Origin of the sequence: Sulfitobacter pacificus (genome assembly GCF_030159975.1) — a bacterium.
In the GTDB taxonomy this organism is placed as follows: domain Bacteria; phylum Pseudomonadota; class Alphaproteobacteria; order Rhodobacterales; family Rhodobacteraceae; genus Sulfitobacter; species Sulfitobacter pacificus.
The window spans coordinates 57,672-114,321 of the sequence record NZ_BSNL01000006.1 but is presented as its reverse complement, the minus strand read 5'-3'; the positions used below and the strand labels follow the sequence as shown (position 1 = coordinate 114,321).

At 58.8% G+C, this 56,650-nt stretch carries 51 protein-coding genes and 3 pseudogenes (1 of these 54 running past the window's edge); 20 read left to right on the top strand and 34 right to left on the bottom strand.

Annotation, left to right across the window (positions count from 1 at the left end; translation table 11 throughout):
• Positions 1 to 150: 150 nt before the first annotated feature.
• From QQL78_RS19485 to QQL78_RS19455, 7 genes and pseudogenes are all read left to right on the top strand, one after another.
• Positions 151 to 387 (top strand): annotated as a pseudogene (locus QQL78_RS19485) (WGR domain-containing protein); the annotation flags it as partial.
• 172 nt (positions 388 to 559) lie between these two features.
• Positions 560 to 1,795 (top strand): nucleotidyltransferase domain-containing protein, encoded by a 1,236-nt coding sequence (locus tag QQL78_RS19480; RefSeq protein WP_138865833.1) that lies wholly within the window; start codon positions 560 to 562, stop codon positions 1,793 to 1,795.
• Positions 1,795 to 3,513, top strand: a complete 1,719-nt coding sequence (locus QQL78_RS19475; RefSeq protein WP_138865834.1) for a ThiF family adenylyltransferase — start codon at positions 1,795 to 1,797, stop codon at positions 3,511 to 3,513. The genes QQL78_RS19480 and QQL78_RS19475 overlap by 1 nt, the downstream gene beginning before the upstream one ends.
• Complete coding sequence (locus QQL78_RS19470) at positions 3,503 to 4,015, top strand: M67 family metallopeptidase (RefSeq protein WP_284376287.1); 513 nt, start codon at positions 3,503 to 3,505, stop codon at positions 4,013 to 4,015. The genes QQL78_RS19475 and QQL78_RS19470 overlap by 11 nt, the downstream gene beginning before the upstream one ends.
• A gap of 92 nt (positions 4,016 to 4,107) precedes the next feature.
• Positions 4,108 to 5,235: an SAVED domain-containing protein gene (locus QQL78_RS19465; protein ID WP_138865836.1), complete on the top strand. Its 1,128-nt coding sequence runs from the start codon at positions 4,108 to 4,110 to the stop codon at positions 5,233 to 5,235.
• A gap of 126 nt (positions 5,236 to 5,361) precedes the next feature.
• Entirely contained in the window at positions 5,362 to 6,903 is a 1,542-nt protein-coding gene (locus QQL78_RS19460) for a nucleotidyltransferase (protein WP_284376284.1), read from the top strand.
• Positions 6,904 to 6,919: 16 nt separating this feature from the next.
• A complete protein-coding gene (locus QQL78_RS19455; protein ID WP_138865838.1) occupies positions 6,920 to 8,062 on the top strand; it encodes an SAVED domain-containing protein in 1,143 nt (380 codons plus the stop codon).
• A 227-nt stretch (positions 8,063 to 8,289) separates the two neighbouring features.
• On the opposite strand, the gene virB11 is transcribed toward QQL78_RS19455, so the two are convergent.
• The 13 genes from virB11 to QQL78_RS19390 all read right to left on the bottom strand — a co-directional run bounded on the left by virB11 (position 8,290) and on the right by QQL78_RS19390 (position 19,558).
• Positions 8,290 to 9,270, bottom strand: a complete 981-nt coding sequence (gene virB11, locus QQL78_RS19450; RefSeq protein WP_284376280.1) for a P-type DNA transfer ATPase VirB11 — start codon at positions 9,268 to 9,270, stop codon at positions 8,290 to 8,292.
• Positions 9,270 to 10,694, bottom strand: coding sequence for a TrbI/VirB10 family protein (locus QQL78_RS19445; RefSeq protein WP_284376278.1), 1,425 nt, complete (start codon positions 10,692 to 10,694; stop codon positions 9,270 to 9,272). The genes virB11 and QQL78_RS19445 overlap by 1 nt, the downstream gene beginning before the upstream one ends.
• A gap of 2 nt (positions 10,695 to 10,696) precedes the next feature.
• On the bottom strand, positions 10,697 to 11,419 hold the full coding sequence (locus QQL78_RS19440; protein ID WP_284376276.1) for a TrbG/VirB9 family P-type conjugative transfer protein: 723 nt from the start codon (positions 11,417 to 11,419) through the stop codon (positions 10,697 to 10,699).
• A 5-nt stretch (positions 11,420 to 11,424) separates the two neighbouring features.
• Positions 11,425 to 12,105, bottom strand: coding sequence for a VirB8 family type IV secretion system protein (locus QQL78_RS19435; protein WP_284376275.1), 681 nt, complete (start codon positions 12,103 to 12,105; stop codon positions 11,425 to 11,427).
• A gap of 17 nt (positions 12,106 to 12,122) precedes the next feature.
• Positions 12,123 to 13,136, bottom strand: coding sequence for a TrbL/VirB6 family protein (locus tag QQL78_RS19430; protein ID WP_284376273.1), 1,014 nt, complete (start codon positions 13,134 to 13,136; stop codon positions 12,123 to 12,125).
• Positions 13,137 to 13,571 carry a hypothetical protein gene (locus QQL78_RS19425; protein WP_284376271.1) on the bottom strand — a complete coding sequence of 145 codons (435 nt, stop codon included), beginning with the start codon at positions 13,569 to 13,571 and terminating at the stop codon, positions 13,137 to 13,139. It abuts the gene before it with no gap.
• A complete protein-coding gene (locus QQL78_RS19420; RefSeq protein WP_284376269.1) occupies positions 13,568 to 14,335 on the bottom strand; it encodes a type IV secretion system protein in 768 nt (255 codons plus the stop codon). Before QQL78_RS19420 ends, QQL78_RS19425 begins: the two co-directional genes overlap by 4 nt.
• Positions 14,332 to 15,444 carry a lytic transglycosylase domain-containing protein gene (locus tag QQL78_RS19415; protein WP_284376267.1) on the bottom strand — a complete coding sequence of 371 codons (1,113 nt, stop codon included), beginning with the start codon at positions 15,442 to 15,444 and terminating at the stop codon, positions 14,332 to 14,334. Before QQL78_RS19415 ends, QQL78_RS19420 begins: the two co-directional genes overlap by 4 nt.
• Positions 15,445 to 15,646: 202 nt before the next feature.
• Entirely contained in the window at positions 15,647 to 18,025 is a 2,379-nt protein-coding gene (locus QQL78_RS19410; RefSeq protein WP_284376265.1) for a VirB4 family type IV secretion/conjugal transfer ATPase, read from the bottom strand.
• Entirely contained in the window at positions 18,015 to 18,293 is a 279-nt protein-coding gene (locus QQL78_RS19405; protein ID WP_284376263.1) for a VirB3 family type IV secretion system protein, read from the bottom strand. Before QQL78_RS19405 ends, QQL78_RS19410 begins: the two co-directional genes overlap by 11 nt.
• Before the next feature lie 15 nt (positions 18,294 to 18,308).
• The gene (locus tag QQL78_RS19400) at positions 18,309 to 18,590 is read right to left on the bottom strand and encodes a TrbC/VirB2 family protein (protein WP_040181317.1); all 282 of its coding nucleotides are present in this window, start codon (positions 18,588 to 18,590) and stop codon (positions 18,309 to 18,311) included.
• Positions 18,591 to 18,606: 16 nt separating this feature from the next.
• Positions 18,607 to 19,215, bottom strand: a complete 609-nt coding sequence (locus QQL78_RS19395) for a lytic transglycosylase domain-containing protein (RefSeq protein WP_431358338.1) — start codon at positions 19,213 to 19,215, stop codon at positions 18,607 to 18,609.
• 28 nt (positions 19,216 to 19,243) lie between these two features.
• Positions 19,244 to 19,558, bottom strand: a complete 315-nt coding sequence (locus tag QQL78_RS19390; RefSeq protein WP_284376258.1) for a hypothetical protein — start codon at positions 19,556 to 19,558, stop codon at positions 19,244 to 19,246.
• 132 nt (positions 19,559 to 19,690) lie between these two features.
• On the opposite strand from QQL78_RS19390, the gene QQL78_RS19385 reads away from it, so the two are divergent.
• Entirely contained in the window at positions 19,691 to 20,269 is a 579-nt protein-coding gene (locus tag QQL78_RS19385) for a hypothetical protein (protein ID WP_284376256.1), read from the top strand.
• Between the two features lie 11 nt (positions 20,270 to 20,280).
• On the opposite strand, the gene QQL78_RS19380 is transcribed toward QQL78_RS19385, so the two are convergent.
• From QQL78_RS19380 to pcaF, 3 genes are all read right to left on the bottom strand, one after another.
• Positions 20,281 to 20,463 (bottom strand): hypothetical protein, encoded by a 183-nt coding sequence (locus tag QQL78_RS19380; RefSeq protein WP_284376254.1) that lies wholly within the window; start codon positions 20,461 to 20,463, stop codon positions 20,281 to 20,283.
• A 77-nt stretch (positions 20,464 to 20,540) separates the two neighbouring features.
• Positions 20,541 to 20,750 carry a helix-turn-helix domain-containing protein gene (locus tag QQL78_RS19375; protein ID WP_081285328.1) on the bottom strand — a complete coding sequence of 70 codons (210 nt, stop codon included), beginning with the start codon at positions 20,748 to 20,750 and terminating at the stop codon, positions 20,541 to 20,543.
• Positions 20,751 to 21,012: 262 nt separating this feature from the next.
• Positions 21,013 to 22,212 (bottom strand): 3-oxoadipyl-CoA thiolase, encoded by a 1,200-nt coding sequence (pcaF, locus tag QQL78_RS19370; RefSeq protein WP_284376250.1) that lies wholly within the window; start codon positions 22,210 to 22,212, stop codon positions 21,013 to 21,015.
• A gap of 188 nt (positions 22,213 to 22,400) precedes the next feature.
• Between pcaF and QQL78_RS19365 the strand changes: the two genes are divergently transcribed.
• Together QQL78_RS19365 and QQL78_RS19360 are read left to right on the top strand one after the other, a co-directional pair.
• Positions 22,401 to 23,960, top strand: a complete 1,560-nt coding sequence (locus tag QQL78_RS19365) for an acetolactate synthase large subunit (RefSeq protein WP_284376248.1) — start codon at positions 22,401 to 22,403, stop codon at positions 23,958 to 23,960.
• Between the two features lie 19 nt (positions 23,961 to 23,979).
• Positions 23,980 to 25,416, top strand: coding sequence for an aldehyde dehydrogenase family protein (locus QQL78_RS19360; protein ID WP_284376246.1), 1,437 nt, complete (start codon positions 23,980 to 23,982; stop codon positions 25,414 to 25,416).
• Positions 25,417 to 25,614: 198 nt separating this feature from the next.
• On the opposite strand, the gene QQL78_RS19355 is transcribed toward QQL78_RS19360, so the two are convergent.
• Positions 25,615 to 25,989 carry an IS110 family transposase gene (locus QQL78_RS19355; RefSeq protein ID WP_386259449.1) on the bottom strand — a complete coding sequence of 125 codons (375 nt, stop codon included), beginning with the start codon at positions 25,987 to 25,989 and terminating at the stop codon, positions 25,615 to 25,617.
• Positions 25,952 to 26,651: pseudogene (locus QQL78_RS19350) on the bottom strand (IS256 family transposase); the annotation flags it as partial. The gene QQL78_RS19355 and the pseudogene QQL78_RS19350, both read right to left, overlap by 38 nt.
• A gap of 64 nt (positions 26,652 to 26,715) precedes the next feature.
• Between QQL78_RS19350 and QQL78_RS19345 the strand changes: the two are divergent.
• A protein-coding gene (locus tag QQL78_RS19345; RefSeq protein ID WP_284376243.1) for an IS5 family transposase occupies positions 26,716 to 27,473 on the top strand; the annotation gives its coding sequence in 2 pieces (ribosomal slippage) (positions 26,716 to 27,037 and positions 27,037 to 27,473; 759 coding nt in all).
• Between the two features lie 61 nt (positions 27,474 to 27,534).
• Here QQL78_RS19345 and QQL78_RS19340 read toward each other — a convergent pair.
• The 3 genes and pseudogenes from QQL78_RS19340 to QQL78_RS19330 form a co-directional block, all read right to left on the bottom strand.
• A pseudogene (locus tag QQL78_RS19340) lies at positions 27,535 to 27,750 on the bottom strand (transposase); the annotation flags it as partial.
• A gap of 36 nt (positions 27,751 to 27,786) precedes the next feature.
• Positions 27,787 to 29,775, bottom strand: a complete 1,989-nt coding sequence (locus tag QQL78_RS19335) for a 3-hydroxyacyl-CoA dehydrogenase NAD-binding domain-containing protein (RefSeq protein WP_284376241.1) — start codon at positions 29,773 to 29,775, stop codon at positions 27,787 to 27,789.
• A 13-nt stretch (positions 29,776 to 29,788) separates the two neighbouring features.
• Positions 29,789 to 30,940, bottom strand: coding sequence for an acyl-CoA dehydrogenase family protein (locus tag QQL78_RS19330; protein ID WP_284376240.1), 1,152 nt, complete (start codon positions 30,938 to 30,940; stop codon positions 29,789 to 29,791).
• Positions 30,941 to 31,098: 158 nt separating this feature from the next.
• Here QQL78_RS19330 and QQL78_RS19325 point away from each other — a divergent pair, with 158 nt between their 5' ends.
• The 3 genes from QQL78_RS19325 (at position 31,099) to QQL78_RS19315 (ending at position 34,265) form a co-directional block, all read left to right on the top strand.
• Positions 31,099 to 32,304 (top strand): CaiB/BaiF CoA transferase family protein, encoded by a 1,206-nt coding sequence (locus tag QQL78_RS19325; protein WP_284376238.1) that lies wholly within the window; start codon positions 31,099 to 31,101, stop codon positions 32,302 to 32,304.
• Between the two features lie 17 nt (positions 32,305 to 32,321).
• Positions 32,322 to 32,939, top strand: a complete 618-nt coding sequence (locus tag QQL78_RS19320) for a TetR/AcrR family transcriptional regulator (protein ID WP_284376236.1) — start codon at positions 32,322 to 32,324, stop codon at positions 32,937 to 32,939.
• Between the two features lie 105 nt (positions 32,940 to 33,044).
• Positions 33,045 to 34,265 carry a pyridoxal phosphate-dependent aminotransferase gene (locus QQL78_RS19315; protein WP_284376235.1) on the top strand — a complete coding sequence of 407 codons (1,221 nt, stop codon included), beginning with the start codon at positions 33,045 to 33,047 and terminating at the stop codon, positions 34,263 to 34,265.
• Between the two features lie 612 nt (positions 34,266 to 34,877).
• On the opposite strand, the gene QQL78_RS19310 is transcribed toward QQL78_RS19315, so the two are convergent.
• Positions 34,878 to 37,766 (bottom strand): Tn3 family transposase, encoded by a 2,889-nt coding sequence (locus QQL78_RS19310; RefSeq protein ID WP_284376233.1) that lies wholly within the window; start codon positions 37,764 to 37,766, stop codon positions 34,878 to 34,880.
• 40 nt (positions 37,767 to 37,806) lie between these two features.
• On the opposite strand from QQL78_RS19310, the gene QQL78_RS19305 reads away from it, so the two are divergent.
• On the top strand, positions 37,807 to 38,466 hold the full coding sequence (locus tag QQL78_RS19305; protein ID WP_348540773.1) for a recombinase family protein: 660 nt from the start codon (positions 37,807 to 37,809) through the stop codon (positions 38,464 to 38,466).
• 150 nt (positions 38,467 to 38,616) lie between these two features.
• Here QQL78_RS19305 and QQL78_RS19300 read toward each other — a convergent pair whose 3' ends face one another.
• From QQL78_RS19300 to QQL78_RS19260, 9 genes are all read right to left on the bottom strand, one after another.
• The gene (locus QQL78_RS19300; protein WP_007121030.1) at positions 38,617 to 39,891 is read right to left on the bottom strand and encodes a helix-turn-helix domain-containing protein; all 1,275 of its coding nucleotides are present in this window, start codon (positions 39,889 to 39,891) and stop codon (positions 38,617 to 38,619) included.
• Positions 39,892 to 40,409: 518 nt separating this feature from the next.
• Positions 40,410 to 41,579: an ABC transporter substrate-binding protein gene (locus tag QQL78_RS19295; protein WP_284376224.1), complete on the bottom strand. Its 1,170-nt coding sequence runs from the start codon at positions 41,577 to 41,579 to the stop codon at positions 40,410 to 40,412.
• Between the two features lie 41 nt (positions 41,580 to 41,620).
• On the bottom strand, positions 41,621 to 42,649 hold the full coding sequence (locus QQL78_RS19290) for a branched-chain amino acid ABC transporter permease (protein ID WP_284376223.1): 1,029 nt from the start codon (positions 42,647 to 42,649) through the stop codon (positions 41,621 to 41,623).
• Positions 42,650 to 42,652: 3 nt separating this feature from the next.
• The gene (locus QQL78_RS19285) at positions 42,653 to 43,567 is read right to left on the bottom strand and encodes a branched-chain amino acid ABC transporter permease (RefSeq protein ID WP_007120583.1); all 915 of its coding nucleotides are present in this window, start codon (positions 43,565 to 43,567) and stop codon (positions 42,653 to 42,655) included.
• The gene (locus tag QQL78_RS19280) at positions 43,564 to 44,298 is read right to left on the bottom strand and encodes an ABC transporter ATP-binding protein (RefSeq protein WP_284376219.1); all 735 of its coding nucleotides are present in this window, start codon (positions 44,296 to 44,298) and stop codon (positions 43,564 to 43,566) included. The genes QQL78_RS19285 and QQL78_RS19280 overlap by 4 nt, the downstream gene beginning before the upstream one ends.
• Entirely contained in the window at positions 44,298 to 45,038 is a 741-nt protein-coding gene (locus QQL78_RS19275) for an ABC transporter ATP-binding protein (RefSeq protein WP_007120581.1), read from the bottom strand. The genes QQL78_RS19280 and QQL78_RS19275 overlap by 1 nt, the downstream gene beginning before the upstream one ends.
• 83 nt (positions 45,039 to 45,121) lie before the next feature.
• Positions 45,122 to 47,077, bottom strand: coding sequence for a hydantoinase B/oxoprolinase family protein (locus QQL78_RS19270; protein WP_152467148.1), 1,956 nt, complete (start codon positions 47,075 to 47,077; stop codon positions 45,122 to 45,124).
• A gap of 4 nt (positions 47,078 to 47,081) precedes the next feature.
• A complete protein-coding gene (locus QQL78_RS19265) occupies positions 47,082 to 49,109 on the bottom strand; it encodes a hydantoinase/oxoprolinase family protein (protein WP_007120579.1) in 2,028 nt (675 codons plus the stop codon).
• Between the two features lie 87 nt (positions 49,110 to 49,196).
• Entirely contained in the window at positions 49,197 to 50,159 is a 963-nt protein-coding gene (locus QQL78_RS19260; protein ID WP_065331080.1) for a helix-turn-helix domain-containing protein, read from the bottom strand.
• A 551-nt stretch (positions 50,160 to 50,710) separates the two neighbouring features.
• On the opposite strand from QQL78_RS19260, the gene QQL78_RS19255 reads away from it, so the two are divergent.
• The 4 genes from QQL78_RS19255 (at position 50,711) to QQL78_RS19240 (ending at position 53,400) form a co-directional block, all read left to right on the top strand.
• Positions 50,711 to 52,084, top strand: coding sequence for an aspartate aminotransferase family protein (locus QQL78_RS19255; protein ID WP_040701702.1), 1,374 nt, complete (start codon positions 50,711 to 50,713; stop codon positions 52,082 to 52,084).
• A gap of 258 nt (positions 52,085 to 52,342) precedes the next feature.
• Positions 52,343 to 52,471, top strand: coding sequence for a hypothetical protein (locus QQL78_RS19250; RefSeq protein WP_007120576.1), 129 nt, complete (start codon positions 52,343 to 52,345; stop codon positions 52,469 to 52,471).
• Positions 52,472 to 52,486: 15 nt separating this feature from the next.
• Positions 52,487 to 52,834: an endonuclease toxin domain-containing protein gene (locus tag QQL78_RS19245; RefSeq protein WP_040701632.1), complete on the top strand. Its 348-nt coding sequence runs from the start codon at positions 52,487 to 52,489 to the stop codon at positions 52,832 to 52,834.
• Positions 52,831 to 53,400, top strand: coding sequence for a contact-dependent growth inhibition system immunity protein (locus QQL78_RS19240; protein ID WP_007120574.1), 570 nt, complete (start codon positions 52,831 to 52,833; stop codon positions 53,398 to 53,400). The genes QQL78_RS19245 and QQL78_RS19240 overlap by 4 nt, the downstream gene beginning before the upstream one ends.
• Positions 53,401 to 53,643: 243 nt before the next feature.
• Here QQL78_RS19240 and QQL78_RS19235 read toward each other — a convergent pair whose 3' ends face one another.
• Positions 53,644 to 54,363 carry a helix-turn-helix transcriptional regulator gene (locus QQL78_RS19235; protein WP_040701630.1) on the bottom strand — a complete coding sequence of 240 codons (720 nt, stop codon included), beginning with the start codon at positions 54,361 to 54,363 and terminating at the stop codon, positions 53,644 to 53,646.
• 87 nt (positions 54,364 to 54,450) lie between these two features.
• Here QQL78_RS19235 and QQL78_RS19230 point away from each other — a divergent pair, with 87 nt between their 5' ends.
• The gene (locus QQL78_RS19230) at positions 54,451 to 54,846 is read left to right on the top strand and encodes a RidA family protein (RefSeq protein ID WP_007120572.1); all 396 of its coding nucleotides are present in this window, start codon (positions 54,451 to 54,453) and stop codon (positions 54,844 to 54,846) included.
• 434 nt (positions 54,847 to 55,280) lie between these two features.
• Here the strand turns inward: QQL78_RS19230 and QQL78_RS19225 are convergent, their stop codons facing one another.
• Together QQL78_RS19225 and QQL78_RS19220 are read right to left on the bottom strand one after the other, a co-directional pair.
• Positions 55,281 to 56,192, bottom strand: a complete 912-nt coding sequence (locus QQL78_RS19225; protein ID WP_152464277.1) for a dihydrodipicolinate synthase family protein — start codon at positions 56,190 to 56,192, stop codon at positions 55,281 to 55,283.
• 19 nt (positions 56,193 to 56,211) lie between these two features.
• Positions 56,212 to 56,650, bottom strand: partial view of an aminotransferase gene (locus tag QQL78_RS19220; protein ID WP_152464276.1) — the final stretch only. Its footprint extends 686 nt past the window's final position; the window shows 439 of its 1,125 coding nt (coding positions 687-1,125); the start codon falls outside the window, past its right edge; the stop codon is at positions 56,212 to 56,214.

Genomic DNA, 56,650 nt, shown 5'->3' with positions numbered 1-56,650 from the left:
AGTACAGTCGAAGTCCTAAACCTGCAGCAGTTCTGCCATGCTAGGAGTGAGTGCAGCGGAAATGTTTCGCCCGAGTCGGGAAAAATTAGAACATAGTGGAAACACGGATGTCCACCTGATATTGTGGCGCACAAGAAAGGAGTGCCCAATATGTTGGACAAGAAGCAGCAAATGGAAGTGTTCCCGACGACGATCGATCTCAAGCGGATCGATCCGTCTCTCAACATGCGGCGCTTCTATCGAATGAGCGTTCAGTCAGAACTCTTTGGCGGCGCATGTCTCGTGCGGGAATGGGGCCGCATCGGGTTTCGAGGACAGATGCTAATCGAACAGCACCCCGACGAGGGTATCGAGCTGCTGTCGATCAACGAGAGCAGCGGGTCTCGGGTGTGCCAATCGTTAGCGATGCCATTGCCGCCAGCCAAGACGAACGTAAAATCAAGAGCATACGGGCTGAAGAGCCATAGAAAATCTGCAAATACGGTTCCGCAAAAAGGTTGAAAAGTCGGGGCCAAACGAACATCTTTAAGTTGAGGTCGATTGAGTTAGGAAGTTGATGATGAACACGAGTTCGAACATAGGTTTTGGCTATAACGTCGCGATTGAAAAACTTGCTGAAGAATTGGCAGTGCCACAAGATCGCTTTGATCAAGCCGAACGACGCTACAAGGACCTTGGCGAGTTCTTGCATCGCGATGAGTCCAAGGTTCGTGACCATGATCCCGATGTCTATATTCAAGGCTCGTTCGCGCTCGGCACGCCGATCAAGCCGACGTCAAAGAACGAAGACTACGATCTCGACATCGTTGTTTCTTTCCGGTCTCTGACAAAAGCGCAGATTACCCAGGCAGATCTCCGCGCTCATCTGCTGGCTGAGCTCGAGGCGTATCGCGATGCGCGAGGGATCAAAAACGAGGTAGGTGAGTCTAGAAGGTGCTGCACCTTGATCTACGCCGATGGTGCGCAATTTCACATGGACGTGTTGCCGGCGGTTCCAGACGAGGCAAATATGCGCGCGATCCTTTCTACTTACCTCGCGGATCAAGCGCTTGCGGAAGGTGCGATCGCCATCACCGACAGCGATAAGGCTGAAACTTACCATGTCATTACGGATGATTGGCGCACGAGCAATCCCAGGGGCTTTGCCGCATGGTTCAAGTCAAGGCAGATCGAACAACTGAACGAACGTAGAAGGGCAATCCTGGACGCCCAAGGCAAAGTGACAGCGAGTGTGGAGGACGTCCCGGTATTTCGGGTAAGAACACCTCTCCAGTCATCCATCATGATTTTGAAACGTCACAGAGATGAGTGGTTCGCGGCGCGGGATAAGGACCTGAAGGTTATCAGTGTGATCCTCACGACGCTCTCGACCCATGCGTATGCAGGCGAAGCAAGGGTATCGGATGCAATTGCCAAGATTCTGAGGGATATGCATCTCGCGATCGAAGAGCGGAATGGGGTGTCATGGATCGCCAACCCTACGGACCCTTCAGAGAATTTTGCGGATAGGTGGGAAAAATTTCCCGGGCGCCGGGAATCCTTCTTCAAGTGGCTGGAGGCTGCTCGAACGGATTTTGGTGCCGTTCAAAGGTTCAGCGACACAAATATTGTTCTAAACGAGCTCTCACGAAATCTTGGAAGCACCCTCGTTGAAGGTGCGCGCTCGAGGGTAGCGACATCTGCGGGGTCACGTGCGGCATCCGTTGCTCCTGCCGCTGCAGCCGGGGCTTCTGCGCCCGGTCTCGTCTTTGGTGGTGAGGATCGGAGGCCGACGGAGCCAAAAGGTTTTGGTTGATGGACTTCACAGTCGGCGAAGCGCGGCTAATCCGTGAGTGTGAAGAGCTCGCTGACCTAGCCGCGGCATCAGATTGGCTGGAAGAACCCCAATTCAGCAAAAACGCCGATGGCCTGCTGACTTGGTCGTTTGTTCTGCTCGCCGGGGAGCGTCGCATTCCATTGCGGCTGGTTTTCCCAGCACTTTTTCCAGATCTGCCACCATTTGTACTTCCAGCCGACAGCTCGGTCCGGCTATCCCAGCACCAGTATGGCGAGGGTGGCGAACTATGCCTTCAGTATAGACCGGATAACTGGCACCCCGACTGCAAAAGCACGGATGTGGTCCGGAGTGCCAAAGCACTTCTCGAGGCAACCCCAAAGGACGATGCTTTCTCAGACGTGGAAAGCGCTCATCCAGCCGACTTACCTTCGTTGCTCTCGGGGTGCTCCCGGCGCTTCATGCTACCGCCTGACACCGCACGGCTTTTAAGGTTGCGCCTTGCCGGACACGCAACCGATATTCATATGACTTTGGAGCGCCGGGTTGGGGGTTCTGAAGTTCTTGTTGCTCGCATCGCGAGCATCGGGCTGGATTCTGGTTTACGGGTGCCGATTGATGGTGCGGGATTTGGGGGAAGGGTGGTCCCTGGGGTCCTATATCGATTGCCCGATATTCGACAAATTCCAGATCTGCATCCCGAAGAGCTGAAGGGGCTCCTGTACCAGTACCTGCCTTCATGGCTCCGTAAATGGGTAGAAGACGCCGGCGACATGTTGGTTGTCATGTCAAATGGTAGGCGAGAGGTATTGCTGCGCGTTCGGCACAACGGATCGAAACGAAAGATTGACCTGTTTCATACCTTTGAACCGCCGAAGGCTAGAGAACGCCGACTCCACGGGAAGATGTTTCGAGAATCTAGCATCTGCATCATTGGCGCAGGTTCGCTGGGATCAAAAGTGGCCGCCAGTCTTGCGCGCGAAGGCGTCGGTCATTTCATGTTGCTGGATAATGATGTTCTTTGGTCCGACAACTTGGTTCGAAACGAACTCGATGAAATGGATGTGGGGCATCACAAGGCAGTTTCTCTAAGGCACAGATTGTTGCGAATAAATCCGGCAGTAAAAGTCGGTGCTTTGGGTATGAGTCTGACGTCTCAATCCGCTGTCCAGCATATTGCTCAGTTGAGCGAGATCATCAGCACTTGTGATCTCGTCATAGATACGACGGCTGATAGCGGAGTGTTTCGAATGGCAGCGGCCATTTGCACGCAGAAGCGTAAACCCCTCGTTTGGGGACGAGTCTACGCGGGAGGGCTCGGAGGATTGATTGCACGAAGTATCCCGTCTGAAGATCCGCCACCACTGACCGCTGCAACTCAATTGCGAGCATGGTGCGACGAGAAAGGTATGGCACCGCCAGAGGGCCGCGAGCACAATTACGGGGTGCAAGGTGATGACGACGATGAACCCCTCTTCGCTTCTGACGGCGATGTGGGTGTCATTGCCAATAGGCTGGCACGTCACGCCCTAGACGCCCTGGCAATCACAGAGATGAGAGTTCATCCGGAACCTGCCTACTTTGTCGGGCTGCGCAAAGGTTGGATCTTTGATCATCCCTTCGACACCCACCCAGTTATTTTCGCTCCTCACGAAGGATGGGAAAAGGGCAGCACTAGTTGTGCAGAAGAGGGCGTTGAACGCGTCATGACTCACCTTGGAGTACAAGATGACGCTTAGCCTCACAGTCTCACGCTCGCAGCTTGCTAAACTGCAGACCCACCTCAAGAAGGGCGGCAACCGCGAGATCGGCGGGTGGTTGGTTGCAGAACAGACAGCTCCGGGAAAATTTGATCTCGTCGGTTTAACCGTCGATCTTGAGGCAGGGACACGAGAGCGTTTCGATAGTTTACCTGAGCCCCACTCACAACAGATGGATCGGATCTTGCTGGAGAATAGCGGTCGCGCTGGACGGGTTGACTATCTTGGCGAGTGGCACTCGCACCCGACATTCCCACCAATACCTAGCGAGATCGACGTGGCCGCGATGACGGATATGGTAGAAAACAGCGGACCTTCGTTTGCGGCGTTGGTTATCGTCCGTCTAATCGCCAACGCCTCGATTCAGGCTACTATTACCACGTTTCAACGTGGCCAATTGCCCGAGGCCGGCCAGTTGATAATTGCGGATGAAGTTTCAGAAGCTGAATTTGGCGAGGGTTGGCAACTGCCGGAACACTAGCATCATTCGGTAGCCTGAAATTGGTTGGGTCCTCGACTGACCATCCCATCGTAACTCGCTGTGGCGGCACTATTCAAAAATGGAGCAGAAAATTGTCTAGTTCAAACATCCCGGCCAAGATTCAGACCCAATTGTGGGCTTTGGCGGCGGGTCGATGTGAATTTTCAGGATGCAACAAGCTCCTTGTCGGGGATCTAATCGCTGGCAAGGAAGACGGAAAGTTCGGTTTCATCGCGCATATTGTGGCAGATAGCGAGAATGGTCCGAGGGGTGACAAAGTCCGTTCGCCACTTCTCGCCCGCGACATCAGCAACCTGATGCTAATGTGTCCCGTCCATCACAAGGAAATCGACGTAGATCACGTGGACGACTATCCGGAAGAAACGCTCGTGGCAATGAAGCGCGAGCACGAAGAGCGGATCGAGACTGTTACAGATATGGACTCTGACCGCGCAGCTCATGTGCTCCGTTTCGCGGCAACTATCGGCCAGATGGACTCGCTGGTTTCCACCAAAGCCATCTTTGCCGCTATGCCTCCCGACAGACATCCGGCGGAGCGACGAACCATCGACATCGAGCTAAATTCCGAAATCAAGGATGATGAACCGGGATTTTGGGGCATGCAAAGCGCGCATCTGCATCGTCAGTTTCAACGCAAGGTGAAGGAGCGGATAGAGCAGAAGGAGATCCTTCAGTTGAGTGTGTTTGCGCTTGCTCCGCAGCCTCTTCTCATTGAGCTCGGTACATTGCTGGGTGACATCATGCCCGTGTGTGTTCACCAAAAATATCGCGAGCCATCTACTTGGAAATGGCAACTCCACCAGCCGTCGATAAATTTCAAAATTGGCGAGTACTCTGGGCCGAAGGACGTACCAGTCGCCCTCAAGCTGGCGCTCAGCGCGACCGTAGATGATCAGAGAATTCGCTCGGTTCTGGGCGATAACGCTGCAATCTGGTCGATCACGGCAGAGGATCCTCATAACGACATCATGCGAAGACAGGACGATCTTGCAATCTATAAGACTCACCTTCGCAGGCTCTTTGATCGGATCAAGGCCCACCACGGCGAGGATGCGACTATCAACGTATTTCCTGTTCTTCCGGCTTCCGCGGCTGTCGAAACGGGTCGCTCTCGAATGCCCAAAGCCGATCTGCCTTTGGTGATCTACGATCAAAAACCGGGGAAGGGGTTCGAGCCAACGATCAAGATTAGCGCTTAGGCCATTGTAAATCACCGAGCGCAAATTTTCATACCTTCGCGGGATTGGCCGCCTCTCTTCTATTCAGCCCTGCCTTCGCCAAATCAGTAGACGACGGGCATAAGCACCGTATGGTGGTTTAATATAATGGAATTCCCTTTGACGAATACCAGGCCTGTTGATCAATTATTGGAAGACTTAGTTGAGGAGCTTCAGGTCCCGCCCGGTCGGTATGAACAGGCTGAGCGCAGTTACAAGTCGCTCGGCGAGTGGTTGCACCGGCCGGACTCGACTGTTCGGGATGACAGTCCCGACGTGTATGTGCAGGGTTCATTTCGGCTGGGGACTGCAATACGGCCCGCGTCAGACGAAGAAGACTATGACATCGATATGGTCTGCCGCCTCGATTACGAGAAGTCGGCACTGACCCAGGCAGAGCTGAAACGTCGCGTCGGCGTCGAAGTCAAAGCCTATGCCCGGCGATATGGCATGAGCAAACCCGAAGACGGGCGCCGTTGCTGGACCCTGGTCTACGCAGATGGCGCACAGTTTCACATGGATGTTCTGCCTGCGGTGCCTGACTTCGAGAAGCGGCGCTATCTGAGTGAAGCGGGCCCCGCGCTTGCCCGACTGGGGGCAACTGCGCTCGCGATCACAGACAAGGAACACGACGGCTTCCGGCAGGAAGGCGGCCGCTGGCCGCGCAGCAATCCCAAAGGCTATGCGCTCTGGTTTCGCGATCGGATGGGCCAGGCGTTCAGAAGTCGTGCTCTCAACGAGGCGCGCAGGATGCAGGCCAGCGTTGAGGATGTTCCTGCATGGCGGGTGCGTACCCCTCTGCAGGGCGCTATCCAGATCCTTAAACGCCATCGCGATCTCATGTTCAGCGACCGGCCGGATGACAAGCCGATCTCCATCCTGATCACGACCCTTGCTGCACATGCCTATAACCAGGAGGAACGCCTCTCCGATGCGCTGTTCTCGATCCTTCACGGAATGGACCGGTATATTACCCGTCGCAATGGCGTGGACTGGCTCGAAAACCCGGCCGACCCCGAGGAAAATTTTGCTGACAAGTGGGAGGAGCACTCCGAACGCCGGGACGCATTCCATGAGTGGCTTCAGCAGGCCCGCAGCGATTTTGCATCGGCACACCAGGCTCTCACTGCCGACGGTGTTGGCGCCGTCCTCAGCGAACGCATGGGGCAGGGGCTGGTCGAACGCGCACTGGGCCGTCGCAATCCGGCCAGGAAACCGGGTGTTCCCGCGCGGCTGGTCCGTGCGGTGAATCTCGTCCTTGCGCCAGCCTATATGCGAAGACCGCGATGGCCGCAGGCTGCGGAAGGTAGCGTGACTATTCGTACGGCGAGCTTCACGCAGCAGGGATTCAGGCCGCAGAGCTTCGTGAGCAATGGCGCGCCGCTTCCCAGAAATTGCAGCCTGCGCTTTGTGGCGGACACAACGGTGACCGGGCGTTTCAAGGTCTACTGGCAGATCGTGAACACCGGAAGGGAAGCCGAGGATGCGGATTGCCTGCGTGGGGGCTTCAGCCCGGACGCGGCGGTCCGGGGAGGTCTGTCCCATTCTGAGAGCGCCCTCTATCGGGGCCAGCACAGCATTGAGTGTTTCATTGTGAAGAATGGCAAACTGGCCGCGCGCAGCGGTCAGTTCATCGTAAATATTGGCTGATCCGGAGGCTGAAGACATGTCGTTCTGGCGCAAACATGGTGACCGGTTTTTCGATGGATTGATCACCTATGTCTTCCGGTTCCCGTCCTGGCCGTCGAGGTTGCTGCGTGCCGGTGTCACATTGATCGTCGCCGGGTTGGGCGTCGGCGGGCTGGCCGGTGATCTTTCCTGGATCGATGCGGACCGCGTCCTGCGGCTGGTCGTGCAGGCGGATGGTGGCGGGCTATCGGTCTACTGGTCCCAGATCACCGTCTTCCTCGGCATTCTGCTCCTCGCTGCGGGGGGTGTCCTTGGTGTGATCGATCACATCGCCGACCGGCGGCAGCTCAGGAAGCAGAGCGTGGTTGTGCTGGAGCACCGCGGGCTGCACCAGACCGTTGATACTCCCCTTGCCTCTGCCGTGCCGAAGCACCTGAAAGGCCGTATCGATCTCCTGCCGGTCGACCACCGGCAGTCGACCTCAACGAGTCAGATCAGCAGTCCCGAAGATGCACTCTCACAGATTGCCGGGTTGCGGCAACAGCTTCGTCAGAAGCGTGATGCGGCGGGTCCTGGCAACGTCAGGCTGGTCTACGGTGGCATGGCTCCGGTTCCGCTGACGTTCCTGACCGGTATGATGGTTGGCAATGAAGCCGGTCTCACCGTGATGGACTGGGATCGTTTCGCAGAAAAATGGCGCGAACCTGACGGCGAAGATGACGGAGACCGGTTCGGCGTTTTCGGAGACGAAGGTCTGAAGGACGATGTTCCGGAGGTAGCTTTGGCCGTCGCTGTTTCCTACCCGTCGGACGCAGACGGTATCAGGGCGACTCTCGGTGATATGCCTCTGATCCGCCTCGCTTTGCCAACTGTGAGCACGACGGCGCACTGGTCTGCCGACAAGCAATCTGCCATGGCGAAAGACTTCACGGATCTTCTGGGTGACCTCATGGCGAAAGGGGTCAAACGCGTTCACCTGTTCATCGCAGCCCCCAACAGCGTTGTATTCACTCTGGGCCGGCACCTCGATGACAGGCTGCATCCCGAGGTGCTGGTCTACCAGTACGAGCGTTCGGCGTCGCCACCGTTTCCCTGGGCGGTTCAGATGCCCACCCACGGGCGGAGTGCAGCGCAGATTGTCAGAAGTGTCGCGATAGCAATCCCTTCCACAGCGAACTGACGAATTACAGGTGACTTGCGGCGAGGTCGGCGCATAATGTTTGATGAGCAAGCCGGCTCTGGCGAGGAACGCTAGGGTCGAGAAACTCCTCTATTTAGCTGTTAATCCCATGTTTTTGTGGGGGGAATTACCAATTCACCGCCCTAAAGAAGTCCGCTTCGGGTATTGGAAGGCAAGGCCAGCGTCGCGCTGTCGCAAACCCGCTCAGCGCTTTTGTTCTGGGGCTTTCAAGACCCCGGCAGATAGAATTCCGTAATCCCCCGCTTCCCTTCGGCCCGCCCCAGCTGCACGATTACATCGATGGATTTCCGGATATATTCCCGAACTTCGGCGAAGGTCAGCGGCGTGCCAGCCTGCAGCACCATGATCGCAAGCCGATCGATGGCAAGTGCAGCGGTTTCAGCGTGGATGGTGGAGACCGACCCGCCATGGCCGGTGTTGATGGCCTCGAGATAAGTCAGGGCCTCGGCGCCGCGCAGCTCGCCGACGATGATCCGGTCGGGGCGCATGCGGAGGGAGGCTTGGAGGAGGGCGTTGGCGCTGCGTTGTGAACCGGCACCTCGGTCGGCCAGGAGAGCGACGGTGTTTGGTTGGCCGGGGAAGAGTTCGAAGGCGTCTTCGATGGTGATCAGCCGTTCGTGTTCGTTTACATGCGTCAGAAGGTGCCGGGCGAAGGTGGTCTTGCCGGTCGAGGTGCCGCCACTGATCAGGACATTGAGCTGGGCCTCGACCAGAGTCCGCAGCGCCGCCTCGAGGTTCTCCTCGGCGAGACTGGCAATGTTCTTCATCTTCTCGGCGCGGAGTGCATCGAGCGAGACGGCCTTGCCGAAGAGATAGGTGGGTGTGTAGTCTCGGACGCTGCCCGACGCGAAGAGGCGGATGGTGATCGAGGCGCCGCGATCGATGGCGGGCGGTACGGCAACCTGGACCCGGAGGGGACGGCCCGCATATTCCACCTTGCCGGAGACGAGGGGGTTCTTTTCAGAGACGCGGGCCTTGGCGTCGCCGACGATGGTCTGGGCCATGTTGAGGGCTGTGGTCCGGTCCACGGTCTGGCCGTCGTGGCGCATGGTGGCGTCGCCCGCGACCTCGAGCCAGACCTTGCCATCCGGGTTGATCGCGATCTCGACCACGTCGTCACGCCTTAGGAGGTCGCGGAACGGGTCGAGATAGCGCTCGAGGTATGAGGCTGGTGATGCCTGATCCATCAGTAAATCACCACATCCCGGTCCACGAGCACGGTGACCGACGCGCCTTGATCGACATAGATCGTCGGCGCGATCGACACCTGGTCGGCGATGACCGATCCGACCGCGTCCTGAAGATCGCTGCCAACATCGCCCAGGACGATGCTGGTGGTTTCATTGTTGGCGCTTTCCGCCGCCACCGCAGGCGCGGCTCCGATCACGGAAATCAGTGCAGCTCCGCCGAAGCGCTCGGCAAACTTGGTGTCAACGAGACCGGTTAGGCCCGAGCGGCCAAGCTGATCGCCGCCCACGGCGGCGATCTCCATCGAGGTACCGTCCGGGGTCAGGACGCGGGTCCAGAGGATCAGGATGCGCTTCTGGTTCATCTCGATCCCGGAGCGGTATTGGCCAAAAAGGCGGGAGCCCCGGGGGATCAGGATCCGGTCCCCGGAGAAGGCCGGGACCGGCTCGGAGACCACCGCCACGACAGACCCGGGCAGATCGCTGTTGATGGCGGTCTGGAGCGCCGCCTGGATGACAGACCCTTGGGTCAACGTGCGTTCGGGATGGGTGAGGCGGGCGGCCTCCTGCACCTCGAGCGGCCGCGCACTCTGCAGGAACTGCTCGTTTCCTGACAGGACCGGGCCCCCGGTTCCAGCGGCAGCAGGATCGGCGACCGCCGCGCCACTTTGGCCACCCCGTGGACCGTCGGCAAAGACTACGGCGGGGGATTTGATCTGCGCGGTCAGAAGCTCCTCGGCGACCCGTTCAGCCTCGCGCTGGCGCTGCTCCTCTTCCTGACGCCGGCGTTCTTCGAGAAGCCGCTGATCGGCAATCAGCCCTTCGCGGTCAAGCTCGGCCTCGAGCCCCTCGCGCTGCGCCCGTTCGGCATCGAGCATGGCCTGCAGCCCTTCGATGCGGGTCTCGGTCTGGCGTTGGAGGTTAGCGAGTTCGGTTTCCTTGGCGGCGAGCGTCGCTTCAAGCGCCGCCTTCTGTTCATCGAAGGCCTCGCGCAGGTCCGAAACGGCGGATTGGATTTCCGAGTTGCGGGCGGCCTGGCTGGCGGCGAGGGCCTCGCGGAGCTTGGCGATCTCGGCCAACACCTCGGCGCTTGGCTCGGGGGCCGGGGCGGCTGGTACGTCGAGGGCTTCCTCGACGGCGATCAGCGCGTCATTGACCCGTTGCTCGGTCTCGTCGGGTGGAAACTCCAGCCGCCCGCCGGTGCCGGGCCGGCGGTCCTGGAAGGTTTCGACGTCGGAGGTTTCGAGCGCGCTATCGCCCTCTTGCAGGCCGGTCGCCAGGAAATACGCGACCCCGGCCCCGCCGACGGCGAGGGCGGCGGCGAGGGCACCGACCCCGAGGCTGGTGCCCCGGCGTTTGGATTTGCCGCGCTGGCTGAACTGGTCGAGACGGTCCTGCAGGTCGGGAGGGGTTTGATCGGCCATGGTCAGTTGCTCACGTAGATCGCGCTTTCGTCGCGCCAGGCGCAGATCGCCTCGTCGCCGATGCGCAGCGTCCAGTAGGTGTTCACCCCGAGCACCCGGACGGTGTTGCCTTGCTGGGTCCAGTTCACCGTGCGCTCGCGGCCCTGGTCATCGGCCTTGAAAAGGGCGGGCTGGCGGCCATTCTCCGGAAAGACGAAATACGTGTAGCGCCCGTCGTCGTAGATATGGCTGGGGCGGAAATCCCCTTCTCCCGAGACGCGGTAGTTGTAGTTGCGCGGGGCCTCAAAGCCCTTGGGCTGGGTGGCACTCGCCGCGCGGCGCTCCTCGTCGGGGTAACGGAAGCGCACCTCGAAGAACATGCCGGTGCGGTTCGGGATCGAGCCCTCGCGCAGATGGAAGGAATAGGTGCGGCGGTTGGTGATCACCGTCATGTTGGTCGAGGCATTGGCCACATGCGGTTTGATCGTGAGCACATTGCCAAGCTCGGGGATCGGATCAACCTGGAAGCTCTCGGTGTCGCCGACAATCACCGCCTCGAACCGTTCCCCCGCCCCGAAATGAATCGTGGTCGAATGCCGCAGATCGGTCTCGATCCGGTAGACCTGGTTTTCATTGTAGACGGCGGTGCGGATGCGGATGTCGAGCGGGCCGCCTTGCGGCGTGGCCTCGGCATTGGCGGCAAGAGGAAGGGCAAGCGCCAGGAGGAGCGCGGGCAGGGATTTCATCTTGGTCAGTTCTCCAGGGTCTCGGCGTCGACGCGGTAGGAAGTCACCACGAAGCCCAAGGGGTTGGCCCAGACGTCCTGAAGGCGCTGGCGGGTTTCGGGTTGGAAGTCGTAGCCGACAGTGGCGACATAGGACCGGGTGACGGTGCGCGTGTCGCGCGGCCGGCGCAGCGTGCGGGTGAAGCGGACCTGGGCCACGCCGCGCTCGATCTGGTTCACGGACTTGATGACCACCTCGATCTTGGCGTCACGGCCATAGACCGTGATCGGGTAGTCCTCGTTGGTGGAGGACCAGAGATCGCGCAGCGTGCGGGCGGCGTCGCCATCCGAGCGGTCGAGCACCGAGTTGATGCGCTGCTCGCCATCGGTCAGGTCATAGGTCTCGCGATCATCGACATAGGCCACGAGATTGGCCTGGATGATGGCGTCGCTCTCCGAGAGCGTCAGCGCCTGTACGGCGGCCACGCGGTCCATGTCACCGGTTTCCTTGTCGACCACGACGACGAAGGTCTCGGTCGTTTTCAGCGGAAAGAGGCTCGCGCCCGCGACCATGCCGGCCACGCCAACCAGCACGCCTGCCGCCGCGACGAACCATGCAAAGCGTTCGCGCCGTCTTGGCCCGTAGATGAAATCCGCCTCGAAAGCGTCGCGGTCGGGCGCGGAGGAACTGGTCACAAGTTTCTTCAAGTCAGTCGTCTTTCACATCAGGGTTTGCGGAAGGCCTTGGCGGCGCTGAGTAGCGCGCCGGGGCTTTGCCGGATCAACTCACCTGTCTTCACCACGCCCGCATTGGCTATTTGGTTCAGCTCATGCGGGGACTTGCCGGTGACGAGGCGCGAGGCGGCACCCGTGCCATACTCCCGCGTGTTCACGAAACCCTGCCGCGCGAGCCCGGTCAGGCCCACGGCATTCGAGGCAATGCCGACGACGCCGGTGAGGTTGGACGCGATATAGGGGACCGAGGCCATGATCCCGGCGCTGAGGATCAGGATGACGAGAAAGGGCAGGATGAGGCTGACGGTCTCTACGGCGGCCGGGTCGGCAGAGGCATCTCCAATGGCTTCGGCGATGGCGACGATGATGCCTGCGGCCCCGGCGGCGGCGACGGGCATGAGCGCATAGCCGATGGTGGCGCGGGTCCAGGCCTCGAAGAGGGATTGGGTCGGTTTGAAGAGCGAGGTCACGATCATGAAGGGGGCGATCACGATCATCAGCGCGAAGACGATGCGGGCGAAGGCGATGATCCCGGCGGTGACGGCGGCGAAAACGGCGGAGAGGACGAAAAAGATGGCGCCCAGGACTGCGCCGAAAACCCAGCCCGCGCGGTCGCCGATCGTGTCGCCATAGGCGGTGATGCGTGCGACCATGTTGTCGAGGCTCTCATAGACCCCGGCCTCGTCGCCCGAACCAGTGAGGGCGAGGATCGAGGCGCCGACGGAGTCGGGCACCCGCGTGACGATGTCATAGATGACGCTGAAATTGTCCCAGCTCTGCGCGAATATCCCCACGAGCGCGACCTTCATTCCGAAAGCAAAGCCGGTGCCGAAGGGCAGGGGACGGAGTTGCATCACCGCGTTGATCCCGAGAAGCACGACAAGGAGCGCGGCCCCGGCGGAAATGACGTCGCCGACGGCACCCGCCGAGGAGACAAAGCCGTCCTGCGCCACGGTATCCACCGCGGTGTCGACCTGACTCAGGATGTCGCGAATAACGCCCATCTACTCTACGCAGGCCTCCTTAACTTGCGCCTCGAGCGCGTCCGCCTTGGCGTAGAGCTCGGGCACGTTGAAGGGGAGGCGTGGGTTGTCCGAGGTCTGGAACCGGGGCAGGGCGGTGAGGGCCTGATCCCAGGTGAACTGGTCCAGCAGACAGGTGCAGGCTTCCGACGCCAGCGCTTCTTCGGCGATCAGGATGCGCAGGATCGCGCGGTAGCCGTTGCGGAGATAGGCGGTCTCGGCGAGATCCACCGGGGGTTTGGGGACGCGGCACCCATCCTCTTCATCCCGTGCGATCTCCATCGAGGTGAAGGGCCGATCCTGACTTGATGCCGCGTCAGGCAAGACCAGGAGGCCCAGCGGCAGGGCAAGCGAAAGGCTCAGAAGTCCGGCTTCCATCAGGGTGAAGCGGCTCGGGGAAAGCATGGAGGTCCTCATGGATCCACCGCCATCGACCGGAACTTGCGCTCGTCCGCGAGGGTCGCAGCATCGACGACGCCAAGCTGGCCGGCACTGACGCCTTGCGCCGCTTCCAGCCGCCAGATCTGGGTCAGGATGATGCCGAGCTCGGCGGTGACGCGGGTGTTGAGATCGACGGCGGCCTTCAAGCCGTCCTGATCGTCGATGAGCCCGACCATGGTCTCGAGCCGCGCGAGGCTTTGACCCGCCTCCTCGTGGCTTTCCTGCGCGGCGACGGACAACATGGCGCTGGCCCCGGCCGAGGTGGCGATGCGGTTGTCTGCGGGCTGATCGGAGCCCGAAAGCGTGCTCAATCGTTCCGAGGTGAAGCCGCTGCCTGAAAGCACGCGCTCGACCGAGGCCGAGAGTTCTGCGCCCGGATTGAAGCCGCTCAGGAAATCGCCGCTCGCCAGCGATTGCGCGGTGTTGAGCGGGGCCACCAGCTTGCCACGCAGCGCGCGGAACTCCTCGACGGTGGCGAAGAGTTCTCCCAACCCGCTGCCCTCGATGAGGGAGGTCAGTTGCGCCTCGAGGTTCGTCAACTGCGAGAGCTGGGTTTCCAGTTCCAGCCGCATGGTCGCGAGCTGCTGCATCTGGACGTTCAGGTCCTCGGCCATGTGCTCGAGCTGCGCCACGAACTGCTGTAGCGCTGAACCATCGAAAGTCGGAACGCCTTGGGCCGTGGCGGGCGAGGCAAACCCGAGTGTAGTGACCGCCGCGGCGGTCAGGAGAAGGTGTCTCATTCGGGAACTCCCATCTGCATGAAATCGCGCTCGGCCAGCCGGTCGGCGACGAGGTGCTGTGCATAGGCCGCCTCGCGTTGCTGGTTTGCCGCCATCAGCCGGACGCGGAGATTGAGGATGCGGCCGATCTCGGCCTTGGCGTAGGTGTTGAGCTCCCAGGCCGCCTTGGCATTGGGTTGCGCATCGATCTGCAGGATGATCGCGCGCAACCGGTTGATGACCTGTTCGGTCGTGGCGGAACTGTCGGCGGCGTAATAGACGCCGGCCTCGGAGATGCTGGCATATTCGGCGAGCGCAAAATCCGAGGGCGAGAGCGTGCCGAGCGCATTGGCGCCACCCACAACGGCGAGGTATTCGTTGTAGAACTTCGAGATGTTGCGGACGTAGCCTTGGGTCTCGGCAAAAGGCGGCACGCCACCGTATTCGATCACCCGGCCCGGGCCCGCGTTATAGGCCGCGAGCGCATGGGGGATATTGCCGAAACGGTTGAGCTGGGTCGTGATGTAGCGCGCGCCACCGCGCAAGTTGTCTTTCACGTCATAGCGGTCGACGCCGAGATCGGAGGCGGTGCCGGGCATGAGCTGAGTCAGGCCATAGGCTCCGACCGGGCTTTGTGCGGCGACGTTGAAGCGGCTTTCCTGCTTGATCAGGGCCTGGAAAAGGCAGCGCCACTGGGTGGCTGAGAGACCGGCGCGGGCCATACCGGGTGCGCCAGCGAATTCGCCTGCCACCTCGACGATCATCATCTCGACGGTCTCACGGCCTTCGCCGAAAAGGCGGCTGTTCATCGGGCTTGGATCGGTATTGGGATAGACCGCCGCCACCCCGAAATCTGCATTACCCTCGAGCGCGCGGATATCGAAGCCGGGACCGGTGATGGCGGCGGTCATCTCCTCGAGGACGCGCAGCTGGTCGGCCTGAACGTCCGCCAGGGTCGACTCTGTCCGATCCTTGCCCTGCTGGACGCCAAGATCTTCGGCAAGCGCCGTCACCCGCGCGATGGCGCGACCGATCGCGGAATTATCCTGCGTCGGCACGCCCTGGGCTAGCGCGGGCAGGGCGCCAAGGCTGAGGCAGAGCCGGGCGGATATGATCGCGGCGCGGTTCATTCCGGACGGGGCAGGGGCTCGAAGGTGCAGTCGGGTTTGGCCGTTGCGTGAGCCGGTGCGCCCATGGTCGAGAAGGACAGGGCAGCGCGCGTCACCTGCGGCTCACCATTAAGTCCGAAGCAGGGCGAGGTTTTCTCGGTGTATTTCTCGCAAGCCGATAGCAGGCCCGCGGTAGCGCAAAGCGCCAGGAGGGGTTTTGAACTCATATCACATGTCTCCAGAAATCGGGATTGGCGCGCCAATCGGCAGGCACGCGGGCCTCGCCGGTGGCACCGCCGCCAAGGATGGGAAGGAGGTCTCCAAGCGCGGAGAGATCGGCATCGACGAAGACGCTATCGCCCGCCGAGCGCACAAGCGCGATGCGCTGGCCGATGGTGGGCTGGACGAGAAGGGCCGCCTCTTTGGCGTTCACGCGGAGGAAATCGTAATCCGAGATTGTGGCGCGGTCGTTCGGGAAGAGGATCTGGGTCGGTACTGTCTCGACGATGGTCTTGCCGACGCGGCTGTCGCGCAGCTGGCTTGGATATTGCGTCATCATGATGACGACGCAGTTCATCTTGCGCAGCGTCACCAGCCAGTTTTCGAGTCGCGCCCCAAAGTAGGGATCGTCCAAGAGCTTCCAGGCCTCGTCGAGCACGATGATGGTGGGGCGGCGATCCTCGACCACGCGTTCGATCTGGCGGAAGATGTAGGAGAGCACCGCCATGCGCTCGGTGGTCATGTCGAGGATCTCGGTCATATCAAACCCGACGATGTCGCCCGTGAGCTTGAGACCCGCCCCGCGTTCGGGTTCGTCAAAGACCCAACCGTAGCGCCCACCCGGCGCCCATTCGGCGACGCGGCTTTGCAACTCGCCATCATCATCAAGCGATTGAAACAGCGTCTCGAAACTAACGAAGCGTTGCAGCGCCGCGCCCGCATCGGCGTTCTGCCCGACGGCACTCTGGATATGGCGGGATTGCTCGCCCGAGAGCGTGCCATTGCGCGTGAGAAGGGTCGCAAGCCAGTCCGAGAGCCAGGCGCGGCCACGCTCATCGGTCTCGGTCGCAAGCGGGTTCAGCCCCGTGGGAACACCGGCCCGGATTTCGTTGTAGCGGCCTCCGAGGGCGCGCACGGCCATCTCGAGGCCGCGATCCTTGTCGAAGAAGAAGAGCCGAGCGCCGACCCGTTGCGCCTGCGCCGCGAGGAAGGCGGTGGTGAGCGTCTTGCCGGTGCCGGTGCGTCCCAGAACGAGGGTGTGGCCGACGGTCGGTTCCTTGCCAGGGCTGCCCGCCTCGTGGAAATTGAAGCGACAACCAGAGGTGCCGACCGTCGGCAGGACCGAAATGGTCTGACCCCAGGGCGACTGGTCCGGCCCGCGCCCCTCGACGCTGCCGTGAAGCGCCGCGAAATCTGCGAAGTTGATCGAGGAGATCGGCGTCTTGCGCGCCCGGTAGCCGAAGTTGCCGGGGGATTGTGCGAAGTAGGTGGCTTTCAGCGCCATGTTTTCGCGCACGATCACCGACATGATCTCCTGGCCGACGCGCTTGATCTGGGCGGCAGCACGCTCGAGCGTGTCGCGGTCTGGCGCATAGACCGCGATGGAGAGATGATGGTCCCCGAAGGCAATGCGTCCTGCCTCCTGGTCGTCCGCGGCCTGGCCGAGTTGTTCACGCAAGGAGACGGCGGCGTCGTCGGAGGCGTGCATTTGGCGGATGATCCGTTGGATGCGTTCGGCCATGATGTTGTTCGGGATCGGGCTGAAGGAATTCGTAAGCACGATGTCGAGGGGCAGGTCGAGCGCATCGAGAAGCGTGACATCCGTGAGTGCGGGGTAGGTCTTCATCGAAAAGAGCGCGCCGTATTTGACCTCGCCGGTCACGGCGTCGGTCAGGGTGACGACGTCGCCGTCGAAGGTCGCGCGGCAGTTGCTCAGGGTGTGCGACAGAGGCAGGGCACTTTGCCCGAAGGCGATGGGGGAGAAGCTGCCGGCATTCAGCGTGTTGAGATAGCCCAGCCATTCACCGCCCGACTTAGTGAGCCTGACGGGATTGGCCGAGGCAAGTGCCACCTCGAAGAAGCCCATGACCTCGTTAAGCTCCTGCAGGCGTGTCGCGCGATCCTTGACCCAGGCCTTGCGGGCCAGCGCCCGCAAGAGTGGAATGCGCGCCGAGATATCAGGCCGCCGGATGACGCTGAGATAGAGTTGGCGCTTGGCGGGGCGCAGGTCTTTGACATGGGCCTGCCAGCGCGCATCAATCGCGGCGGCAAAGCTATCTCCCTCGATGGGGCGCATCCCGAGATCCTGCGGCACGGAGATCCGGTGGATGTAGAAGCCGAAGGCATTGCCGGTCTGGGCGACGATGGCCGCGACCGCGCGTTTGAGCGCGTCGAGCCGGGCGTCCTCAGTGGTCATCGGGTTCAGACCATCAAGGCGCAGGGTCGCCAAGAGGTCGCCCTCGCGCAGCACCATCACATCGTCATCCGCGAGCGCGAAATACGGCAGGTGTTCGGCGAGATAACTCTCCCGCGCGAACTCCCTGCCGCCCGCTTGGAGGAGTGCCGTTCCATGAGTGGAAAGAGTGCCTGCGTCAAGCGCCAAAGCTGTCGCCTCCGTGCATGGCCCGGTTCTTCGTCGGGCGGACCGAGCCGTAGGAGACGCGCAGAACCTCGAAGAAATGCGGCTCGCGGTCGGCGACGAACCAGAGGATCGGATAGGCGACAAGGCCGATCAGGAAGAACACCATCGACTTGGTCCAGATGAACGGCAGAACGACCCCGGTCGCCAGCACCACGAGGTATCCGACAGGGAGGCCTAGATACTTGGGCGGTCGGGCGAGGCCCAGAAAAAGGGGGGATCGTTCTGCCAACTCTATTCTCCAACCTCAGGAGAAGCCGTCGACGATGGTGCCGGCCGAGAAGATCAGCACGATCCCGATGATGACCGAGGCGAACCAGCCCCAGTTCAGCCGGCCCATCATGCACATGAAGCCGGTGCCGATGACAGCGAGCGTGGCGACCGCGATCCCGATCGGACCGGTCAGCGCGGCCTCGACGGTTTCCAGCATGGTCTGGATCGGTGACAAGTCTTGCGCGAGGGCTGGCGTTGCGAAAGCCGCCAGGGTTGTGGCGACAGGCAAGAGGCGGCTGAGGCGATGTCGAAGCATGCGAAGTTTCCTTGTTTTACTGAAGATCGATGAGGACCGGCGCGCGGGCTGGAACCCGGTCTGCGACGCGGATGTCCGGAGCAGCAATGGGTGTGCCTGCCAGCCGGGACCGGATCCGATGGATGCGCGCGATGTAGTCGCGAGTCTCGGTGAAAGGCGGGATGCCGGAATAATCGACCACGCGGTGCGGCCCGGCGTTGTAGGCTGCGAGCGCCAGGTTGATGTCCTTGAATGTGGCCAGCTGCGCGAGCAGATAGCGTGCGGCGCCGTCGAGGTTCTGGGGCGGGTCGCGCGGATCGACGCCGAGCGCACGGGCAGTATCCGGCATCAGCTGGCCAAGACCATAGGCACCCTTGGGGCTCACGGCAGTCGGATTGTAGCTGCTTTCAGCTTCTACCAGGGCGCGGAACAAGACCTGCCAGTCGTCGGCACTCAGACCAGCTAGGCGCAGGGCACGGTTCCCCTGGTGGCGGACGGCAGTAGTGCGGATCAGGGAGAGGATGCCGTCGCGACTGGAAGGCGGCGTGGCGCCCAGCGAGGCCAGAACGACTTCGGCCTCAGTGCTATCATCCAGTCCTGCCCAGGCAGGTCGTTCGCCATGAAAGGTCCAGCCGGATGTCCGCACCGTGCCGTCGCGACCGAAGGCGATAACGTCAGCCGCGCTCCTCGAGGGTGATGCTGTAGTCAGGACCAAAGCGCAGATCACGCCCGTCACCGAACTCGAAATGATGTTTGAAGAGCCCCGGCCATATGTTGAAATACCGCGGTTCTGGACCGTGCGGGGTGATCCGGGTCGAGACCAGAATGGCTTCCGGCTCGCCCTCGCGCAGGTAGATGCACTGGTAGCGCGGCTTGCCATCGTCCGTGAACCCCACGAGTTCATACCGGCAGCGGAACGCGATGCCCTTCTCGGACAGGTCTTTGACACCATCGATGGTGATCAGGATCTGGTTGCGCGCTATCGGCATGTTCGGACTCTCCCCACGAGAGCCCTTCTACTTCACGACACTAAGGCCATAAAGTCATATGGAGTCAATACGACATATTGCAGAAAAATACATATTGCACGATAGTTGCCGCAACTTTTGCGGGAGAGCGACATGAAGCGACAGATGATGGCAGCGGCGATGGGGGTGATGGCGGTGTTTGGAACCCCGGAGAAGGCGCGGGCCTATGACATCGACTGCGCCATCATGCTCTGCATGGCGGGTGGTTTCCCCCCAAGCGCGGTCTGCGCACGGGCCTATCGCACCATGATCCGCCGCATCACGCCCTGGCCGAGCCTGCCGCCCTTCGGGGTCTGCACCTTCGCCCATGTGCCGGTGGAACTGGGCGGGCCCGGCGGGGAGGGCGAGCTCGACACTAATCTGCCAGAATACGAATGGCTGAACCGGACCCATGTGATCTGGTTCACCGGGCGCTCCTACGAGCCGCGCGACGAGCCGCGTCAATGGGATTGGTCGATACGCTCCTGCGATCGCGAGAACCGGACCTGCCGCTACATCCAGCGGGTCTACGGTTCCCACACGCCTTGGCCTGCGACATTCATCTCGGAAAGCGGGCAGGAGATCTCCTATCCGACCAGTGGCGGTCTTTGGCACTTCCATTCTCGCAGCATCATGGTCGAATACGGTGACTACGAGGGCAATATGGGCCACTCGGAGTGGTTTTCCTACTGATCCGAAGGGTCCTATGACTTCAGCGAGACCGGGCGCAAGTCGGCAAGGTCTGCATCAAAGCGTTCCGGATCAACATGCCAGCGGCGGCTCACCGAACCATCATTCCAACGGTAATCGGTGAACAGGTGGATCTCCTGTGTACCGTCTTTCAGAAACCCTTCCTGGAAAGGCCAGCCTGTCTTTCTCTTCGCCATGTACCCGCGCCACTCGTACCGTTCTTGCCGTTATGTCTCTCGCGTTGGGGGACGGGATCAAAGCCTCAGGAAGCGCACTAGCGCTTCGCGAAGAGTACTTCGGGGTCGACATTGAGCGCCTTGGCGATGCGTTCTAGAAGGTCGAGCGAGGCCGCGAACTTGGCGTTCTCGACCTTGCCCATATGGCCGCGGCTCACATCGGCCCGATGAGCAAGCTCCTCCTGGCTGAGGCCGCGGGCGCGTCTCAATTCCTGGATGTTCAGTGCTACACGGTCCCGCAAGTTCATGCCCGCGAAACGGACACGATGCGCGAAATATCGCCACGCGATATATGTTACATTCGGAAGTGCAGAGAAGAATTCTTGGAACGGCGCGAGATCGCCGCAATGGGATGCCTGCCAATACGCAGGTCACGGGATGATCCGTCTCGCTAACATTATAGGCCGTTCAATTGTTCTTTCGGAAAAGGGCGGCACCGGCAATACTGGTGCCGCCAGACGTTCGTCCACAGGGAGGTTTGCAGTCGCTCGGTGGCAGGAATTGAAGGTATCAAACCCGCTCGATCGCTATCGCAATGCCCTGTCCCACACCGATGCACATGGTTGCAAGAGCTCGTCGTCCACCGCTCAAAGCTAGTTGAAGTGCAGCGGTCCCGGTGATGCGCGCGCCTGACATGCCGAGCGGATGACCCAATGCAATCGCACCACCGTTGATGTTCACGCGGGGATCGTCATTTGCAACGCTCAATTGCCGCAGAGTCGCGATGCCTTGTGCGGCGAATGCTTCATTCAATTCGATCACATCGAAATCGGCTAGGGTCAGGCCGAGCCGGTCCATCAGCTTCTGGCTAGCCGGGGCAGGGCCGATTCCCATGATCCTCGGGGGCACGCCGGCGGTCGCCCCGCCCAGGATCCGGGCGAGGGGTGTAAAGCCGTACTTCGCGGCCATGTCGGCGCTCGCAAGGATCAGCGCCGCAGCGCCGTCGTTCACCCCGGATGAGTTGCCGGCGGTGACGGAGCCATTCGGAAACAGCGGTTTCAGCTTGGACAGCGTCTCGAGAGTGGTGGCGCGAAGATGCTCGTCGCGGTCAATTACAAGTGGCTCTCCCTTTCGCTGAGGGGCGTTAACTGGGGTGATTTCGCGCGCGAGTCGCCCATTCGACTGCGCCGCTGCAGCTTTAATCTGGCTGGACAGAGCCATCGCGTCTTGGGCCTCACGACTGATGCCGAAATCGTCGGCGACGTTTTGGCCGGTCTGGGGCATGGAATCTACGCCGAAAGCGGCCTGCATCCTCGGGTTGACGAAGCGCCAGCCGATTGTTGTGTCGTGAATCTCCGCAGCGCGCGCGAAGGCGCTTTCGGCTTTGGGCATCACGAAGGGCGCGCGCGACATACTCTCCACTCCACCCGCAATCATCATCTCGGCCTCTCCAGCGGCAATTTGGCGTGCGGCGACCAGGATGGCATCCATGCCAGATCCGCAGAGGCGGTTAATAGTGGTGCCGCCGACTCCGACTGGCAGGCCGGCGAGAAGGGATGCCATTCGGGCGACGTTGCGGTTATCTTCACCGGCCTGGTTTGCGCAACCGAACACCACATCGTCGACCGCATCCCAATCGACTTTCGGGTTGCGCGACTTCAGCGCCTTCAGGGGAATCGCGCCCAAATCGTCGGCGCGCACAGCTGCCAGTGCGCCGCCAAAGCGGCCGATTGGTGTGCGGATGTAGTCGCAAATAAATACCTCGGTCATGGCAAGCTCCGTCAGATCCATGTTGATTGTGCATGCGTCGCTGGGACTTTCGGTACCGGCGCGGGAATCGTTGACACATTTTCACGAGTTATATACTAGTCGGACGGTAAGTAAATATCGTTGTTAGGAACGATTCGTTGGAAGCGATATCGTTAGCCGGCAGGTGGTCCAAAAGCAGGGAGCAGGATATGACCTCGTCAAACGAACTCAATGGTGCCGAAGCCCTTGTTCATACGCTATTAAAGTCTGGGGTTGACACCTGCTTTGCCAACCCCGGCACAAGCGAAATGCACTTCGTCGGAGCGCTGGATCGTATCCCAGGAATGCACTGCGTTTTGGGTCTGCAGGAGAACGTTGTCACCGGGATGGCTGATGGCTACTACCGCATCGCGGGAAAGGCGGCCTGTACGCTTTTGCATTGCGGGCCTGGGCTGGCCAACGGCATGGGCAACCTGCACAATGCACGGCGGGCTCGGGCTGGGATCGTCAATATTGTGGGCGATCAGGCGACCTATCACCGCCCTTTGGATGCTCCCCTTACCGCTGATACGGAAGGGATGGCGCGCACCGTTTCGCATTGGGTGCGCACAAGCATGGACGTTGGCGACGTCGGTCGAGATGCCGCCGTAGCCGTGCAGGCTGCGAATGAAGTATCGGGGCAGATATCCACTCTAATCCTTCCGGCTGATTCCTCGTGGAATCAAGGTGGCGTCGTGGCCGAACCGTTGCCGCCACAGATGCCACCGCCGATCGACCCGCATGCAGTTGTCAATTCCGCTCGCGTATTGCACGGGAAGAAGAACGTGCTGATCCTTCTGGCCGACAAAGCAACCCATGCTCCGGCGCTAGGATTGGCGTGGAGGCTGGCGCAGGCGACCGGTGCCGACCTTTTGGCCAGCTATTCCAATGCACATATGCAGCGTGGTCGCGGTCGGGTCGCACTGGAGCGTGTACCCTATGGGACTGACGCCGCTATCGAGGCGCTCAGCCGCTATGAACATATTATTCTGGTGAACGCGGTGCCGCCGGTAGGCTTTTTTGCATATCCAGGCAAGCCCTCAACGCAATACTCATCCAACACTCAGTTGCACGTTCTGTCGCGGATCGATCAGGACCCGGTGGCGGCTCTTCAGGCGCTGGTTGATGAGCTGGGCGCACCCGAGGCGGCTGTTCTAGACGTCGGCCCGCGTCCGGAGGTAGTCGGAGGTCCGGTGACGGAAGACGCTCTTGGCCAGAATCTGGCGGCACTGATGCCCGAGAATGCCATTATCTCCAATGAGAGCGTCTCGTTTGGACGTAACTTTTACAAGCTCACCCACACCGCGCCGGCTCACGACTGGCTGAACCTCGCGGGTGGGGCTATCGGTGACGGATTGCCAGTTGCGACTGGGGCGGCTGTGGCGGCTAAGGGACAGCGACGTGTGATAAGCCTGCAGGCCGATGGATCGGCGATGTATTCGCTGCAATCGCTCTGGACGCAGGCGCGGGAGCGGCTACCTTGCACTACGATCCTTCTGAACAATCGCAAATATAATATCTTGATCGGTGAATATAAAAACGTCGGGGCGGTGCCTGGTGCCACTGCGATGGGGATGTTGGACCTCTCGAATCCCGACATTAACTGGGTGGGCATTGCAAACAGTCTAGGTGTTGAAGCCGCGAGGGCGACTACCATGGAAGAATGCGCAGCGTTGATGAAGCAGAGTTTCGGGCAGCCCGGCCCCTTTCTGATCGACCTCGTGATCTGACATTTCTAAGGCGATAAACATGCTGGAAAAAAAACTGTTCTATATCAATGGAGCTTGGGTCGCGCCGTTGACCTCTCATGACCTCCCCGTGATAAACCCGGCCACTGAGGCACCGTGTGCTGTGATAAGTCTTGGCACGGTGGCTGATGTTGACCGCGCGGTTTCAGCTGCGAAGGCCGCCTTTGATGCCTGGTCGCAGACCGAGCCGGGCCATCGCCTTGGCCTTGTCGAGCGCCTGCTGGAAATCTATAAGCGCCGTGCTCCCGAAATGGCGCAGGCGATCAGTCTTGAAATGGGTGCACCCATTGACATGGCGCTCGACAGGCAGGTCGGTTCCGGGGCACGGCACATCACGAACTTCATCACGGCCTTCCGCGATTTTCAATTCCAAAGACCGCTTGGGCCCCATGCACCCGACGACAGGATCCTTATGGATGCAATTGGGGTGGTGGGTCTGATCACGCCCTGGAACTGGCCTATGAATCAGGTCACACTGAAGGTCATACCGGCGCTTCTGGCGGGCTGCACAATGGTCCACAAGCCCTCGGAGGTCGCCCCGCTTTCCTCAATTTTGTTTGCCGAGTTCATTGACGAGGCGGGATTCCCGAAGGGCGTCTTCAACCTCGTCAACGGTGACGGGGTCGATGTGGGCACACGTCTCTCGTCGCATCCTGACGTCGAAATGATCAGCTTCACTGGATCAACCCGTGCGGGGATCGCGATTTCCAAGGCGTCGGCCGAGACCCTGAAGCGAGTTTCGCTGGAGCTGGGCGGAAAAGGCGCGAACATTCTGTTCGCCGACGCCGACGCTCAAGCCGTAGAGCGCGGTGTACTGCATTGCTTCGCAAACACCGGGCAAAGCTGCAATGCACCAACGCGGATGCTGGTGGAGCGTTCGATCTATGACCGTGTGGTCGAAGAGGCCAAAGCAGTTGGCGAAACGATCATGATCGACCTTCCGTCTAAACCGGGTCAACATCTCGGTCCGGTAGCATCCGAGGCGCAATTCCTGCGGGTGCAGGAGATGATCGAAAAGGGTATCGACGAAGGCGCCAGGCTGATTTTAGGTGGTCTTGGCCGGCCCGAGAGTCATAATATTGGCTATTTCGTTCGCCCAACAATCTTTGCCGACGTAACTAACCAGATGGCCGTTGCCCGTGAGGAGATTTTCGGCCCGGTCCTTACCATCATTCCTTTCGAGACCGAGGAGGAGGCGATCCAGATCGCCAATGATACGCCGTACGGGCTGTCAAACTACATCCAGTCGACCGACGATGCCAAGCGAAACCGCGTTGCATCGCGGTTGCGTTCGGGCATGGTTGAAATGAACGGTAAATCGCGGGGCGCAGGGTCACCCTTCGGCGGTGTCAAGGCTTCGGGCCGAGCGCGCGAAGGGGGCGTTTGGGGGATTGAGGAATTCCTGGAACCTAAGGCCATCTCAGGCTGGGGTCGGTAGGCTGCCCGCTCGGCACGCCTATCCATATCTCCCCGGGGCGTATGCTCTCCAAGTCCCCGGGGAGAACTAGACATGAAGCTAGTCGGTGATAGACGACCGGCATTTAAATTCCGAGTATCGCTGGTTGTCAGCGTTGCCGTGATGCGTCGGAGTTGATGGGGATTTCGCTTGGCGCGAAAAGTATGGGCCTGTCTCTCTCTAAGTGGTCATTCCAATCGGTAAGCGAAGGGGTTTGCGACCCGGGACATTTTTGGCGTACTGGGCGTTGACGAGAATGACCTCGAAGCCATACGCCTCAAGGATCTCATATGCCTGTATCCAGTAAACGCCGGTCGACTTCATGGCCACGCTGGTGACGCCGCACGACTGGAACCAAGCGGCCAGATCGTGCAGATCCTGAGTGAACGTCCCGAAGGCGCGCACCGGCATGGTCCCTGTGTCAGGGCTCACCGCTGCCATATGCATGGTCGAACTGATATCAATCGCTGTGGTGTAGCTCGTGACGGGCCTCGCGCTCACCGGCGGGCCGAGTTTGTCAGTCGCGCTGCGCCGCAGGCAGGCTGACCAGAACATCATCGCAGACCGGAGCCAGCGTTTCCAGCGTCATGTACCGACCGCGCTGGACGGTCCATTCCTCGGTCTGTTCCATCAGGATGGCGCCCACCAATCTGCGGATGGACGCCTCGTTCGGAAAGATCCCGACCACATCAGTCCTGCGCTTGATCTCGCCGTTCAGGCGCTCGATTGGATTCGTGCTGTGCAGCTTCGTCCGGTGTTGCTGGGGAATGGTCATGTAGGCGAGGACGTCCTCCTCGGCACCATCCATGAGCGTCGCGAGTTTCGGCAGCTTCGGGCGCATCTGGTCCGCGACCTGGCGCCATTGCGCCTTGGCTGCCGCGTGGTCGGGCTGGGCAAAGGCGGTGGCGATGAAGGCTGAGACCACGCGACGACTGCTCTTGCCCGCATGGGCCAAGGCATTGCGCTGGAAGTGAACCCGGAACCGCTGCCAAGTGGTCGACAGCACGCGGGCGGTGGCGGCCTTTATGCCTTCGTGCGCGTCCGAGATGACGAGCTTTACACCTGATAGGCCGCGTCGGACGAGGTCGCGCAGGAAGTCGGTCCAGAAGGGCTCGGCTTCCGATGCGCCAATGGCCATGCCCAGCACCTCGCGCCTGCCGTCTGTTGTTGACGCCGACGGCGAGCGTGACTGTGACGCCGACGATGCGGCCCGCCCTAGGGTCAGGACCCATTGATTTCGGGTTGAGGGCATGATTCACGGCTCGAAAACGAGCGGTGAACATGTCTGATCTTTTCTGGTTGAGCGACGCGCAGATGGCGCGCCTTGAGCCATTCTTCCCCAAGTCCCACGGCCGGCCTCGGGTCGATGATCGACGGGTGTTGAGCGGGATTATCTTCATAAACCGCAATGGTTTACGCTGGAGGGATGCGCCAAGAGAGTATGGCCCGCATAAGACGCTATACAATCGCTGGAAGCGGTGGAGCGACAAGGGCATCTTCGCGCAGATGCTGGCCGGGCTGGCAGCCGAGCACGGCGAGAAGAAGACTGTGATGATTGACGCGACTTATCTGAAAGCTCATCGGACGGCGTCCAGCCTGGGCGTCAAAAAGGGGGGCGTGGCCGCCTGATCGGCCGCACCAAGGGCGGCATGAACACGAAGCTGCATGCCCTCTGTGACAGCAAGGGCCGCCCGATCAACTTCTTCGTGTCCGCCGGGCAAGTCAGCGATTACATCGGAGCGCGAGCGCTGCTCAGCAGCCTGCCGAAGGTCGACTGGCTGCTCGGCGACCGGGGTTACGACGCTGATTGGTTCCGGGAAGCGTTGCAGGACAAAGGGATACGCGCCTGCATCCCCGGCAGAAAACAACGCAAGACGACCGTGAAATACGACAAGCGGCGTTACAAACGGCGCAGCCGCATCGAGATCATGTTCGGCCGGCTCAAGGACTGGCGCCGCGTGGCAACCCGATACGACAGGTGCCCCAAGGCCTTCTTCTCCGCCATCGCTCTCGCCGCGATCGTCATCTATTGGCTGTGAAACTCAATGAGTCCTGAGCCTAGCGCGTCGAATCGATCGAGAGATAGGGTCATTCCCCCTAAATGGGCGGGGTCAGAAAGGCATCGACACCGCCGTCGATTTCCTTACAAAACCGCCTGACCTGGCTCTACGAGATTCCGGTGCCGTCCATTGCCAAGACTAGAGCATCCATCGCGCAGGTCGATACCCCATGAATATAGGCCTCCTGAAACACTGCGGTCAGCGCTTTCTCGACGGCCTCTTTCATGGCGAAACTTGGCTCATCTGAGGCCGTCCGCTAGGTTGCGGAGGCCACCCTTCAATTGCGCGTCAGTTACGGCACAATTGAGCCGTTGCTGAGGTGGCTTAGGTTGCCGGGTCTCACAGGCATGATCTCCGCGAGAGTGCTGCGTATCTGTTCCAGCGGCTGACGGCTGGCCCAGAAGAGGGGGCCGCCGAGATGGCGCGGGAAGCCGTAACCATTGACCAGAACGAGGTCGATATCCGAAGCGCGCTGAGCGATTCCGTCTTCTAGAACCAGCAATGCCTCGTTGATAATGGCTGAAAGAGCGCGGCGCTGGATGTTTTCCTCACTTAAGGTGTTGGGCGCCTTTCCTTCTCGCGCCCGTTCGATCAGTGTTTGAACAATGGCGCCGGGTCTGCGGTTGCCTTCAACATAGTCATACCACCCCGCCCCGGTCTTCTGACCTAACCGGCCTGCCTCTACCAGCCATTCCAGTACTGGCACATCTTGTCCTTTGTACTCTCCGGCGGCATGTCTGCGCTTGCGATTTGCCCACGCGATATCAAGGCCTGACATGTCGGATACGGCGAAGGGTCCCATGGCGAACCCAAATGTTTCGAGCGCCCGGTCAACTTCCTGCGGCAGCGCCCCATCCATCAGCATTGCTTCGCATTCGGCGCGATAGGCATTATAGATGCGGTTGCCGATGAACCCCTCGCAGACCCCCGCCACGACCGACACCTTTCGCAGGCGACGACCCAAGGCGAGAGCGGTCTTAAGAACTACCGGAGAGGTTTCCGCACCACGGACTATTTCGAGAAGTTTCATCACATGAGCGGGGGCAAAGAAGTGCAGCCCGACAACGGCCTCGGGACGCGAGGTTGCCGTAGCCAGTTTGTCGAGGTTCAGATAGGAGGTGTTCGACGCAAGAATTGTGCCGGGCTTTGCAATGCGGTCGAGACGGGCCATCAGCTCTGACTTGACCGCCATGTCCTCGAAGACAGCCTCAAGAAGCAAGTCACAATCGGCCAGATCTTCAACCGCACCCACGATTGTCAGCGAGGCAGGATCTCTGGCTTTGGCAAGGAAACCGGCGATGCGCTCGCGCGCAGCGTCCAGGGCTTCAGGCTGTAGATCGGTCAAGCGAACGGGAATGCCTGCGGCCAGAAAGGCGGCTGCGATCCCGGATCCCATCGTGCCTGCTCCGACAATGCCCACGGACTGGATCGAACGCGGGGAAACCCTTTCCAGACCGGCAACCTGTGCAGCCTGACGCTCGGCGAAAAACAGGTGGCAGAGCGCGGCGGATTCATCGGTGTCACGCAAGGCGACAAAGGCGGCACGGGCATTGTCCAGCGCCGTATCAAACGGCAATGCGACTGCGTCGCGCAGGGCCTGAACTTGGGCGCTAACGAAGGGGCGGTTCTTGCCGCGCTTCAGGGCTATACTGGCGGCCGTCTCGAAGGCGGCGGCGTCATGACCTAAGGGGGGCAGGTCGCGCACCAGGCGTTTGGCGGGGTGTTCCAACGCAAAGGTCGCAGCACCTTCGCGTAGGTCCGGGACGATCTGGTCAATCATCCCAAGCTGCAGGGCTTCGGGTGCCTTGACCAGACGGCAGGATGTGATGATTTCAAGCGCCTTTGCTGCATCGGTCAGGCGGGGCAAGCGCACCGTGCCACCTGCGCCGGGGATGATGCCGAACGTCCCTTCGGGCAGGCCGACGGAAGCTGTGGAAAGGGCCACGCGGCCGTCGCAGGCTAAAGCGATCTCATAGCCCCCGCCTAGGGCAGGGCCTTCTATGGCCGCGATGACGGGCTTTGGGCAAGCTTCGATACTCGCGATTACCTCGGGCAGTGTGGGGGCGGTGATGGGGTGGCCAAATTCCTTCAGATCCGCCCCCGCAATGAAAGTGCCGTTAGTACCAGACAGGACCACTGCACGCACGTCAGCATTTGCACTCGCCGCCGAGATGTCTTCGATCAACGCTACGCGCAGGTCGCGCGATAAGGCATTCACCGGAGGGTTATTGATTTTCAGCCAGGCGATGCCTGCCTCTACATGTGTCGTCACCAAATGCATGAGCATACTCCAATTAGCTCAGGGATTTTAGCATGTTGCGTGCGATCACAAGCTGCTGGATCTGTGTGGTCCCCTCGTAGATACGGAAGAGGCGTGCATCGCGATAGAAGCGCTCGATGCCATATTCTTCCATATAGCCTGCGCCGCCATGAATCTGGACGGCACGGTCGGCCACCCGGCCCACCATCTCGCTGGCGAACATCTTGCAGCAAGCTGCCTCCGTGGAGACATCCATCTCGGCGTCCTTTTGCCTCGCGGTTTCCAATACCATGCATCGTGCCGCATAAGCTTCAGCTTTGCTGTCAGCCAGCATCGCTTGAACCAATTGGAACTCGGCGATCGGCTGACCGAACTGCTTGCGTTCGGCCGCATAGCGCAGGCTGTCATCAATTAACCGCTCCGCCATGGCCACGCAGATCGACGAGATATGCAGGCGCCCTCGGTCCAGCACTTTCATGGCCGTGCGGAAACCCTGACCCTCTACCTCGCCTAGAAGCGCGTCAAACGGCACTTCGCAGTTGTCGAAAATCACATCTGAAGTATGCGAACCTTTTTGCCCCATCTTCTTGTCGATGGCCCCCAGTGAGAGCCCCGGTGTACCGGCCTCGACCAAGAACGCCGACACCCCTCGCGACCCGGATTTCTTGGAATCGGTGCGTGCGAAAACTGTGAATACCCCAGCATGTGGAGCGTTAGTGATAAAACGCTTGGTGCCATTCAGGACATAGCCCATTTCGGTCCGCTGCGCCGTGGTCCGGAGTGACCCGGCGTCCGAACCAGCCTCGGGCTCGGTCAGCGCGAAGGCGCTGATCAGATCTCCGGTCGCCATCCGTGGCAGATACTTCCGCTTCTGCGCCTCGGTCCCATCCATGATCAGCCCTTGGGAGCCGATGCCGTTATTAGTACCGATCAAGGACCGGAAAACGGGCGAGGTTCTGCCCAGCTCAAGCGCGACGCGAACCTCCTCTTCCATTGACAGGCCTAGCCCCCCGTACTCTTCGGGAATGGAAAGGCCAAACAAGCCAAGGTCCGCAATTTCTTGGCGGACAGGCGCAGGAACGGCGTCGTCTTGCGAAACCTGGTGCTCCAGTGGGCGCAGGCGCTCCCGCACGAACCGCTCTACGGTTCCGATTAGTTCTTTCAGTGTCTCAGTATCCAGGGCCATATTGACATCCTTCGCAAGCGGGTTTGGGTGTAATTATATACTGGTCGGCTGGTAAGTAAATATCGGTTTTACTCAAAGGCCAACGAAGATTGCTTGACAAGCTGAAATATTTACATACTGTTCAGACGGTAAGTAAATTCGCGTTAAAAGGAAACGCCATGAGCGCTGCACTCGAAGGCATAAAGGTTCTTGATTTGTCCCGGGTTCTTGCCGGGCCTTGGGCTACTATGACCTTGGGTGACTTGGGTGCGGAAGTCTTAAAAGTAGAGCAGCCGGGTTCAGGGGACGATACTCGCGCGTGGATGCCGCCTTCGGTCAATGGCGTATCGACCTATTATCTGGGTGCTAATCGCAACAAGAAAAGCTTGGCCATCGACCTCGGCAAGCCCGAAGGGCGCAACCTGATAGTCGCTTTGGCCAAGAAAGCTGACATTCTGGTCGAGAACTTCCGCCCAGCCTCCTTGCGCAAATTCGGCCTGACCTATGAGGATTTGCGTGAGATCAACCCGCGACTGATCGTCTGTTCAATTTCGGGTTACGGGCGGGGGCACGAGCACGAAGAGCGGCCGGGCTATGACTTTATAATTCAGGCTGAATCCGGCTTCATGGCGATCACCGGAGAGAAAGACGGGATGCCCATGCGGCTTGGCGTGGCCTTCATCGACCTGATTTCGGGAATGAACTCGGTGCAAGCTATCCTCGCCGCACTTTACATGCGCGAGCGCACGGGGCAGGGCCAGTGGCTGGATATCAGCTTGACCGATAGCGCGGCCTTTATGCTGGCAAATGTCGCGTCTGGCCACTTGAACACCGGACAGGAGCCGCAGCGTTATGGCAACGCGCACCCTTCGATCGTTCCTTATCAGCTGTTCGATTGCGCTGATGGGCGTGTGGCGCTTGCCGTTGGGAACGACGAACAATTCCGCCGTTTCTGCAAGGTGATAGGGCAGCCGGAACTGGCCCTAGATGCGCTCTTTGCGACTAACCGTGCCAGAACCGAAAACCGTGAGATCCTTTTGCCTCTGCTGGAAGTGGCCCTTAGCGCCTTCCCGCGCGCGCAGCTTCTGGCCGACCTTCGGGCGGTCGGCGTGCCTGCGGGAGAATTGCGCAGTGTTGGTCAAGCCTTTGCTAGCGACATCGCCGCTTTGCGCCAAACAGTAGTATCGGTGCCCTCGGACAAGCTTGGCACCTTCTGCTCGGTTCGCAATCCGTTGAATCTTTCGGAGAGCCCTTTCCATCCGCCACAGCCTCCGCCAGAAGTCGGGGAGCATACCGAAGCCGTATTGATCAACGAATTGGATCTTTCCACCGAGGAAATTTCTAGATTGCAGGCTCAAGGTGTCGTTCAGTGTTTTGGACAATAGGGTAACGGAGGCAGCGAATGGCGCAGGTAATTAAGAAACGGCAAGGCCGCCCGCCAACCATGGAGAATCCGCGTGGCCGTATCCTCGATGAGGCAGCGGCCCTGTTTGCACGCGACGGATATGAAAGTGCCTCTCTGGGCAGTCTCGCGGATGCTGTCGGCGTGACCAAGGCGGCAATCTACCACTACTACCCAAACAAGAAAGAAATTTACGAGGCGATCATCGTTCAAACGCTGGAGGGGCTACTTTCCCATGTGACGCGGCGGCTCGATGAGAATATGACCCCCTCAGAAGCCTTGTCGAGCTTCATGTCGGCTCATGCAGAGTATTTCGAGGCAAACTATCACGGTTTTGTCACCATGTTAGTGGGCTTTGGCGGCATGGAGAACAGCGCTTTCATCGTTGATGCGCAAAAGATACGTCGCAACTATGAAGGAAAGTTGCGTAATATTATCGAGCACGGGGTTGCTGACGGCCATTTTCGCCAAGTGGATCCTTCTGTGACCACTCGCGCAGTGCTGTCAATGTTGAACTGGATGGTTCGCTGGTTCAAGCCAGGCGGCGAACGCTCCGCCGTCTCATTTGCCGAAGAATATTGTGATCTGATCCTGGGAGGCTTGCGCCTCCAAACCTGATCTCCGCCACTTGATACCTGACGGACCCTGCAAACCAAGTGCGGACAGCCCACTGACTTTGTTGGTGGGGCTGCTTTTACATGCAATTTGCCAAAAGGACTGCCTATGACTGCCCCTGCTGTGTTCAAACCTTCCTCTGCGCTTTCAAAAGTCGGCCCCTCGGCGATCTCACGCATGATGGCGGCCACGGCCGAGATGAAGCGCCAAGGCCGCGATGTGATTGGTCTGCATGTGGGCGAGCCCGATTTCAACACGCCGGAAAACATCCTTGACGCCGCCAACCGCGCGATGCGGAACGGTGAGACGCACTATTCCGCGCTTGACGGCTCGCCTGCAGTTAAGGCTGCGGTGCTTGAGAAGTTTCGCCGCGAGAACGGTCTGAACTTCACGGCTGATGAAGTCGTCGTGACGACCGGTGCCAAGATGATGATTTTTTCTGCTTTCATGGCTTCGATTGGCCCTGGCGATGAAGTGATTTTGCCTGCGCCGTATTGGGTTAGCTACAGTGACATCGTTGAAATGATGGGTGCAACGCCAGTCATCCTGCCGACGAAGGCCGAGGATGGGTTCGTACTTAAGGCTGCGGATCTCGAGGCGGCCATCACGCCGAACACCCGTTGGATCTTGATCAACTCGCCCTCGAATCCGACCGGCACGATCTATTCGGCTGAGGATTATGCGCCGCTTCTGGATGTCCTGGCCGAGAACCCGCATGTTTGGCTAATGGTTGATGACATGTATGAACATCTGATCTTTGACCCGGGCACCTTTGTTACGCCTGCCCAGCTGCGTCCTGACCTGCGAGACCGCATTCTGACAGTCAATGGTGTCTCGAAAGCCTATGCGATGACCGGATGGCGAATCGGATATGGAGCTGGTCCCCTGCCGCTGATGAAGGCGATACGCGCAGTGGTTAGCCAGTCTACCTCCTGCACGTGCACCATCGCTCAGGCAGCTGCGGTGGAGGCTCTCACTGGCCCACAGGAGGCGGTGAGTGCTTACCTTGCCGAATATCGCAGTCGTCGTAGCCTGATTATGGAAGAGTTGCATACTATTCCGGGTCTTGTGTGCGCGGCTCCCGCCGGCACCTTCTATGCCTTCGTTGATTGGAGAGCCTTGGTCGGTTCGATAACGCCCGGCGGCGAGGTGCTGGCCGATGATGAAACTTTCTGTCACTACATGCTGCAAGAGCATGGTGTGGCTGTAGTGCCTGGTGCAGCCTTCGGGGCCGCCGGCTATTTCCGCATCTCTTTCGCCAGCGACGAACAGTCGCTTCGTCAAGGCATGGCACGTATCCGCCTCGGCTGCGCTGCTTTGACCCGGTGAGGAAATTTTCTCCAGGGCTTCGGTGACTGGTGTCAGTTGTTCGCGTGTGTAATAATCCATCAAAATCTTGATGCGGCGCGGAAGTTTGCCGGCTACTTGGGGATGCCCGCCGTTTGCTCGGTCGCCTATCGGCATGGGCCAGGCAGCCGGTTAGGCACTGCAAAACTTGTTGGACCCCTCGGGCGCGAAGTTCGCGGGTTCCAAAACGGTCGGCGTTGGACCTATTGGCCGCGGCCTGAGGCACCTTCTTTACCTACCTGCCGCGCACCTCCTTTCGAATCGGAACACAGTTCAATACCTCGCACCAGAGCGAGAAACTCCGACGCTACTCTTGTGTCTTGCAGACTGTAGGACACTCGGGGCGATTTTCCATCAGTTGTTTCTGTCGTTATACTGTATCTCTCGGTCGCTTCAAACGAAGCAAATTGAATCTAACATCTTGTAAATAGTAAACTTTTGCCAACTGACGGCTTGATTGTCGGTGGTCCGGTAGCCGCGTGAATGTTGTGGTTCCCAAAGCGAGCGATTTCATTTTTTTGTTTACTTACCTTCCCGCCGGTATATATGGGGTCTGCTCCGGCTGGGGGCAGAATGACACCCTAAGGCTGGGCGTCATCGATTTTTCCACCTGTATTCGCCTGTGAGCAGGATATGCGCCCATCCGAGTGGCGAGATATGCGCCAAGAGTTGAGGTGAACAGTCGAGACCAGCACGCATTCGCGTGGTGACGGCATGGCCAAGATGTTTGGTGTTCCAATAGATGATGATCGCGGCCAGCAGGTTCAGCCCGGCCATGCGATAGTGCTGCCCTTCAGAAGTTTGGTCTCGGATTTCGCCCTGGCGACCGATACGGAGGGCGTTTTTCAGGGCATGATGTGCCTCACCCTTGTTCAACCCGATCTGTGCCCTGCGCTGCATGTCGGCGTCGAGCAACCATTCGATGATGAAGAGCGTACGCTCGATGCGCCCGATTTCGCGCAGGGCAAGCGCCAACTCATGCTGACGGGGGTATGATGCAAACTTTTTCAACAATTGACTGGGTGGCATGACGCCTGCCGCCATGGTGGCGACGGCGCGCAAAATGTCCGGCCAGTTCTCCGTGATCAGCTTTTCTCTGATCTTACCGCCGACCAGCCGGCGGATTTCCTTCGGCGCAGCGACGGGGTCGAAGAGATAGAGCCGTTTTGACGGCAGATCGCGGATGCGGGGAACGAAGCGATAAGACAGGAGCGCGGTCGCCGCGAAGACATGATCCGTGAAGCCGCCGGTGTCGGCGTATTGCTCTTTGATCTTCTTCCCAGCCTCGTTCATCAGCAGGCCGTCCAGAATGTATGGGGCCTCGTTGACGGTCGCAGGGATATTCTGTGTGGCAAACGGGCCGAACTGGTCGGAGACATGGGTGTAGGCCTTCAATCCGGGCTCCTGCCCATACTTTGCGTTGATGAGGTTCATCGCCTCACCATGCCGCGTTGTTGGAAAGAACTGACCGTCGCTTGAAGCGGTCGTACCGCCGCCCCAGAACTGCGTCATCGGCAAATTGGTCTGCGCCTCGATCACCGTGGCAAGCGCCCTGTTGATGGCATCGCTTTCAACATGCCACCGGGACAAGCGCGAGAGTTGGAAGTAGTCATGTGAACTGGTCGCCTCGGCCATCTTGCTGAGGCCAAGGTTCAATCCCTCGGCCAGCAGCACGTTCAACAACCCGATGCGATCCTTGCAGGGAACACCGGTGCGCAGGTGTGTAAAGGATTCGGTGAAGCCGATATCGTCATCAACTTCCTGCAGCAGATCGGTGATCCGCACGGCAGGCAGGCGACCATAGAGATCAAGCACCATGCCATCAGCATCCGCCGGGATTGCTGCCGTCAAACGATCGACCTTGAGAACGCCGTTCTCGATTGAACCGCCGGGAATCGCGCCAGCTCTGGCAGCCTTGGCCAAACGCTTCATACCTTCTGCCAGTCTTGCTTTGCGATCATCGAGCCAGATCTCAGGTTCGAATGGCATCGTCAGGCGAGGGCACGCCTTGGCTGTTTCTATCGGTACCAAGGCCTGTTTCAGATCAGCGTAACGCCGGGAATGGGGCAGCCAGATGTCGCCGGATCGGAAGGCTTCACGCACCTGGAACATCACGGCGACCTCCCAGAGCCGGTTGTCACCTGGGTCCTGAGCATTGAGGTGTCGATGCCATTTCGAGGTTCGGCGCAAGAAGCCAACCTGGCGGGGTGCGTCAGTTTGATCCTGGGCGATGACTTTTGTTGCCTGCATCAAAGGCACCGCCACCGGGGCGGCGCAGATATCGAGCGCCCGCAGCATTCTTGGGGTATAGCGCCGGAATCGGTGATATCCATGAACGACATGCGACAGGGCGTCAGCCGCCATCGTGTCGGCCAATTCGGCCGCAGTTGTCACCATACGTTCGAGGTGAGACCAGCCACACGCAACTTCGACGGCGGCATCAAGGGACACGCCATCTGCCTTTGCCTCCAGCAGGGCAGCACCGAGATCCTTGAAGGAACGTAATGTCTCACGCAGCGAAGATCTGGCATCCGCGATGCGCGCGTCGGATAGCCTTTTCGCATCCCGCCAGGTCTTGCCGACGATCCGGTCGTGGGTTTCGATCACAGCGTCGGCGACGGCCGCCTTCCATTCGATCGCGCAAACCGCGAGGATCGCCAGGCGCCGGTCACTCGTGATGTCGCGCAACCCATCGGCAAAGTAGCGCTCGCCTTGGCGGCGCAGGCGGGTGATCCGATGTGGTGGTACGTCGGCCAGAATGTCCGGTGAGAGGTCCAATTCTTGCAAAAATTCCAACCGATCCAGAAGTCGCGATGCTCCAGCCGAGTTGCTGCCCGTCTCGAAACGGCGAAGCCAGATGAACCGGGTGACATTGCCATCCACGATCTCGGTCAACAGCGCGTCGAGGCGTTCTTTCGTTCCATCGTCGATCCTGTTGGTGATCCGGCTTTCGGTCTGGCGCTCAGCCGACACCAGAGCATCTGCGCACAACCGTTCGATGACAGAGATGCCGGGCAGGATCACCTGCGACCGGCGGCACTCTTCGACAAATCGGCGCGCCAGGTCTTCGTTGGATCGGGCAGTTTCAGCCTCATTCTCAAGCCAGGCCTTCAGACTCCGCGCGCCTTGGCCCGAGAACATCTTGAATCCATAGACCTGGCGAAGGGCGTGCAGGTGCTGCTGACGGGTTTGCCGGCGTGCGGCATAGGGTAAGACATCGTCGCCGGTAAGACCCAACTGGGCTGCGATGAAACGCAAGACCTTTTCCGGGATGACTTCGCCAGATGACAACAGCCGCCCAGGATAGCGTAGGGCACAAAGCTGTAGGGCAAAGCCGACCTTGTTCTCCGGCCGTCGCCGTTCGTTGATGTGTTCGATATCGTCGTCTGCCAGCGTGTAATGCCGCAACATTAAGGTCTCGTCAGTCGGCAGGTCGAAAAGCGCCGAACGCTGGCGCTCGGTCAGAATGGACCGTCTTGGCATGTTGGTTTGTCCTTGTTAATCAGATGTCTGTTCGGGACACATCTCGCACCAGCAAAATCAACGGCTTGCAAGACCAATTTCCGAGGGGGTTCAACTGGGACAGCGCGCAGCCATCTATGCCAGAGTTTCCACCGCCGATCAGTCGTGTGACAGGCAGGTGATGGAACTGACAGCTTTTGCTGAACGCGGCGGATACCAGGTGATAGGCGTCTTCAAAGAAACGGCCTCGGGTGCCTCCGCCAATCGTGTCGCCCGGAACCGAATTCTCGATCTGGCTCAGGCACGGCAGATAGATGCCGTCCTTGTCAGCGAGTTGTCCCGGTGGGGCCGCTCCACTCAGGACCTATTGGACACGTTGAACAAGCTGGCTGGCTGGAAGGTTTCGGTCGTTGCCATGAGTGGCATGACATTCGAGTTGGACACGCCGCATGGCCGGATGATGGCGACCATGCTGGCAGGAATTGCACAGTTCGAACGCGACCTGCTAAGTGAACGCGTCAAATCCGGTCTTGCGGCGGCCCGGGCGCGAGGCAAGAAGCTTGGGCGCCAACCCGGACAACGGCCGAAATCCGACAAACTTGCACCCAAGGTCGTACAAGCCGTGGAGGAAGGGCGCTCATACCGATGGATTGCACGTGATCTTGGCATCAGCAAAAATACCGTGCTCGAGATAATGAAACGACACAGAGAAAACTCTTAGGGTGTCATTCTGCCCCCAGCCGGAACAGACCCCAATAATGCTTTATTGTACCAACACCGGTCCCTAAGACAAGCTACGAAGGGGGCTATCTGCCCCCGCGCCAGTGGCGCTCCCCCGAGGATTATTTCGGGGAAGATAAAGGTAGGTGTCCTATCCTTCTGCGTCGTCCGAAGTAAATTCGATTTCGATTGTGCTGAACGGCTCTATACGGGTCAGACCATCGTTTCCGATTGACGCTTGGATAACATCAAGGGCTTTGCTTGCTTCGGTGTGAAAGTCTCTGCCATCACCCGATTGGGAAAGAACGTCGCGTAGATCAAGCGTGATGGTGAACACCATTTCGCCCATGTCGATCACAACAACTTCGTGATCCATGCTGCGTATCGACGGTTCCGACTTGGCGAGTATCGAGCATAGTTCAACCATAGCTTCGGGGTGCAACGTCAAGCCGGTCTGTTTTTGGGTTTCAAAAAACAGGGCTGCGATAAAGTTGTGAGAAACAAAGCGAGTGTCTTTCACGTCCCAATCGTTCATAAAATCGGCTGTGTAGCCCTCGTCAGCACCGACCAATGCCGCATATCGGTCGCGGCACGCTTCACGCATAGCGCCTTTGGTTGGGTAGGATGTTGCGAGGGCCGCAAAAAGTGTCTCCGCTAATGTATGCGGATCAACGGTGTCATCGTCATGGCCGGACGCAAAACCGACAGGGATTTTGGCCTTGTTTGGTCCTTCGATGTATGGGGCACCTTCGCCAAATGAATCGCAATATCGTAGTGGTTCACCAGCGAAACGTTCTACAAGTTCCGAACCTCGACCAGCGCGAACAGCTCTGATCCAAATATGGCGTGTAACTTTGGACACTGACTTTGTTCGGAATCCAATCAAATAGTAGTTTTCGTCTGGGTCAAAATCCACTTGCCAAAAGTTACCTTCAACAGCTTTTGCAAGTTCATTCGCGAACAATGCTTCGTCCTGGATGGTGAAAAATTCTGTTGGCTTCTTTACTGGCTCAAGGCCCCAATACTCATACCAATGATAGTCGGGGTCATGATGCTCTGGCAGCGTATCCGCGCCGTAGACGTGGATGGAAGCAAGACGACCGATAATTGCACCAATGACTTGATCTTGCCAACCAAGGGAGGGCGGCAAGCCTTGCTCGGCAAGACCTTCAACTGTGAAGGTGCGCAGGTAGATTTCGTCGATCCCCTCGTCTTCATCTTCCGCTTGGCGCTCGTCGCAAAACTCGACAACCATATCATTTGTGAACCGTATATAATCATAAAGTTCTTCCAAAACCGGACCCGGCACTAGCAGTTTGCCGCTGTCCCATTTCTTGATCGTATCGAGCCGAGTGGAAAAAATGTTGGATGCATCCTTTTGGGAAAACCCAAGGTATTTGCGCATGTAAGCGAACCGATTATCCATAGCGATAATCCTCCATTTGTTGTTGAAACTGGACTTGAAACCAAAAGCCAGTGGACCAATCCTCCGGCTGTGTTGAATCGTAGTTATCTTCTGCGAACCGAGCAAGCGGTTAAAGGGCCATCTGCATTCGGCCTTTAGGGCAAACAGGCTGGCCTAGCCTCGCGCGGTAGTCAGCAAGGGCGTAATTAACTCACCCAAAACTGAAACCGGACCTTCGTGCACAATGCAGCGAAACAGGAACAAGAGCCCAGAGCGCACGGTTTTCTTCAGTAGAGCTAAAGTCTGCAGTCTGGGGAAGGCGGAATTGCCTCAAAAACGGCAGCCCAAATCTGGCATTGGGAGAACGTTGCGACACCTTGGTGCAGCACCTCCACTGCATAACTGTCTCGTCTCTGTTGTCTCTCTTCGTTGATTTGCGATGTCGAGCCTAGGGTGCAAATCATTCTGGCCACCAGAAGCATATGAAAAAGGGTGCTCCAAACATGGAACACCCGCATTGTTTTGCATCCAGAGCCGGCTTACTTCAGCAGCACGTCCAGCGGCACAGGTTCGCTGATTGTAAAGCTGCCGATGACACCTGGTTTGCCATCTGTAATCTCGACAATCTGCATTTCAGCAGAGTTCTGGTGGTGGATCTGATCAGAGAAGCTGCGCGGACCAAAGACTGTTGGTTCGCCATCCATCTTCTCAAGTTCGGCTGTTACGGCTGATGCTTCGACAGTTCCGGCCCGTTCGACCGCTTTGGCCCATAGATCAATCAGCAGATAACCCGGATACGCGTATGTGCTGGACGGACCAGCGCCTGTAGCCGCCTCAAACGCATCACGGAGTTCGTTTACGGCAGGACGCGTATCATCGCCGTAGATAGACCCTTGAACCGGCACAATGAAGTTGGACAAATCAGGTGCGGCGTCCAGCCAGTAGGAGCCATCAACCGAAGAGCCGTTCAGGATGGTCGAGTTGATGCCCGCTGCCCGAATTTGGCGCACAGCAGACGCAGCCCCCGGAATGTAGGAGCACAGCATGATCACGTCTGGTTCGCTCTCAAGGCCTTTGATCCGGGTGATCTGGCTGGCGATGGAGGCATCGCCATTGAGGAAGGTATCACGACCGACAATCTCGCCACCCGCTTTGGGGAACATCCAGTCGAATCCGGTGCAGATACCTTTGTTGTATTCGATTGTCGTATCAAGCAGCACATAGCCGGTTTTTGCTGAACGCTCCTTAACGGACCATTCCGCCATCGTCGCCCCTTGAACATCCGCCAGAACAGAGGCGGAGAAACTGTTCGGGCCAACCCCTTGGATACCTGCCTTGATGTCTTCTGCGCAGAGGAAGAAGGAGTTCAGGCCCGCCGCCTCAGCCGCCAAGGCTGCAGGTGCGCCAAAGTCGTAGTCACAGGTCACGATCAGCATTTCCGCGCCTTCATCGACCAGTTGCAGACCGGCACTTGCGGACTGTGCCTGATCGCTCTTGGTATCGGCTTCGATCCATTTGATCTGCTTGCCAAGCAGACCGCCGGCCGCATTGATCTCATCAATCCGGATGCGCGCCGCGGCGACGGCAGGGGCGTCATAGGCTTCGAGCCAACCGGATTTTGCAATGGCAAAACCGATTGTTATGTCATCGGCCATGGCGGGCGCGCCAAGCGCTAACGTGAGGGCTGTTGCAGTGAAGAAGTGTTTCATTAGTCGTCTCCCTTTAGGTTTCGATGTGTTTGATTTTCCGGTTAGCGGCCACCGATCCGCAGCCGGAGTTCACGCCCGCCAGTCAGACCGGCAGGGCGTAGAATGAGAACCAGGATCATGATGATCCCGATGATGATTTCCTGAGCACCCGTTGGCAGAGCCAATGTCGTCTCGCCAATCTCCATGCCCCGCTCCATCCGCACGAGCCCCTCGATGATGATGGACAGAACAAGGACCCCCATGACAGCGCCGGTCAGGCTGCCAATGCCGCCCACGACAAGCATTGCAAGGGTAATGAAGGTAATGCCGAGGTAGAAGCTGTTGGGGTTCAGAACACCAAGCGAATGGCCAAAGAGCGCACCCGCGACACCCGCAAAGAAGGCAGAGACCACAAGAGAAATGAGCCGATGGCCATACATGTTGATACCGCTGGCGTCTGCGGCCACTTCGTCTTCGCGGCTGGCACGCAAGGCCAGTCCGGATGCGGAGTTGGCATACCACGCAGCGGCCAGAACTGTGACAGAGGCCCACCCCAGAGTAACCCATTGATCGGCATATCGTGTCAGGCCGACAACAGAAGACGTGGCCCCCGTGACGCCTTCCCAGCTGGAATAAACGGTGTAGACAATTGCCAGAAATGCGAATGTCGCGATAGAGGCGGCGATGCCGGAGAGCCGCAAGATCGCAGCACCTGAAATCAGTGCAATGACAGCCGCCAGAAGGCCCGAAGCAACAGCAGCCGGAAAACCATGCCATTCAGCAGTCGCCAGATACGGCCAGAGATCAGGTAGGAACATCCCCTTCATCTGGGGCCTCAGGGTCAGCCATGCAGAGCAATAGGCCCCGATCGCCATGTAACCGGCATGTCCGAAACTGAAGAGGCCGGAGTTGCCAACGAATATCCAAAGCCCGACAACAAAGGTCACGCGGATCAGGGTTTGCGCCGCCATACGCGCCAATGATTTGTCACCCAGAAGCGTGACCAGCAATGTGAACACCACCAGAATGGCGATCAGCAAGATTGGCGTGGACCAAGCACTCAGGCGCTTTTGTTTATGTGTTTGTGCCATGTGCTAAACCCTCGGCTTCGTAGATCTCGGAGCGAACAATCCGTCGGGGCGCAGCAGCAAGCTGACAATGACCAGCGTATAAAGAAACGCATCACGGAAAGGCCGTGCTTCGAGCGGGAGGAACCCCTGCAAAATGACCGAAGCAGCGCCAATCAAAAATCCCGCCGCTACAGCACCGGGCAAACTGCCCAAACCGCCGATCACTGTGGCAATGAAGGCAACCAACATGATCTGCCCGCCCATGCGAATGTCTGCCACACCGGTTTGTGTGACCATGATCAGCGCCACAGCGGCAGCCAGCGCGCCAGACAGGGCAAAGGCGCCGGTGATAACCACATTGGCCCGCACACCCAAAAGCCGCGCCATGGTGAAATTCTCAGCCGCCGCGCGCATTTCCAGCCCGATCCGCGTGCGTTTCAAAAGCAAGGCAAGCGTCACAACAACGAGCAAAGTGGTGCAAATGACGATGATCTGTAGCAAAGGGATCGAGGCCCCTGCGATGCTGACGGGCTGGTTCAACTCTGGCCAGAGGCTTACTGCCTTGGGACGGCTGCTGTAGACCAACAGCAGTGTATTCTGGATCACGAACCCCAAGGCAAAAGATGAAATCATCATCGCCACAGGCGTGGCATTGCGCATGTGCCTGAAGACAAAGAACTCGGAGGCGACGGCGATTGCAGCGCCGATCAGCAGCAGCAGCGGGATCAGCAAAATCGCCGGCGCTTTGCCCAAGAACATGACGGCAACTGCGTCCGTCGAGGGCACAATCAATGCAAAAACGCAAAAGGCGATGTATTCGCCGTGGGCGAAATTCACCAGTTTCATCACCCCGAAGATCAGAGCAATCCCAAGTGCGGCCATGGCATAGATGCCCCCAAGGCTCAGCGCATCAAAGAGCAGCTGTGGAACGGCGTTCATGTCGCATCCTCCGACTGGTTTTGCCCAAAGTAGGCTTCCTTAAGCAGATCGCTTTCCGCAAAGCCTGCCGCATCGCCATCGCCGGCAACATGACCCCCGCGCAGCAACACCATGCGCCCGCCAACCCGGGCCGCGCGGGCCGAGCTCTGTTCAACGATGATCAGGGTCAAGCCGCGTTCGGCCTGCAGATTGACGAGCGTTTCATAGACCTGATCGACAATATTCGGAGCCAACCCAAGCGAAGGTTCATCCACCATCATCAGTTTGGGATTGGTCATCAAACCGCGCCCGATCGCCAACATCTGTTGCTGTCCGCCGGACAGTGCTCCGGCATTGGCATGCCGCCGCTCACCCAGGATAGGAAAGCTCTGGTAGATCCCGTCGATATCCGTTTCAATCGCCGCCTTGTCCTTCCGGATGCCCGTGCCCACACGCAGGTTTTCCTCGACTGTCAGCGTTCCGAAAACCTCGCGGCCTTCCGGAACCATAGTCAGACCCAAACGCGCTATCGCTTCGGGCGAGCGGCCATTCAGCACATCGCCTTCCACCTCAATGCGGCCATGGGTCGTGGCAACGGCTCCGCAAATCGCCTTGAGCAGAGAGGACTTGCCCGCCCCATTCGGCCCGGAGATGAACAGCCTCTCACCCTCTTGAACAGTAAAGGAAACATCCGACAGTGCAGGCACTTTGCCATACCGAACCGCGACATCGAAAACACCCAGCTTTGACATCACGCGTGCTCCATGTTTTCTGGCGCATGCTCTGCGCCCAGATAGGCTTCGCGTACCGCCTGGCTGGCCAGGATCTCGGTCTTGTCGCCCTCTTCGATGATCTTGCCCGCGTCCAGAACATAGACGTGGTTTGACAATGACAGGACAAGCCCGACGTTATGCTCGATCAACAGGACACCGCAGTTCAGCTCATCCGCGATCCGCCTGATGATTTGTGCCAGATCATCCGCTTCGGTTTCGGACATGCCTGCGGCGGGTTCGTCCAGCAGCAGGTAATCGGGGGCAAACATCAGCGCACGCGCAATGCCGACCCTGCGCTCGTCCGTATAGGGCAGCCCGGCTGCGGGCAGTTCGGCAAGATGCCCGGCCCCCATCCAGGACAACACGCGCAGCGCTTCGTCTTCGGAGGCGCGCCGCGAATGGCCAAGGCCCACCCCGGTCACTGCAAGATTGTCCAGTACATCCAGCCCGGAAAACAAGCGCCCGGCCTGGAACGTGCGCGCAAGACCCCGGCGGCGAATGTCATAGGGCGCTTTGGCGTTGATGTCCTGCCCATCCAGCATGACCGTGCCTGACGTGGGGTCCTGAAAGCCTGTGATGATGTTGACGCAGGTGGTTTTGCCTGCTCCGTTGGGGCCGATCAACCCGACAATTTCCGCCTTCTTTAGCGAAATCGTCACGTCATCCAGAGCCTTGAAGCCACCAAACGCAACGCTGATTGATTCCAGTTCCAATGACAAAATCTTATCCTTCGCGTTCCTGTTCCGACCGTTGTGCTCCACAGCCGCCAACCGATGGCGGCTGTGGGTCCTGGTGATGCTCACTAGGTCCAGTGTGCCACGCTGCGCCGCTCGAAACTCTCGCGGAACTGTTCGATCGTCTTGGGCAGCGGCTCGCCGGTTTCCCAATCCAGGATCACCGCATAGCGTCGCACGGCGTCCATCGCGTCGATCTCGCCGTTGCGATACATCTCGGCAACCTTTTCAGGATCAATGCGCGCCCAAGCCACGCGGTTTTCACGAATATGCGCCCGCAGTTTCTCGGTCTCGGCCTCATCGACCTCATATTCACACAAGTCCGCATCAATCTCTTTGATCACCACGCCGTAGTCCAACGCGGCTCGTTTGATAGAGACATAGTCATCCACCACATCCGTCAGAACAGCCTCTGTCTTGCGTTCAAGTGGGTCGCCAAAGCCGCCGCCCCCCGCGGTCGGGCGCGCAAACTCATCTCCCGAATACATCGGGAAGCCGGAGAAGACCGACCCAAGCCATTCGTGCGTGTCCGAGCCGGCGCGTTTGATGGTCAGACCATGCGGCATGGAGGGCAAACCACCATCAACACCCCAGACAACGGCGCGTTCGCGGTCGCATACATAGGACATGACGGATTTTTCACTTTCCAGAAGCAGGGAGGTTTTCTGCACCCCTGTCCCACCGCGCCATTTGCCCGGGCCTGCGCTGTCTTTTTTGATCTGAAATTCAAGCGTCCGGGTCGGGTTGACCCGCTCGTTGCCTTCGTTGGGCTGAGACATGAGCCCGGTTCCGAAGCAGGCTGTGGTGACGTCGCTGCCATCCTTACCGCGCCGTCCGCCCCAACCGCCGGGGAGCCATTCGTAGAACATGAATGTAGAGTCCTCCTCGCGCCGCTTGTCCGTGCCCCCCGCCAACAGGTATTCAAGATTGAATGCACAGGCGATGGCGCGCTCCGGCATGATCTCCGACCACATCTCGAAAACCGAGTTCATGATCTTTTCAAACGGCATCAGGAAGCCGGTGACCGCCGTGGGCCACTGGGCACTGACCACCGAATTTTCCGGCGCAGCGACAGAAAGCATCCGATAGAAGCCGGAGTTCAACGGCAGGTCAGGAAAGAAGGTCTTCATCCCCGCGACGACAGCCGAGAATGTGGCTCCCGGCGCGGAATTGTACATCGAACCAATCGTCGGGTGGCTGCCTTCGAAATCGTAGTGAATCTGATCACCCTTGATTGTCATCTTGATGTGGATCGGGATCATCCCCTCGCCACCTGACGGGTCCCGGTCGATGTAGTCGACGGATTTCCATGTGCCGTCGGGCAGCGCCGCAATACGCTGGCGCACGGCGCGTTCAACGTAGTCCTGCACCTCGTTCATGCCCTGCTTGACCTGCTCGCGCCCGTATTTGCGCACCAGCCGCAGGATTTCACGTTCGGCCACCTGCGTGGCCTGTGCCTGGCTGTGGATGTCACCGATAATCGACGCGGGGTCGCGTGTGTTGTTTGCGATCAGGTTGGCAACGTCGGAACAAAATTCGCCGGCACGGAATAGCCGGACAGGTGTGATCCGAACCGCCTCGCGGAACATGTCTTTCGCCGTCACATCAAAAGAACCGGGCACAGAGCCACCCAGATCAGACCAGTGCCCGTTTGACTGCGAAAACCCGATCAGCTCGTCTTCATCAAAGATCGGCCGCACCAGACGGACATCGCTGAAGTGCGTGCCGCCTGCGTAAGGATCGTTGATTGCGTAGACATCGCCGGGCATCATGTCGCCCTTGAAGACGCGAATAACGTCTTTGCAGGTAAAGTGCAGCGTGCCGACGTGCACCGCGATGTCATCGTTGCCCTGCGCAACCGAATTGCCTTCGGCATCATGCAGCGCGTTTGAAAAGTCGCGGTTGTAGATCACAAAGGAGTAACAGGTGCGCAGCATCTGCTCGGCCATCTGGTCAACGGATGTGATGAAGGAGTTCTTGAGAACTTCAAACGTGACGGGATCTAGGGCTTTTGAATCACTCATAGTATTACTCCTGCACTCGGATGAGAATGTTCATGTATTGATCGACTTCAGCAGTCGTGTTCGGCGGAATTACGGTGGTTGAATCGAACTGCTCGACAATGGCGGGGCCATCAAAGGTCGCACCGGCGGTCAGGTTTTCACGCTCGAAAATCATCGCCGTGTGGGCCTTGCCGTCAAACCAGACATCGCGTGTCTTGTCGGTCTTGGGCTTGTTCTTCCTCACCTCGTGCTTTTGCAGCTCGGCCTTGGGAACCATACCCGTCGCCGTCAGCCCCACACGGAAGATCGACACCGGTGCGTCATCCCGGCGGAAGTTGAATTCGCGCTGGTGTTCGCTGTGGAACCCGTCGATCAAGGCCTCAATATCGGTGACCTTGGACGGCGCAGATACTGCCAAGGCACGCCATTGGCCCTGATACATCATCTCGACCGTGCGCTGCATGACAATGTCCTTGGGCGCTACGCCTTCGTGCTTCAAACGATCAGCGGCCATGGCCTCCAGCCGCTCGAAGGCGGCCTCCAAATCCTCCGGCTTGGTATCAGCCGCAGCAGCCATGAAGCTGTCTGAGAAGTCGTGCTGGATATCGACCAGCAGGCAACCCAGAGCCGATGTCACACCCGGATTGGGCGGGATAATGACAGTCGGGATCGACAACTCCTTGGCAATTGCCGCACCATGCAACGCCCCGGCTCCGCCAAACGCCACAAGCGCGAAGTCCCGTGGGTCATAACCTCGGCTAATCGACAGCAAACGCACCGCATTGGCCATATTTGCGTTTGCAACCGCAACCACGGCTTCGGCGGCTTCGTGCAGCTCCATTCCGAAAGGCTCGGCCACAGTCTCTCTGACCGACGCTTCGGCCAGGGCGGGATCAAGGGTAATCTTGCCCCCCGCGAGCGATGTGCCAAGGCGGCCCAGCACAACATTGGCGTCCGTGTTTGTGGCCACTTCATTGCCGTTCTTGTAGCAGGCAGGCCCAGGGAAGGCGCCCGCAGATTGCGGTCCGTTGCGCAGTGACCCGCCTTCGTCTTTCCACGCCAGAGATCCGCCGCCCGCACCAATGGTCAGCACTTCGATCGACGGGAACCGGATCGGATAGCCATATTCGATATACCAGTCTTTGGTGACACGCGACTTGCCTTCATACACCAAGGATACGTCCGTGCTGGTCCCGCCCATGTCAAAACCGATAGAATTGTCAAACCCGCAAAGGTTGCCAATAAAGCGGCTGGCAATCGCGCCCGCGGCAATGCCCGACCCTGCCAGACGCGCGGCAAAGTCTTTAACGCTGGCCGGGGTCATCACGCCGCCGCCCGTGTGCAGCAACAGCAGATCGCGTTCGTAGCCGCCGTCAGCCAGCTTACCCTCAAGGCGCGCTACATAATCAACGACCGAAGGCGACACGACCGCGTTTGCCATCGTTGTCGAGAAACGCTCGTGCTCAAAAATCTCCGGCAGGACCTGTGAAGAGATCGACACCGGCACATCCGGCATCACACTCAGCAGAATGTCTCGCATCCGCTCTTCATTGGCCCCATTGGTGTAAGAGTTCATAAAGCAGACAGCAACAGAGGCGACTTTGCGCTTCTTCAAAACATGCGCGATGCGCAGCGCTTCTTTTTCGTCCAGCTTTTCCAGAACCGTGCCGTTCGCGTCGACGCATTCACGGACGGTCAGACGGTCCCGACGCGGGATGTAGGGCTTGGCCACATCTTTGTAGGTGTCCCACAGATCCTCCTTGTTGGCCCGGCGGATTTCGACCACGTCGCGGAACCCTTCGGTGCAGATCATCGCAGAGCGCGCCAAATTACGTGTGATCAGCGCGTTTGTTGCCACGGTTGTCCCGTGCGAAAACATCGACACCTCGCTGAGGTCGATGCCGCCCTGATCAATCCCGTTGAGAATGGCAACCATCGGGTCATCCGGTGTCGATGACGTCTTTTCGATGCGGATCGCACCCGTTGTTTCGTCCATAATGACGACGTCGGTAAACGTCCCACCCACATCTACGGCAACTCTTGTGTTCTTCATGTCTACATCCTTCAAAAGACAACAGGGGATCAGGAAGGCGCCGGCGAAAGCCGACCCTACTTGGGGGTTTTCGGTTTTAGCTAAGGGTTACGGAGGGGCCGTCTTCTGGCCTTGCTGCGCGGCTTTGCGCGTTTCGGTCGGTGTGCAGCCGAACTGCGCACGATAGGCTTTGTTAAACTGGGATTGATCCGAAAACCCCCACCGATGGGCTATCTCGGCAATTGTGATGGGCCCTACGACGCTCAGGTCCTCGCGCGCGCGCACCAGACGCTTTTCGCGGATGAACCCGGAAACCGACCTGCCCGACTCCGAGAACAGTTGTTGCAGATAGCGCTGCGACACATTGCAGGCCTCTGCCACAAGACTTGAGGAGAGATTCTCATTGAAGAGGTTGTTGCGGATAAACTGTTCTGCGCGGTGCAGATGTGCTGCGCGGATTGTCGAGGTTTCGCTGTCCAGCACACGGTCATCTTTGCGGATTGAGAGGCACAGCAGATCAAGGATGTGCTTGCCAGCGGCCGCGCGCGCCTGCTCATCAAGCAAATCGACGTGCAGCGCCGTTGTCTTGACGGTATCCAGAAAATAACTGGCCACGCCGGCTGTGCCATCAAAACTCAGCGCGCCCAAACGGTCTGTTGGGCCGATGCGGGCCCGCACGCTTTCGGAAGACACCTTCAGCACCAACAGCTCGTTCGTCTGTTCATGCCAGAACTCGTAGGGCAAATCGCCCCGTTCTACCAGAAACTCGCCCGGTGAACATTTCGCCTGGCGGGCATTCTGGTCAAAGCCGACCGTCCCCAATCTTGGAATGGTAATCAGCAGACTGCTTTCAACTTCGTCCAGAAAGTGCCGCTTGTGCCTTTTGTAGAGAATGCCATCGCAACGCATCTGCGACAGACCGACGATACCGAGGTTCCAAGTATTGAGATCACCTGAAAAGGACTGGTCATCCGCCATCGTGGTCTCTAGGGGAAAGAACGTATCTGAGACAGCCGCCTGCCACTGGGTGGCAGTCATGAGCTTGTTTGCAGTTTTGTCCTTCTGATTCATCTAACGTCCCCAAAACACAAATGGCGAAAACACAACTGTCTCATGTGTTAAAATGATCGTAGCACCGTTCCGGCCAACCACTTTGGCAAAAAACGCACAAACTCTTGTGTCACGTGTCAATTCGCGCACTTGCGATTCTTTCATCGGGCCCAGAAAGGCCCTGGAAAATCCTAAATATCTAACTAAAACATATTTTTACCAACCATTTGCAGCGCGAGAACACCGCCAAATCGGGTCTTGGTTTTGTGAAACGGAAAGCTGCGAAGGCAACAACCTGAGCGGGATTGGGCCGCATTTTCCCCAAGATTCACGGCCGCTGCGCTTCAAAAAAACGAAGCATCCAAACAGAATCACAGGATGGAAGTGTCCTCAAACCACGACCGAAATCCCGGCGGGCGTTTCTGCTTCAAATGGGCGGCCTCGCTGGCCCGCAGACAGGATGCTCGGAACAAAACTGCTTGCTAAAAGCAAGAAAGCGGCGATAGCATTGAGGGCAAATCGCGGCCCCCTGCCGCGTGAAAAACGCCAACTTACAAGAAGTGATGCCTGCCATGGATGTGCGACCAAATTCAGACGAAGCCCGTGATATCGCTTATCATTTTCACAGCTATACCAATGCCGAAGCGCATGAAAAAATTGGTCCGCTGATCATTGAATCAGGCGAGGGAATCCACGTCACCGACTCAAACGGCAACCGCTATATCGAGGGCATGTCCGGCCTTTGGAGCGTGGCAGTCGGGTTCAACGAACAACGCCTTGTGGATGTCGCCAGCCGGCAAATGCAAAAGCTGCCTTACTACCACAACTTCTCGCACCGCTCGCATGGTCCGGCGATTGATCTTGCTGAAAAGCTGATCGAAATAGCCCCCGTGCCAATGAGCAAGGTTTTCTATACCAACTCGGGCTCCGAGGCGAACGATACGATCGTCAAGATGGTCTGGTATCGCTCGAACGCGCTCGGCAAGCCCGAGAAAAAGAAGATCATCTCGCGCCTGCGCGGCTATCACGGCGTGACAGTCGCAGCCGCGTCGATGACGGGTCTGCCCTATAACCACAAGTCCTTCGATCTGCCGATGGAGGGCATCTTGCACACCACTTGCCCGCACTACTGGCGCGAAGGTCAGGACGGCGAAAGCGAAGAAGCTTTTGCGTCACGCTGTGCCCAAGATCTTGATGATATGATCCAATCAGAGGGCCCCGAAACTGTAGCCGCATTCATCGCCGAGCCTGTCATGGGCGCGGGCGGTGTTGTTGTTCCTCCGGCGACCTACTGGGAGAAAATCCAAGCGGTTCTGGCGAAATACGATATCCTTCTTATCGCAGATGAAGTGATTTGCGGTTTTGGCCGCACGGGCAACATGTTTGGCTCTACAACCTTTGACATAAAGCCCGACATTCTCACCATGTCCAAGCAGATCACCTCCAGCTATTTCCCCTTTTCGGCTTTCATGATCAACGATCGGGTCTATCAGCCAATCGCCGACGAAAGCGGGCGCATCGGTGTTCTGGGGCATGGCTATACGGGCGGTGGCCACCCCGTCGGCGCAGCCGTAGCGCTGGAAAACATCAAGATTATCGAAGAGCGCGATCTTGTGGCCAATGCCGCCGAACGCGGTGCAGAATTGCAAGCTGGATTGACCGACCTGACGTCCCACCCTCTCGTTGGAGAGGCACGTGGCATTGGCCTCATAGGCGCACTTGAATTGATCGCCCCAGAGGGTAAATCAGGCGATTTTGCCCCTGGAAAACTCGGCGCCCAAATGAACGCAATCATGCTGCGCAACGGCCTCATCTCACGTAATATGACAGACGCGATGGCATTTTGTCCGCCATTGATAGTGGGCGCGAATGACGTGCGAGAAATCATCCAGATCACAAAAAAGAGTCTGGAGGAACTGGCCGCAGACATAAACGGGGCCGCCTAGTCAGGGGAACGACAAGCCAGAACTCTTACCCTTTCCCATCCGGGAAAAACTTGGGTCGGCCTGTCTACACATTTTCCGGGTGGCGCCTGTCACGCGAGCTGATCTTTACAAATCTCGTTCAACCAAGAGCTTCTTCGGGTGAACCTTTGCTGAGCGGCTTTCAGACCGGCGAGACTCCGTTCTTGTTGACGGCCTCTTCGTTGCTTTGGTGCGTTGCGGCGGCGCGGGCCGAGCTGTGACGCGCAGGACGCGGACGACATGCGCGACGCGCTTCTGCATGAGGCGGCAGAGGCGCGCCGCTTGCCCTCTGATCCTGACTGGGACGTCATCGAAAACTCCGGCCTCACCTGGGGCGGGCCGATCAGGGAGCAGGGTGGACCGTGGTAGGATCACCTGGAACGATTGGGCGGTTTGGGAGAGCGCACGCCCGACAACTTCAAGACGTTCGATTTCTTCGACGAAGATCGAGGCCTTGCCACAAGCGCAAAGACGCTCGAAACCCGCGCGCCGGGATATGTGGACCGGCCCAGTCGTATTTTTGGTGCTTTGAAGCGTTACATCGACCAAATTGACCACTTCGAGTACGACAACAAGAAGGGCATTGAAATCAGCGCGGACGAAATCGACATCAAACGCCTGGAACTTGCCGTGCCCGACGGAACCACCCCGGAACAGTTTACTCAAATTCAACGTGCGATAGACTACGCTGAGAGTTTGGGGATCGACGTAGAAGTGAGCCGTATCCGATGAAAAAAGTCCTGACCACAGAAGAATGGATTGCGAAACGGCGTGCTGAAGCGGCGGAGCGAAAAAAGCGCTCCAAGCCTCCCAAAGAACGCAAAAGTGCCTTTGTTACGAGCTATCGCAAATTCACGGAAATCGCCTCACAAGCGGTGTATGGTAGCGCGCATTTGGACCCCAAGGGATATCATGAGTATCTACCGCCAGACCTAACTGCGCTCGAAATCGCTGGCCACGCGCGGGCCGCCCTTTTGGCCAGCCGGTTCATCACGCCAAAACATCCAGAGTGGGACGACGTCATCCGGATTCCGACAAAGGAAGAATTCAAGGCGTGGGAGGAAGCAGACAAGGCGCGCGCTGGTGTCAAGACTTTGAAAGCGCTGTTTAACGGTGCGGGCCATGTTTCGTTAACATTGCGGGACGGCAAGATCGCAATCAAGCCAACGCGCTATCGCGGACATGGCCATTGGGAGGGTATTCGCGGCCAAGAAGATACGGTCTTGCCGGAAGACGTGTCAGTCGAAGAGCTTGGCAGGGCTATTCTGGACGCACTGGACATAAGCCGCTCAGCGTAGGTCCCTGAGTCGACGACGCCTGCTAAAGCAACCATTGGCACAAACGCAGCGAAAGCTCACAAAGTACCGCACCGCGGGCCTTTGGTGCGGACGCAGCGAATTCGTGGTTTCTGCGGTTTGCCCTTTGCGCGGAACGCAGTCTTGAGTGCCGGGCATGCTTGTGGGGCGGCCGCTCCTTCATTGCGAAAGCCTCTGATGTTGAGCGTGATGTGTGCGCGCCTGAGGGTGGCGCGGTTTTGGGGGTCAGCGCGGCAGGTCGTTGTAGGGACAAACATCTTTTTCAAAGGGCACATGCCTGCGCCGGAAGGGCGGGCCGCTGACAAGCTCAGGGCCTGTGATGCGATCCATGCGGAAGTGCCGGAAATCTTCGCGCGCCGGATCCCATGCGACAAGATACCAGAGCGGTTGCAAGATGAGCATGGCCTGCGGCTCGACATTGCGCAGGCTGCGCGCGCCTTTGGCATCCCGATACTCAAAGCGGAGGTGCTGGCGCGCCAGAAAGGCTTTTTCAAAAGCGGGCAGCAGGGCGGGGTCGATTGTGCCCAGGTCAGACAGGTCCTGTTTGGGCGAGAGTTGGCCGATGTGCAGGCAGGCGAGGAAGCGGCGCAGATCGCGCACTTTGTCAGACGGCAGGGCGCGCTCGATCTTGGCGAGGCCTGCATCTGCGAGATCGGAGAAGGGCAGGTTCTGGGCGGCGCGCACGGCGGCCACGCTGATCAGCAGCGCGAAGACTTCGGCCACAGAGAGGCGGGCGGTTGTTTGCATGGACTGGGGGTCAAGCTGCACGCCACCGCCGCGCCCGCTTTCGGAATGGATGACAAAGCCTTCGTCACGCAAGGCGGCGATGTCGCGCAGGAGCGTGCGTCTGGAGGTGCCGACCTCTTCGGCGAGCTCCGCGACGGTTGATGTGCCGTTGCGCCGAAGGCTGCGCACGATGGCGTCATGTCTCTGTCTGATATTCATTTTGCCACTCTAGCACATATGGTGACAAAATTTGGCACTTATTGGCAATAGGGCTTTCTTATCGAAATCAACAAAGGAAAATCAAAGATGCAACGCAGAGCCGTAAATCCGTGGGACTGGTCCTTGAAGCTGGGATACAATCAGGCAGAAGTCATTGAAGGGCCGCGGCGGCAGCTTATTTGTGCTGGCCAGACGGCTGTAGACGGGCAGGGCAAGCCCCAGCATCCGAACGACATGCGCGCGCAGATTGCTTTGGCGCTGGACAACCTTGAGGCCGTGCTGGCCGGAGCGGATATGTCGCTTGGAGATGTTATCCGGCTTGGGGTCTATGCCACGGATGTGGACGAGGCGTTGAAGAACTTCGACCTGCTGGGCATGCGTTTCGGGCCGCTAAACTGCGCACCGCCGATGACGCTTCTGGGGGTGACGCGTTTGGCTCTTCCGGGTTTGCTCTTTGAGATCGAGGCGACAGCGGCGGCCTAGGCCCTGTGCGAGAAGAGGGTGCGCAGCGGCTGCGCACCCTTGGGCAACGGCGAAGCGCTGACGGGGAACGGCATTTTTTGTTTTCAGAGTGCTTAAGGCTGCGAAACCGCCCGTTAAACTTTGGCCAAATCGCCAGAAACAGGGGGGTGAAAAGCGTGCACAACCCGTGCACAAAGCGTGCACTGGCTGAAACGGGGTTTTGGTCACGGAAAATTAATTAATGGGGCGTTCGGTGGGGGTGAGGTTTTGGCCTGAGCTGCCGTTGATGATACGCGCGGCGAACGGCGGGTGTGAGCCCAGACTCACTGATGCTGCGCGCTGAACGAATGTCCGGTATTGGGATACTGATAAATCTACCGATAAGCGTTGGAACAAAACACAGAGGTCGGGAATTGGGAGCGGTAAGGTGGTCTGATACCATTGGCATTTGCGTGCTATGTGGGGAAATTCCAAAAGTTAGTTTCTCCTCGCGCGGCCAGAAACTGCTGGTCGGCATCGGACAATGGGCGCAATGGAGGGCGAAGAGTTCGCCAGTTTCCATTCCTAGACCGATGGGCAAGCACCTCTTTCACGGCTTGGGTAACCGGCAATTTTAGCAGAGTTTCAACCCAAGCTAATTCCATGCGAGATTGCGCCGCCCGAGCACTGGGGGAGTTAGCTCGCCAACCCTCAGATATTTCGAAAAGTTCAGCCGGAAGTAAATTTGCCGTGGCCGTAATTGCGCCGTGCCCACCAGCTTCAAGAACCGGCCAGAGCAGGTTGTCATCCCCGGTGAACACTGAAAGCTCGGGGAACTGAGTAACATATTCAAGCGTTGCCGATAGGTCGCCAGAGCTGTCTTTGATACCTGAGAACACGCCGGGATAAGCGGATAAAAGGTGCCGGATGGTGCGAATACCGATCCCCGCACCTGTTGCTTCGGGGAAGTGGTAGAACACGATATTCCTGACTTCAGATCCCAGCTGATCAACCAAACCTGAGTAGAATTCAATCACACCATCATCATCAGCTGGCCTGAAAAAGAAAGGCGGGTGGATCAGCGTGCCTGCGCACCCTTGATCCGTTGCATGTTTGGTCAAAGCGGCTGTGTCTTCGATGGACGCGCAGCCGGTTCCCACGATCAAAGCTGATGGCGCAATGCCATCAGCGATCAGACCTTCGAGGGCGCGCATGCGTTCTGTGAGGCCGAAAGACGGCCCTTCGCCGGTCGTTCCGAACAGGACCGCACCATCACAGCCATTGGCAAGGACCCATGCGCAATGCTGCGAAAGTGTGCTTGTATCAATGGCCCCGCGCGCATCCAATGGAGTCACCAAAGCCGCGCAGAGTTTTGGAAGAGTGTACATTATCGCCTCCAATTGGGCACTATTCAGAAAGTTCAGTCAGGTAGGTGCTTAGCTTTTCTAAACCCGCCCTCAGAACATCGGTGCTGTTGGAATATCCGATGCGCACGTAGCCCTCCATGTCGAAGGCATCGCCCGGGGTCATCATAACACCTGTTTTCTGCAAAAGATCGACGCAGAACCCTCGCGACGTGATTGGCACATCAATCTTGAGCATTGCCGTCGTTCCGGCGCTTGGTTTGACCCAAGAGATGCGCGGTTGTGCGGCGACCCATTCCGCAAGGATCGCAAGGTTGTCGCGGGTGATCTTTTGGCTACGCGCCAATAGTTTGTCTTTGTTTTCCAAGGCCATCGCCGCGAAATGGTCGTTGATCATCCCGACAGAAATCGTGTCGTAGTCACGGTGGATCAGAACCTTCTCGGTCACTTCAGCAGGTGCCACGACCCAGCCGACGCGTAGG

What these genes read in the sequence shown, in the direction of transcription:
- QQL78_RS19285 (WP_007120583.1), bottom strand. Translation starts at nt 43,567, where the DNA reads ATGAACGCCGTTCCACAGCTGCTCTTTGATGCGCTGAGCCTTGGGGGC.
- QQL78_RS19240 (WP_007120574.1), top strand. Translation starts at nt 52,831, where the DNA reads ATGAAAAAAGTCCTGACCACAGAAGAATGGATTGCGAAACGGCGTGCT.
- QQL78_RS19360 (WP_284376246.1), top strand. Translation starts at nt 23,980, where the DNA reads ATGCTGGAAAAAAAACTGTTCTATATCAATGGAGCTTGGGTCGCGCCG.
- QQL78_RS19480 (WP_138865833.1), top strand. Translation starts at nt 560, where the DNA reads ATGAACACGAGTTCGAACATAGGTTTTGGCTATAACGTCGCGATTGAA.
- QQL78_RS19385 (WP_284376256.1), top strand. Translation starts at nt 19,691, where the DNA reads ATGAAGCGACAGATGATGGCAGCGGCGATGGGGGTGATGGCGGTGTTT.
- QQL78_RS19460 (WP_284376284.1), top strand. Translation starts at nt 5,362, where the DNA reads ATGGAATTCCCTTTGACGAATACCAGGCCTGTTGATCAATTATTGGAA.
- QQL78_RS19365 (WP_284376248.1), top strand. Translation starts at nt 22,401, where the DNA reads ATGACCTCGTCAAACGAACTCAATGGTGCCGAAGCCCTTGTTCATACG.
- QQL78_RS19415 (WP_284376267.1), bottom strand. Translation starts at nt 15,444, where the DNA reads ATGAACCGCGCCGCGATCATATCCGCCCGGCTCTGCCTCAGCCTTGGC.
- QQL78_RS19440 (WP_284376276.1), bottom strand. Translation starts at nt 11,419, where the DNA reads ATGAAATCCCTGCCCGCGCTCCTCCTGGCGCTTGCCCTTCCTCTTGCC.
- QQL78_RS19330 (WP_284376240.1), bottom strand. Translation starts at nt 30,940, where the DNA reads ATGGCCCTGGATACTGAGACACTGAAAGAACTAATCGGAACCGTAGAG.
- QQL78_RS19280 (WP_284376219.1), bottom strand. Translation starts at nt 44,298, where the DNA reads ATGTCAAAGCTGGGTGTTTTCGATGTCGCGGTTCGGTATGGCAAAGTG.
- QQL78_RS19300 (WP_007121030.1), bottom strand. Translation starts at nt 39,891, where the DNA reads ATGGATAATCGGTTCGCTTACATGCGCAAATACCTTGGGTTTTCCCAA.
- QQL78_RS19260 (WP_065331080.1), bottom strand. Translation starts at nt 50,159, where the DNA reads ATGAATCAGAAGGACAAAACTGCAAACAAGCTCATGACTGCCACCCAG.
- QQL78_RS19390 (WP_284376258.1), bottom strand. Translation starts at nt 19,558, where the DNA reads ATGCCGATAGCGCGCAACCAGATCCTGATCACCATCGATGGTGTCAAA.
- QQL78_RS19380 (WP_284376254.1), bottom strand. Translation starts at nt 20,463, where the DNA reads ATGGCGAAGAGAAAGACAGGCTGGCCTTTCCAGGAAGGGTTTCTGAAA.
- QQL78_RS19400 (WP_040181317.1), bottom strand. Translation starts at nt 18,590, where the DNA reads ATGCTTCGACATCGCCTCAGCCGCCTCTTGCCTGTCGCCACAACCCTG.
- QQL78_RS19455 (WP_138865838.1), top strand. Translation starts at nt 6,920, where the DNA reads ATGTCGTTCTGGCGCAAACATGGTGACCGGTTTTTCGATGGATTGATC.
- QQL78_RS19320 (WP_284376236.1), top strand. Translation starts at nt 32,322, where the DNA reads ATGGCGCAGGTAATTAAGAAACGGCAAGGCCGCCCGCCAACCATGGAG.
- QQL78_RS19230 (WP_007120572.1), top strand. Translation starts at nt 54,451, where the DNA reads ATGCAACGCAGAGCCGTAAATCCGTGGGACTGGTCCTTGAAGCTGGGA.
- QQL78_RS19335 (WP_284376241.1), bottom strand. Translation starts at nt 29,775, where the DNA reads ATGCATTTGGTGACGACACATGTAGAGGCAGGCATCGCCTGGCTGAAA.
- QQL78_RS19475 (WP_138865834.1), top strand. Translation starts at nt 1,795, where the DNA reads ATGGACTTCACAGTCGGCGAAGCGCGGCTAATCCGTGAGTGTGAAGAG.
- pcaF (WP_284376250.1), bottom strand. Translation starts at nt 22,212, where the DNA reads ATGACCGAGGTATTTATTTGCGACTACATCCGCACACCAATCGGCCGC.
- virB11 (WP_284376280.1), bottom strand. Translation starts at nt 9,270, where the DNA reads ATGGATCAGGCATCACCAGCCTCATACCTCGAGCGCTATCTCGACCCG.
- QQL78_RS19420 (WP_284376269.1), bottom strand. Translation starts at nt 14,335, where the DNA reads ATGAGACACCTTCTCCTGACCGCCGCGGCGGTCACTACACTCGGGTTT.
- QQL78_RS19425 (WP_284376271.1), bottom strand. Translation starts at nt 13,571, where the DNA reads ATGAGGACCTCCATGCTTTCCCCGAGCCGCTTCACCCTGATGGAAGCC.
- QQL78_RS19295 (WP_284376224.1), bottom strand. Translation starts at nt 41,579, where the DNA reads ATGAAACACTTCTTCACTGCAACAGCCCTCACGTTAGCGCTTGGCGCG.
- QQL78_RS19225 (WP_152464277.1), bottom strand. Translation starts at nt 56,192, where the DNA reads ATGTACACTCTTCCAAAACTCTGCGCGGCTTTGGTGACTCCATTGGAT.
- QQL78_RS19290 (WP_284376223.1), bottom strand. Translation starts at nt 42,649, where the DNA reads ATGGCACAAACACATAAACAAAAGCGCCTGAGTGCTTGGTCCACGCCA.
- QQL78_RS19470 (WP_284376287.1), top strand. Translation starts at nt 3,503, where the DNA reads ATGACGCTTAGCCTCACAGTCTCACGCTCGCAGCTTGCTAAACTGCAG.
- QQL78_RS19270 (WP_152467148.1), bottom strand. Translation starts at nt 47,077, where the DNA reads ATGAGTGATTCAAAAGCCCTAGATCCCGTCACGTTTGAAGTTCTCAAG.
- QQL78_RS19445 (WP_284376278.1), bottom strand. Translation starts at nt 10,694, where the DNA reads ATGGCCGATCAAACCCCTCCCGACCTGCAGGACCGTCTCGACCAGTTC.
- QQL78_RS19250 (WP_007120576.1), top strand. Translation starts at nt 52,343, where the DNA reads ATGCGCGACGCGCTTCTGCATGAGGCGGCAGAGGCGCGCCGCTTGCCC.
- QQL78_RS19355 (WP_386259449.1), bottom strand. Translation starts at nt 25,989, where the DNA reads ATGTTCTGGTCAGCCTGCCTGCGGCGCAGCGCGACTGACAAACTCGGC.
- QQL78_RS19325 (WP_284376238.1), top strand. Translation starts at nt 31,099, where the DNA reads ATGAGCGCTGCACTCGAAGGCATAAAGGTTCTTGATTTGTCCCGGGTT.
- QQL78_RS19255 (WP_040701702.1), top strand. Translation starts at nt 50,711, where the DNA reads ATGGATGTGCGACCAAATTCAGACGAAGCCCGTGATATCGCTTATCAT.
- QQL78_RS19430 (WP_284376273.1), bottom strand. Translation starts at nt 13,136, where the DNA reads ATGGGCGTTATTCGCGACATCCTGAGTCAGGTCGACACCGCGGTGGAT.
- QQL78_RS19375 (WP_081285328.1), bottom strand. Translation starts at nt 20,750, where the DNA reads ATGAACTTGCGGGACCGTGTAGCACTGAACATCCAGGAATTGAGACGC.
- QQL78_RS19310 (WP_284376233.1), bottom strand. Translation starts at nt 37,766, where the DNA reads ATGCCAAGACGGTCCATTCTGACCGAGCGCCAGCGTTCGGCGCTTTTC.
- QQL78_RS19315 (WP_284376235.1), top strand. Translation starts at nt 33,045, where the DNA reads ATGACTGCCCCTGCTGTGTTCAAACCTTCCTCTGCGCTTTCAAAAGTC.
- QQL78_RS19265 (WP_007120579.1), bottom strand. Translation starts at nt 49,109, where the DNA reads ATGAAGAACACAAGAGTTGCCGTAGATGTGGGTGGGACGTTTACCGAC.
- QQL78_RS19235 (WP_040701630.1), bottom strand. Translation starts at nt 54,363, where the DNA reads ATGAATATCAGACAGAGACATGACGCCATCGTGCGCAGCCTTCGGCGC.